Genomic DNA, 57671 nt, shown 5'->3' on the forward strand with positions numbered 1-57671 from the left:
ACTGAAGGTAATGTTTTTCCACTCCAAACGATCATCTTGACGCTGTAAGTCGACATTCACTTTGCCAACCTTGTAACCTTGCAACCAAAAATCGTCGATGCTCAACGTTAAGTTTGGCATCTCTGCGTGAAACTTGCGGTCAAAGTTGGTAATAAGTGGCGCATTCTGATCTTCACTAGCGAAAATCGAACTGCGCTCTTTGGTCATTTCCTCAAAGTCTGGCAAGTACAAATGCAGATGGTCTAGAGACACCGATAAATCGTACGGTTTGAGGTACGTTGCTTTGCCTTTCACCTCTTGACTATTCACGTCCAACTGCCAACTTAGGTTCTTTTTACTGGCGTTCAATGCCACATCGTGAAACTCAATGCCGCCCAATAACAAGTTCGGCGTTTCGACTTCAATACGCGTTGGTAAAGGAATCGTAGGCGTCTGCATGTTTGCCAGCACCGATTGCGCTTTACTCTCTGGCGTATCCAGTAACGTCGCCCACTTATCTAGGTTTAACTCATCTAGACGAATCGAAGCATCGTGCCCAACGACAGGGCTAATTTTAAAACCGCCTTTGCCTAACACTAAGTTGGTCGCGGTTAACACTGGCACATCGCCCGAGATATCAATTTCGGTCTGATATTTCGCATTTGGGATTTGTAAACGAGCCGAAATGCTCTCCTGATTCCCCGATGCTTGGAGTTTCGCCTGACCAGCTTCACCGACCTTTTTCGTCAATGGGTATGGGTATTCACTGGCTAATCGACCGAGCTGCGCCAACACATCCACTTGGTAAGTAAAACCCACATCGTTGAGCTGCAAGTCAATGTCCATTTGCCAAGGTGCATGACCGGAAACCAAGCTCAACCAACGTTCACCCAAATAAGGCTTGAGAGGCTCTACATCCCAATCACCTAAAGTATTGATGGTCACGTTGTAGCCTTGGTCCGCACTTTCGCCGTGGAAATCGAGTGAAATAGGCTGCGAGAGTAACTCTGCTGACAAGCCAGATGTCGTCACCACATCGTTGTCGAACTGAATGCGGCCTGTGGCTTTTTCTAGCGTCATTGGCGGCGCGTCAATATCAACACGGTTGTCTTTCAAATCCGCATAACCCCAAGCTCGCGCGTCTTTTTCCATATCAAAAGGAATGTTGAGCTGGAACTCGGAATACACCGGGCCACTGACTTGCAAGGCCGTCAAAGCGGCACCAACCGAGTCAACCAGCGGCGTAGCCATCATGTAGTCGCGAACTTCATTACCCGGAGCTGTGGCTTTAGCTTCAATTTCGATATGGCCATCTTCAGCCAATTCCGGAATGCGCCCCGTGATGCGTTTAGCGTGAACGCCATTTAACGTCGCCGATTTGGAATCCAGATACATGGCGTCGTTTTCAAACAATAGATCAAGCTGCAAGTCGGTAATGGTTGGCCACGCAGTATCAAAACTGAATTTCGCGTCTTTTAAGCCAACCCATGCCTGAAACATACCGTTGTGCTCTTTGTAAGGAAAATCTCCTAACTCGCCATACCACAGCAATTTGGCCGTATTTACTTTACCGCCTTGAATTGCGGTTGATAGGTAATCCGTCAGATCTTGACCTAATGCCAAGGTTGGCAAGTAACGCCAAGTTTCACCAGCGTTGTAGAGATCCGCCTCAGCATAAAACGATAGGAATGGGCTTTGCTCTTTAGGGAAATCGAGTCGAAATGCGCCCAACACTTGAAGGTCCGGAGTCGCAGCCGTGACTTTATCCGACCACAAACGCCAACCTGTCTCATCTTGCTGCCAGATGATGTCGACTTCGCCTTGCTTGATGTTCAATGGAGCTTGGAATACATCCCCGTACGGGAAAACATCATCAATGACCGTGACTTTCGCTTTCGCTTGCTTCAAGTCACCCGCAACGCTGCCTTGCACATGTTGAAAGCCCGGCAACAGTTCCCATTGAGTCATAGCTAACTCATCGAGATCTGCCGAATAACGCAACGTATCTAAGCCACCATTCATGGCTAAACGAATGTCTTCAACACGACCTTTCGGCGCTAATTTATTGAGTAAGTCACTGGTTGATTCCGATTCCGGCGCGAGCTTAACGAGTGGAATCAACGCCTCAATGTCGAGCTGAGAAAGGTTGAGCTTCCAACCATCTGGTTGCCAATCAAAAGCCGCATCAAGTTCAGGCCAGGATTTGTCATCGGTGCGAATTTGAAGTGAGTGACCATTTACTTTCCAACCTTGCTTATCAGGCAAGAGCTTAAACACTCCCGATTCGATAAACAGTTCATGGCGGCCATTTTCATTCCATACGAGCTCAGACGGTTGCAGCTCTACGTACGCATAATTAGGTTGGCTGTGTTTGAGAGTCAGCCAGGTATTCAAACTGACCTTGCCAGACTCCGCACCCGACTCTTCTTGCATGTAAGTGGTAAGCCAAGGCGTTACCGAGACATCTTGCGCACTCACGTAAAACTCACCAGACACATCACGCAGCGAACCATGATCTTTAAAGTTAGCATTTACTAACAGTGAATTCAGGCTAGCGTCTGCAATACTGACTGTGCCTTCCGCTAAGTGACGTTTGCCTTGGTTACTCCAGCGAAGCTGTTCGATATCGAGTCGACGAGTTTCGCCCGATACCGATTTGTACCAGACGCGTGAATTCGTAATGGTGAAGTCTTCAAACTGGCGCAGCAATAGTGAGTCCAGCTGATCAATCAGCTTAACTTCATTTTGGTCAACATCAGTGGTCGGCTCTTGATTGCTCGACGTAGGTAGAAGATCGACCGTGCGAATATCTAATGCCAAGTTATGAATGGTTAAGTCTGCCACGACGGGCTTAAACTGAAGTAACGATTGAATCAAATCGAATTCAATTTGAATTTCATCAACGGCGAATCGAGCTTCTTGGTTATTCGGTAAGTTAGCTTCTAAGCCGAGTAACGCGATAGAGGGATGGCTATTACGCCAAGAACCAGCAACGCTGGAGATAGAAAAGTCAAAACCTGTGCCTTGTTTGACCCAGGTTTTGATCTCATCTTGGAAGTGGTTAAGTTGTGGCAATGTGACGCGTAGAGTGGTCACTAGAATGGCTAAAAAAACCAAGACAGTGACTAACGTCCACGCGCAAAAACGCCCAAAACGGTTAAAACCAGAATTCACAAATGTTCCAATTACATCATCACGACGTCAAACTGTTCCTGAATGTACAGGGGTTCAGCCTGAATACGGACTTGCTTACCAATAAATACTTCAAGTTCTGCCAGCGCATGAGACTCATCACCCAAAAGCGCTTCTGCAACAAACGGCGATGCGTATACGACAAAGTTGTCGGCATCGTACGCTCGGTTTACACGAGTGATCTCGCGCAGAATCTCGTAACACACCGTTTCAACCGTTTTCACGGTGCCACGGCCTTCACAAGTAGGACAACCAGAACAAAGAATATGTTCAATACTTTCGCGCGTACGCTTACGCGTCATTTCAACCAGACCTAACTGCGTAAAGCCATTGATGTTGGTTTTCACGCGGTCTTTCGACAATGCAGCTTCTAACGAAGTTAGTACTCGCTGACGATGCTCTTCTGACGCCATATCGATAAAGTCGATAATGATGATGCCACCTAGGTTACGCAGACGTAACTGGCGAGCAATGGCTTGAGTCGCTTCAATATTGGTATTAAAGATGGTCTCTTCTAAGTTACGACGACCAACAAACGCACCCGTGTTGATGTCGATGGTGGTCATCGCTTCTGTTTGATCGATGATTAAGTAACCACCCGACTTGAGCTCAACTTTGCGCTCCAAAGAGCGTTGAATTTCGTTCTCAGTGTCGTACATATCAAAGATAGGCTTGTCACCTTCGTAAAGCTCAAGCTTATCGGTCAGCTCCGGTACGTACTCAGAAGTAAACTCTTTGAGGTTCTCATATTCTAAACGTGAATCGACCAAAATCTTGTCGAGTTCCGTTCCAACGAAGTCACGCAAAATACGTTGTGCAAGACCAAGCTCGCCATACAGCGTTGAACGTGTCTTGTACTTAGAACGACGCTCCATGACTTTCAGCCATAAGCGTTTTAGGAACGCAGCATCTTGAGAGAGTTCTTTCTCGTCCGCCCCTTCTGCGGCCGTGCGGATAATAAAGCCACCGTGCTCATCGCAGTAGTGATTCACCACTTTTTTAAGGCGCTCACGTTCGCTTTCGCTTTCAATACGTTGCGATACACCAACGTGGCTAGCGCCTGGCATAAAGACGAGATAACGGGAAGGAAGTGTGATGTCAGTAGTTAAACGCGCACCTTTAGTGCCAAGAGGATCTTTAACTACCTGTACGACGATATCCTGACCTTGGCGAACCAGTTCAGAAATGTCACGAACTTGAAACTGCTGTTTCTCGTTCTCTGCCACACATTCAGTATGCGGAACGATATCAGACGCATGTAAAAACGCCGCTTTATCTAAACCGATATCGACGAAAGCCGCTTGCATGCCAGGCAGCACTCGGCTTACTTTGCCTTTGTAAATGTTGCCCACAATGCCGCGACGAGATTCGCGCTCGATATGAATTTCTTGTAGTACTCCACCTTCAATCATGGCCACACGAGTTTCACTCGGGGTCACGTTAAGCAGCAATTCTGCACTCATGTGCACACCTCAAAACAATTATAAAAATTCTTGAATTAGCTGATCGGTTTCGAACAAAGGTAAGCCTACTACAGCGTGATAACTGCCTTCGATTCGGGTGACAAATCGCCCTCCGAGTCCCTGAATACCATAACTTCCAGCTTTATCGCATGGCTCTCCTGACTGCCAATATTGTTCGATTTCTTCGTGAGTCAGTGGCTTGAACCATACGTCAGTGGTGACGACCACCGAGTGTTGTTGTTCCGATGATACGACGCTCACCGCTGTCATCACTTGATGACGACGACCGGATAAGTCAGTAAGCATACGCTTTGAATCTTCAAAACTTTTTGGTTTCTCTAACACACGGTCATCGCATACTACGACCGTGTCTGAGCCCAATACAACGGAATCAGGCTTAGCCAACGCTAAGCCTGCCTGAGCTTTTTCCAAAGAAAGACGCAGCACGTAATCTTGTGCTTGCTCATCAGCCTGTTTGGCTTCTTCGATGTCCGGTAATACGATATCAAAGTCATAGCCTAGTTGAGCAAGCAGCTCTTTTCTTCTCGGAGAACCCGAAGCGAGAACGAGAGATAGGCTCTTTTTCACCGCATTACCTTACGTGCCAAGCGCGACGAACTCGTCGCATTAATAAAAACATCCATGGCCAAAGTATACAGTTTATTGCCGCCGTCCACAGAGATAATGGATTAAATACTACGTCCTGGTTCAAATATTCCCCACAGAATATCAAAACTTCCAATAACGCAGTAAAAAAGGCAATTAAAATCGACTGTTGCCACAATGCCATGTTACGAATTAGCAAGAAATTCAGTGCCACCAAGTAGATGACAATGGACATCATCATGCCCCGAATTCCTAGCGTTGAACCAATGAGAATGTCCCACAATAAGCCCAACACTAACGCCGTGCCGACGTTTACTCGATGCGGCAATGCCAGCACCCAATAACACGTCACCAAAAATAGCCATGAAGGACGAAGTAGGTCCAATACACCTGGCCAAGGAATGGTTTGCAGTACTAGCGCAACGAAGAAACTAACACCAATCACCATTCTGCTACGCAATACATTACTGGCCATTAGTTACCTCTTGTTCTTGCTCTAACCCGTCATTCGCATTGGATTGCAATACTTTGTGCTGACGATCTTCGTTTGGCCAGATCAACAGCAAGTATCGTAGACGATCAAACTCCACCACAGGTTCGGCTTTGATCGATGCAAACTCTTGACGAGTATCGTGATCAACATTCGTGACCGTCGCCACAGGGTAGCCTTCAGGGTAAATGCCTCCCAGACCGGATGTCACAAGTAAATCACCAACTTGAATATCTGTACTGGTTGGAATGTGTTCCAGTTGGATTTCATCCATTTCACCATTACCTGATGCAATCACTCGAATATCATTACGAATGACTTGAACTGGAATGGCATTTTTTGCATCTGTCAGTAGCAATACGCGCGCATTGTGCGCCGCAACAAACGTAACCTGACCGACAATACCTTTTTCGTTAATAACGGGCTGACCAACGTACACACCGTCAATTTGGCCTTTATCAATCACCACTTGATGACGATAAGGTGAAGTATCCACCGCCATTACTTCGGTCACGACCTTCTTCTCATCACGAACAAAAGACGAGCCAAGCAACTTACGCAAGCGTTGGTTCTCTTCTTTATATTGATCGAGCAAGATCAATTCGCTTTTTAGACGAAGCACTTCGCGCTTTAAGTTGCGATTGCCTTCTACTAATGCCTGACGAGTATTAAAACGTTCGAATACACCATCAAACATACTGCGAGGCATATTCGCTGCGTACTGAATTGGCGCAACCATACTGTTGAGTAGGTAGCGAACGTTGGAAAACGTATCTAGACGACTATCAGCCAGCATCAAGCTCGCCGACACGATGACAGCAAAAAACAGACGTAATTGCAGAGACGGGCCTCTGCCAAAAATCGGTTTCATCTTGTTTTTAACCTGATTGCTTCCATGATTATTGAGCCTTACTTGGCAACCTGAAACGCGTTCAGATATGGAGCATGTTTGAATTACAGAGAGAGCAGAAAAGAAGGTGAAGCCCGTTATGAGCTTCACCTACATTTTTATTCTTCAGAGAATAGATCGCCACCGTGCATGTCGATCATTTCTAGTGCTTTACCGCCACCACGTGCCACACACGTTAGTGGATCTTCAGCGATAACTACCGGAATACCCGTTTCTTCCATAAGTAGGCGATCAAGATCTTTCAGTAGTGCGCCACCACCGGTTAGCACCATGCCGTTTTCAGAGATGTCTGAAGCTAGCTCTGGTGGACACTGCTCTAGCGCAACCATGACTGCAGAAACGATGCCTGATAGCGGCTCTTGTAGAGCTTCTAGGATCTCGTTTGAGTTCAAGCTAAAGCTGCGTGGCACACCTTCTGCAAGGTTACGGCCGCGAACTTCAATCTCTTGAACTTCATCACCTGGGTAAGCAGAACCGATTTCGTGCTTGATCTTTTCTGCCGTAGCTTCACCAATCAAACTGCCGTAGTTACGACGCACGTAGTTGATAACGGCTTCATCAAAGCGGTCACCACCGATACGTACAGAAGACGAGTAAACCACACCATTTAGAGAGATAACGGCAACTTCAGTAGTACCACCACCGATATCGACCACCATCGAACCTGTTGGCTCAGAAACACGCAGACCAGCACCAATCGCCGCCGCCATTGGCTCGTCAATTAGGTAAACTTCACGTGCGCCCGCACCCAATGCTGATTCACGAATCGCACGGCGCTCAACTTGAGTAGAACCACAAGGAACACAAACTAGTACGCGAGGGCTTGGCTTAAGAATGCTGTTATCGTGCACTTGCTTGATGAAGTGCTGAAGCATTTTTTCGGTTACGTAGAAGTCAGCGATTACGCCGTCTTTCATTGGACGGATAGCTGAAATGTTACCAGGTGTACGACCCAGCATTTGTTTTGCTGCATGACCGACTGCAGCAACGCTTTTTGCAGAACCTACACGATCTTGACGAATAGCAACTACAGAAGGTTCATCAAGGACAATACCTTGTCCCTTTACGTAAATTAGAGTGTTGGCAGTACCCAAATCGATAGATAGATCGTTAGAAAACATGCCACGAAGTTTCTTAAACATACTCTTCGCTCATCCTGCAAAAATTTAGAAGACAAAAATTGTCCTAAATGTACCAATGCCTCGCTGTCACAGCAAGGCATTGGTACACAAACATGAGCAGAAAGCCTCAATTTCTTGCAGTTTCCTTACTTAACGCAAGAAACCGAAGTTGTTACTGTCCGGTTAATCCCGGCTCGCCACGATAAATAACGCGATCATTACCACGGTGAATACCAAATGTGACAACGGAGGATGGATTTTCTTCGACAGTTTTTTTTCCGGCAAGTTCTTTTACCCAGTCGTACTTGAGCCAAGGTAAACCATTGGTTGAATCATCAAGATCTAACCAAACGCGCGTTTGCTGACGGTATGGTTCAGCTTGAGTTGCAGTAATTGAGCGAGAAGAACCTGAGGAAACAGTCCCACCACCTCCTAACGTGACTGCTTTCGGAGCAGCACTAGCACCTGTTGGCCAAATGTGACGCAAGGAATCCTTTTCCATCACTCCCATAACTTTTGTCTGGCTGTCATCTTGATTAACAATAAAACGCCCATCATTCCAATATTCGACTCTTAGCGGGATATGTAGCGTTGTACCCTGATTTCCACCTACATCATCAAGAGCAATGCGACCAAAGCGAATGTCTGGTTGGACATTAAGTTCTTTTGTACCAATAGTCACACCAGTTTTGTCTACTGAGGATGAGGATTGAGCAATAGAAATTGAGGTATCCGATGATTTCTCTAAGTAGTTCAAAGGACCATCGGGTTTAGACACCACTTTATTCCATACAAGATCATTTGCGCTAAATTTACCTACACTGTGTCCTGATACATGCGCATCGTTGGCATTATTCAACCAACTACCGGAGTAATCACTCTGAGAAATAAACCTACCAACATTGTCAAAGTTGTTTTCATACAAGTTAAACTTCGCGAAGTAATTTTTGAAATAAGCATAATTACGCAGGGCTCCGCCCCCTTTTGACAACGCTTCAATATAGAATTGTTTTAGTCCAAAAGGCTGCCCCATATACGTAAAACTTTGTTCATTGGGGTATGCCCAAAGAGTGGACATATCAGCATCTTTATTTTCGTAAACGCTAAATTGTCCGGGATAGAATCGACCAACCGTCAAATTACCATCTTGGATTTTAAACGCGCTGCTACCAAGATACAGAGACTTACCTAAATCATTGCCGTTTGCGTCCGTTGCGATAGGTGCCATCGCCTTAAACTCAAAAGCTCCCACGTCAGACACAGATTGATCAAACGTCACACGGCCACTAGACCATTGACTTGATTCTGGTAGTTCTTCATTCAGAAGCTTGGCTAGCGCCCCATTGGACGGATACTTAACGCTGTTACTGATTACAATAGTCTCTTCTTGGTAGTTTTTCGCTACAGAGCCACCATCTTGATAAGCGGTAATGGTCATATCAAACTCTTCACCGGCAGCAATAAAACTGTTGCTACAGCCCTCATCGGGTTTGGTGCAGGCTCCGTTTTTATCCGCTTTGGTTGCCGTTAACTCCAGATATTTAGGGAAGCTGACAAAGCTAGCAAAACCGGCGGAATCACTCACTCCATTCACACTCGCATTGAGCTTCACTCTGCCGGCTTCCGGGTATTTAATTTTAAAGTACGCCTTGCCCTGCGAGTCAAAGTACACATTATTCAACACGGTACTTTTGGTCTTAAGTAACGTTGGCTCGCTGGTCCACTCAGCCGGGTTGTTGCCGACCTTTCTCTTGTACCAGATTGAAACCGACTGGGTTTTATCAACTGGCGCGACTTCATATTCCATCGACATCTTAACGTTACGCGACTCGCCATCTGCATCTGCCTTCGAGGAACAGAATGATAAGTGGTTTTCGCCTTGACTCTGCTGGTTAGCCACCACATCAGCCACGTTGACCGCCAAAACATTCTTAACAAAGGTCACATCACAGTTCTCTGCCGAGAGCGGGCCACCATTAATACGACAGCGTGCGCCTTCAAAACCAAACTGCGGTACCGAGCTGCTGGCCACGCCCATGGTAATAGTACCGGACTCCGAAGCCTGCAGCGCTAATTCCTTCTGGTTTTCAAGCGTGACCTGTGTACCACCGACCCAGTTGGCAATGGCATGTCCAACCGGAGGCGTCAGCGTCACATTAAGCGGCTTAAGCACTCCGTTATTGTATACGTCACGCGGATAACGCTTGCTACAATCCGTATTCATGCACGCACGTAGCTCCACTTGAGAAGCCTGACACGTACTGCCCGAGCCAGAGTAGTCAAACTCGAAGTGATGAATACCATCCGTTAATCGCGAGAACTTGTCCGCACAGACTTGGAAATTATCAATCTCGTGGGTATTGGTAGCCCAGCCGGTTGATGCGGTGACCGACAGGCGGAAGTTCTCAGGTACCGTATTAAAGTTACCTTGCTGGTAGACATCAAACTTCTCGATTAGTGTCTTCCATTGTTGTGAACCAATTTTTCTTTCCACCGAGAGATAGTATTTACCCGCCGTACGTGAGTTGAGAATTATTCTGTAGCGATGTAGACCTCCGTTGCGGTCATCAATATCTTCGGCTGGCTGCTCATTTTTTTTAAGCCCATAGCCTTTAATAAATTCATAGCCATTGAGCCATTTACCATTCGCGTCCAGAGCCGCCTCTCCTCGTATTCCTACCACATTCGGTTTAAGGGTTGGATCTTGCAGAATAGTTTCTCCACCGGTGCGATAATAGTTACCAAACTCGTCGAAACCAACCCCCAGCCACCCACCAGCAAAACCTTCAACATCTTCACTGAGATGCTCCTCGGGATGGTTAATCTTTCGCTTCATCCCGTAGCCCAGCGGGCCACCAAACGCACCAGTTTGCGGCGGCACCTTGGCATCCGACAGCACTAGGGCAATACCATCGCCACCTGTACCACTATGAGCGTAATGGTCAAACTCAACCTGTAAATAGTTTTGTGCCGATGGGAACACATAGTTGTAGGCCGACGCGGTAGCCTGATTCCGTATATTTTCATTCAGCCTAAAGCGCTTACCAGTCGCCTGCGGATGGGTACTGCTTTTAAACCCCATCACTGACCAGTTGGCTAGGCTGCCGTTATCGAAGTTTTCGGGTGGTAATGGCTTACACTGCTTAGGCTGCTGCGGCGTCCAGCACGGCTGCGGATAGTCCGGTTTGGCAACTTGGGTCAAACCTTGCATATCTAACCAGCGGCTGGTGACCGCACCGTCAATTTGTTCGCCGGTATCCAGCACCAGGCTCTTGGCAAGAATAAAGCCTTTAAACTGTTGTGACGCGGCGGTTTTGAAATGCACACTCGCCTGTGGCCCATAGATCACCGGCAATACCAAATCACTTTGTGTGGTACGGTAATCAAAATAGGCATCTTCGAGTTTAAAATCAGCATTGTTGCCGGTATACGAGCTGGGCGTCTGATTCGTACCCACCACATTCCAGGTAACGTTGCTACCAAAAATCAGCTTCGGCTTGGCGCCTATATTTTTGAAAGTTTTCACTGTCAGGTTGGTGTTATCGGCCAAATATAGTGAGAGATTGGACTTAGACTCGTAAACCAACTCTTCTATTTTGCGTTCACCAGCGATCTTCAGTTCAACCTTTTGACTGTTTGCACTTTCAATAATCTTTAGTCGTTTAAGGTCGCGCTTCAAGCTGATGACAACGCGATCGCCGAATTCTTGGTAACTACAAACATCTGAACCATTACCACAAACCTTGCCATAGTATTTTTTTGCACTTGGATTCGTACGAATAGCCTGTTGTTTAGTGGCGTTAAAGGTTGCGTTCAGAGCACTCGGTTTTTCCGCTTTGCGTCGCTCTGTCAGGCCATCACCACCCGCCAAACTGCCATCTCCCGCCAAACCATCTTTCGGGAAACAGCCAAACTCGTTATTACAGATATAAGGGGTTTTGTCCTTGTACAACTGTGAGGCCTGCTCACCGCTATCAAAGCCCACGCGCAGGTTGCGCCACTCGCTGCCGCTGTCCCAGTTCTGTTTGTAGGTGTAGAAGTTGCGGCTGTCCGCCAGATATTCGTCAGACCAGCCCAACGCCCTGACAGTTGAATTAGTCACAATCAGTTTGCTTTCTTCCTGCTGCCAGCCTTGGACAGGTTCAGGGAAGAGCTGACACACATTATCCGGCACCGCAAAGCTGGGAGTCTGGTTAGGCGTCGGTCTCGGGCCAGGATTACAATCTAAACCAGAAAGCCCACGTCCGTTATCAAAGAAAACATCGGCCCGATCTGACATGTTGGTGAAATAGTGGTTCTCTGCACTGGCCGCCTTAACCTGTACACCATTGTGATAAAGGAAATAATCCAAGTCGGCAGAATAGAGATTACCGTACTTTCTTACATTGTGGTACTCAATGCGCAGGGTATAAATCTGGCCGTCATTTAAATCATATTCGCCAAAAATACCCGAAACCTGATCATCTGCCGACCAAAGCGGATGCAAAATCACATTGCCATTTCCACGGCCATTTCCGCCACCTTGTTTTCTTAAATAGATCACGCCATTCTGTTGATTAGCTTGATATTCAGCTTCGAACGCAAACGAATCTTTTAGCTGAACCGAACAAGACTCCGTATCTTGCCAGGTATCCGCGTATGAAAAGGCAGACAGTGATAGCGAAATTAAAAATAGTATGGTCTTTTTCATTATTCTAATCCTTTACCCAAACCTCTTGCTGACGCTGTACCTGTATAACCCCAGAACCACACGTTGCCGTGGCCTGCACCCTAAACAGAGATTCAGCATCAAGGGTACCCTCATTGAAAGTACCTATATTTGTACATGCCATCGCATTAACCTTGCACCCACTTCCCACAGCTACTTGCGGAACGGCACCGCTGACCTCCCCACTGCATACGGCCGCGATATCTGTTGTACTGGCATTTAACGGATACATCTTGGTCAGTGCCCACTCATTTGCAGACTGAGCAACAAACCAAGCTTTTGTTCCCAAAAACTCTCTTGTTAATCCGCTTTGATTCGACCATGTCACTTTCATTAAAGAGGAAGCCAAATATCCCATTACAATAATGACGAATAACACGATGATTAGTACATTTCCGCTGGAGTTTCTTCTATGGGACATTGAGCACCTGCACATCTTGTTGATACACACTACGTTCACCATCCTGCTCAAACTCTAGATTTATATGAACTAAACCACCTCGTTGCAGAGTAGGCTCTAGATAACGCATACCACTTACGGACGTATCGACACTATCCGCAACCGTAATACCATTTCGCGTAACTTGCTTGGCATCGAAACAGTAGCGAACCTCCGACTTATCTTGATAAATATAAAGACGGCTAGAAACAGAGGAGCCCGTAATCGTACTTGCCGCCCCTGTAACAACAAAAACCTTACCTGTTTTAGCTAAACCACCAATGGCTATATTTTGCGAAGAAGTTGATTGTAAATCTTCATATCGGCTTGGATTGATCACCATCCTGCGATTCGCAGGAATAGGATTAAGCGTTGAGTCATTACCTAGCAAAAACTCTAAGTCATTATTCTTAAACGTGTAAAAACCAGAATACTCAATCGGAACAAACTCTAAGCAATGGGAAGCATCCTTTGGAACATGAAAACTATTAGGTACAGCATGGCGGATTTCACGCGTCATCTTTTCTAAAACAAACTGAGCCTGCGTTTGTATCCGTTGGCGATCGATAGTATCAGCGTATCCTTTCACTCCTAACTGGACATAGCCAGCTATCCCCAACATGATGAAGCTACCGACCACAATCGTAACTATCATTTCCATTAAGGTGAAACCACGATCTTTCATCAGTAGTTCCCCTTAATGGCTGTTAAAGTAAGGGGCTGCGTGTTCCCCGCAAAAATCCGTAATGTTACTTTTTTGTATTCGGTTATTTCATCGGGAGCTTTATCCGTCAGATCATCATATGCAACGCTAACTTCTAATCTAAAGTTTTTGTACTGCTCAGTACTGTCCGCACCAAGTACATCACTAATATTCCCTCTAGGGATACCATCACACTGAGAAGCCGTTGTAGATGTGCTCCAACACCCGATATAGTCATCGACATCGTTGAAAGAAATCGGATTTGATGCATCCTCTCCGTAGTCAGTATCCACACCTAAAGTCGAAGAACATAAATTCAAAGGATTATCGGGATGAGGGTTGTCTTTAGGCTCACCACATCGAACAGTACCACCATCAAAGTCACTCCACTGGTCAAAGCCTCGTGAAAGAATCTGTGACATAAAACCTTGGCCTAATGCAGCGGCACGAGTTTGATAATGGGGTATGGCGGAATCTCGAATTTGAGGGACGAGGAAAGAAGTAAACGCCACCATCGCAATACCCATTAAAACAATCGCGATGATCATTTCTATTAAAGTCATGCCACTAGATTTATTCATGAGCATGTACCTTTAGAAACATAACCTTGAGAATTAATTTCAACTTGGCAGCGGCTTCGACCATGTTTATCTTCAATTAAGATGTTTACAGCCCCACTTACAGGATTGCCGAGAAGGTTAAAATTAATTGTATTTGCGGCACCGCTGATAACGGAAAACTTTGCGGACTTATCGATAACCACGTCACTACGGGCATCTTGTGCACTACCTATTAGTGCGCAGGCAGCAACCGAACCAACACATGAGCTAGAAACTTGCAAACGAAAGTTGTCATCAGGTTTCTCAACATTTGACTGCATACGATTCACCTGCACTTGGCGAATCACAGAAATCACTCGTTCTTGTAATGTATATGCTGAGAAACTGCTAGAGCCCATAAAACGGCTGGCTGCAAAAAGTGAAAGGATAGAGAGGAGGACAACCACTAGGATTAACTCCATTAAAGTAAATCCTAATGTAGAGCTGCGAATTTTCATAACCCAACCTTAGGCTTAGAACAAGCGAGATAAGTATACGATGAAATTATGAGAATAATGATAGATTTATAATTTTTCGATTCGAAGTGTGAACAGATGAACAAATAACCAATATCTAGTTATTTTGCCCTTTTGAACGGCCAATTTCTTCTTCAATTCGATCGTAAGTTTCTTTGTTGCTTAGCGTCTCAGAAACGTGCTCAGCGGTTTGCTTGGTTTGCTCCCACTTTGCTTCATAAGTTTCTGGCTCGAAGCTGATAAATCTTGGTAATACCACATAACCGATCACACCTAAGATAATCAGCACAACCACAAACTCTATTGCACTAAGACCTGATGATTTACGCATATGTACTATTCCGAGATTAATCAAAATAAAGAGATAAAGGCCAGACTAGCTGGCCTTTGAATTTAATTAATTGCCACAATCATTAACTGTAATTGTTGGTTCTTGTGCAGTTGGTAGCATCGAGTATTGAACAGAACAGTTAGAAGCATCATTGTTTCCTTCGTAACCAAATGTAATAGCGTTGCTACCTGATGTAATGACATTCCAATCTGTATCCAATCCTGTTACGGCATTCATAATGCCATTCCCAGACGCCTCTGGATAACCATTTACTAGATTGATAGTTCGACCATTCTCAGTAATTGACTGCCCTTGAGAAACCGATTCCAAACCATCAATTGCAGCCTTGCCATACACAATACCTGCTGCGCCATCTAAAGCACCTTTAAGGCCTTGAAGAGCTGAGTTACGAGCATCATCTTGTAGGTTAAGGAAACGTGGTGCTGCAGTTACCGCTAGAATACCTAGGATTACAATTACCACTACCAATTCGATAAGGGTGAAACCACCTTGTCTTTTCATTGTTTACTCTCTCTATGTAAGCATGCAGAGTGACTGCAAAGTTTATCGGTCATGCGACCATTTTGGATAATGTCAAAACGGTGTGGCATCTCAACAATAAACCAAGGTTTATTCATTGAGCCCTTTTTCTACCGCTTGAGCAGAATGACGATTCGCCATTATTAAGTTAAAGCCGTGCAAAAAAGATATCCCATGTTTGGTTTACTTTTTATTACAACCTTTTGCTTATGGTAATGTTTGCATTATACCGACTTTCATTCCCATTTATAGTACTTAAGTGTCAAAAAATTCACTCCGCCGACATTTCGACGTCTATTATCAGTCGATTAACGGTAGACATAACTACAATTGTTTGGCCACTTTCGTAAGTATAGTTGCAGATATAACGATTACTTTTGATTGTTCCGCTAATATCTAATAACTCACTAGCCATAATCTTACGTTGCGGGTAATGAACAGCTAGCCAATATCCGCAATCGAGTACGCCTTGTTGTGTGAATGGCGACACCAATCCCCCTTCAGTCATGGTGAGTTGAAAACCATCCATTTCCATTTGATTGGGCTCACCTTGTACTAACCACGCTTGGTGATAACGCTGAACACTGTCTAGCATCCAAACCTTTGCGAGTTTTGCACCTGTCGCTTGTGCTTCTTCAGTGACTGGCTGCAATTTAATCGCCATTCCAACCACGATGATGACCGCAACTAAGCCAAACATAATGAGCGTTGCTCGGCTTTGATTCTCAACCACGCATTAGCCACCTTTGATGATGTCCAGCATCCCCCACATTGGTAAGAAAATACCCAATGCAAGTACCATCACCATCCCAGCGACAATGACCAAAAGTAATGGTTCTATTCTTGCCGTCAGTGTTTTAAGGTCATAATCCACTTCTCGATCATAAAAATCTGAGACTTCGAGCAAAAGTTCATCAATACGACCCGTTTCTTCACCAACTGCAATCATTTGAATAACTAATGGCGTAAAAATATTGCTGTTGATGGCAGTAACAGAAATGGTGCTACCCGCTTCGATGGCTGCTTTCATCTCTAAAATTCGATTTTCTAAAAAGCGGTTACCCAATGCTTCACCAGCAAGTGCCAAAGATTGGTTGAGCGGCACACCTGATTTCAACATCAACGAGAATGTTCGAGCAAAGCGCGACAATTGAGCGCGATTTACGATATCACCGACGATTGGTAAGCGGAGGCGAAATTTATCAAACTTCTCCCGTCCATCTGCTGTCGCAACCCAAGCTTTGAACACAAAGAATGCACCGACCATAGCGGCAATGAGCAATCCCCAGTAGTGAACAAAGAAGTTGGACGTCGCAATCAAAATCCGAGTTGGAAGTGGCAACTCAACCCCAAAACGAGTAAACATCGATGCAAACTCTGGGATAACCAGAATGTTCAGAATGAACATGGCGATGGTAATAAATACGATAACGAACGTCGGATAGCGCATCGCGGCTTTAATGCGTTTACGTGTTTCTAGCTCTTGCTCATAATAGTTTGCTAGCTGCAGCAATGCCTCATCGAGTCGACCGGTATTCTCACCCACGTTGATCATGGAAACGAATAACGGACTAAACACTTTGTTGTGCGGCTGCATCGCAGACGACAAGCCACGACCATTACTCAACTCAGAAACCACATCTTCTAGCGCTTCTTTAAGCTGTTTGTTTTCACAGTTTTGCAGTAAGCCGCGCATTGAGCGCAGCAAAGGCACACCAGCTTTAGTTAAGCTGAACAACTGACGAGAAAACAGAATAATCACTTCCAGTGGAATGGCAGGAACCAACAATTTAGACAAACTAACGTGCTTCTTTACGCCTTCTTTCTCTAAGCGCAGATTGAGCGGGATGATCCCTTTATTCATCAACGCTTCCGCTGCAGCTTCTGAATTCACCGCATCGATTTTGCCACTGGTTGATGAGCCGTCTAATGTGCGGCCTTGATAACGAAAAGTTGGCATTCACTTACCTACATGAAAATGGGATCAGTTTTACCCGAAGCGTCACCCTCGCCGAGGGTCATCACTTCATCCAGGCTCACAGCACCTTGCAGCGCAAGCTCCATTGCTGAGGCAAGAAGCGGTTTGTAGTTTTCTGAACGTCGAGCCGCTTGTGCAAAGCCAACCGCATCATTCGCACGCAGCTTGTCCATCATCTCATGTTCCAGCTCAAGCATTTCAAACACACCGATTCGACCTCGATATCCCGTCAAGTTACAGTTTTGACAACCTGCTCCTTTGTGGAAAGTCACCCCAACTTGATTTGGAAAACGCCCCGCTAACCATTGTTGACGCGACTCATCGAGATGATCTTGAGTTTTACAATCTGGACAAACACGGCGAACCAATCGCTGAGCTACAACGGCACGCACGGCACTGGCAACGAGATAGCCTGGCGCCCCCATGTCGATCATACGCAGTGCGCTGTCGACCGCATCGTTGGTATGCAACGTACTCAATACTAAGTGACCAGTTAATGCTGCTCGTAAGCCAATCTCTACCGTCTCTTGATCACGCATCTCACCAATCAAAATGATGTCTGGGTCTTGGCGTAAGAAGGTGCGTAGCACGCGTGAAAACGTTAAGTCGATCTTGCTGTTGATCTGTACTTGCGTGATACGTGGTAAACGGTATTCCACCGGATCTTCTGCGGTGATGATCTTTTTACCCGGTTCATTGAGCTCACTCAACGCGCCGTAAAGTGTCGTGGTTTTACCCGACCCCGTAGGGCCGGTTACCAAAATCATGCCATGAGGACGAGATAACTGACGACGCAAGCGCGCCAGTAGCTCAGGCGGTAAACCCGATTCTTCTAATGGACGTAAGCCTGACGACTGGTTAAGCAGACGCATTACGACCGATTCACCGTACTGAGTCGGTAACGTCGACATACGAATATCAATCGATTGACCACGAACTTTGATGTTGAAGCGACCATCTTGTGGCAGACGCTTCTCAGAAATATCCAAGTGAGCCATCAATTTAAGGCGTAATACCAATGCAGAAGCGATGTTCACTTCGTTCAGAATGGTTTCATGCAGCACACCATCGACACGCTGGCGTAAACGCAGGACTTTATCGTCTGGTTCGATATGGATATCCGATGCACCAACTTGCACCGCGTCTTCAAACATCGAATTAACCAGTTTTACAACGGTGACTTCTTCACTGTCGGCTTCATCGATGCCATAGTCAAAGCTTTGTACGTCTTGGTGCTCGGCTTGTAACTGCTCAGCAAAGGACGCGATCTCTTTAGTACGGCGGTAGTAACGGTCGAAACTGCTGATCAACTGACGCTCAGAGGCTATGATGAACTCAAGGTTGTACTCACCGAGCAAGTTCATTAAAGACTCTTGGGTAAACAGATCCGCCGGATCACTCATCGCAACACGTAGAGTGTCACCATTACGAGCCACCACCATTGCACGTAAACGACGAGCATGCACTTCTGGCAGTATTTGCACCGCATCCGCATCCACTGGAGCGCGTCCAAGATCGATCAACGGTAATCCTAGTTGCTGAGACAAGAACTCCAGCATTTGCTTTTCGGTAATAAACCCGAGGTCAATCAGGGCATCACCTAATTTTTGTCCGGTACTGCGCTGAGCGGATAGAGCTTGCTGGATTTGATCTTCCGATACGATGCCTTCTTCAACAAGTAGGTCACCTAAGCGTTTTCTCAACTGAATTTTCATTGTGCGCTCTCCAGTTGCTTTAAGATGGTTAATCGATCGCGAATGAAAGCTTGCGACTGATTCGAGATCCCTACTTTACCCAACGCTTCGTTGTAAGAGTTAATCGCAGCAGTAAAAGTGAGCGCTCGCTCTTGCTGAATCGCCAAACCAAGCCACCAGCGGGCATTGTCTGGCTCGCGTTGAGTCAGTAGCTGGTAGCTTTCTAATGCGATGTCGTTTTGTTTTTGTTTCTGCGCAAGGGCTGCGCGCATTGCCAAGTAATCTCGACTCGGCATTGGAGGCAAGTGAACCAGTGGGCTCAGTGCCGCAGAAGGCTGATTGGCTTTAACCAATAGCTTCGACAACGCGAGTCTTAGCGGTTGGTTATCCTTATCAAGGTTGATGCCTTCTTGCAGGATTTCGTAAGACTTTCTGCTATCCCCTTTACCGAAATAAAGCGCCGCCAGTTTTTGACGCGTTTCGATATTGCTTGGCTCATAACGCAATGCTTCGGTATAAGCAGAAAGCGCCGTTTCCATATCGTTCGCATCAATGGCTTTTTCTGCTCGACTGATCGCTTTCAACGATAACTGACGGTGTGAAAGTTCAACTTGCTCAATGCGCATTGAACTCTCTTCAACCAAATTGGTGGTCGTATTGCTCGGTGCATTCGCTACTTGTGCGATCAGCATCGGAGCGTCTGAACTCATATCCGCATCCGCACGTGAACCAAATACGCCCTCACTAGGTTGAGGCGTTGGTAATGCTGCAACAGCTTGTGGTTTTTCTACAGGTTTAGAATAAACCACGTTGCTGGTTTCTGGTGTCATCTTATTCGTAGGAGAAGATGCCAGACGGTCAGAATTAGTGGTGTCTAAAGGTTGCGTTGCGCTTGGCTGGAACGATGTGATCTCATCTGAAGGTGCTGGGCCTTGGGACACAGCCCAACCGCCGACGGCAAGACTTAATGAAAAACCGGCAACCAGCCACAGCCAAGGTTTACTGCGTGAGACATTCGGAATCTCAGCACGAGTAAGTTCACTCGGTGATGTTTTTTCAGCAAGTTCAGATAATGCTTTATTGATGGCACTCAAGGTTGACTCCATCCCCAAAATACGGGTGTTTTAAACTTAGGTTTACGGGCATCAAACGTATCGTGCATAGCCGCATAAACGTGATGATTTTTCAGTAAGGTACAACGGTCGTTAAACGCAGCTAACAGAGCTTTATGGCTAATTTGGTTGATTAACCTTGGTATGCCCATGGCAGAACGCCAAATCGCTTTTTTCTGTTCAATGGAGAAAATGTGCGACCCATTGCCCGCTTTGTCTAAGCGATTATTGATGTACGCAACCCCTTCATCGACAGATAACGGACGCAACCCACAACTGAACGTAATGCGTTGACGAAACTGTCGTAATTCGTGCATGGACAAGCGTTCATCCAATTCAGGCTGACCGAAAAGTACCAACTGAATTAATTTGTCTTGCTCGGTTTCTAAATTGCCGAACAAGCGCAGTGTTTCTAAAGCCTCAGGAGAAAGAGCTTGAGCTTCATCGACAATCAGAACGGTTTTCTTCCCGGTTGAATGCACACGAATCAAGTGTTCTTGAATTAAAGAAACAATGCGCAATGGATCGTCATTATCAATACCTAGCTCTCTTGCCACGGCAAACTGCAATTGCTCTCCGTTGAGCACAGGATTGGGTAGATAGACCAATTCCACTTGCGATTCGATCTGTTCAATCAGCTTGCGACAAACCATGGTTTTGCCCGTACCAACTTCACCTGTCACCTTAATCACCCCTTCACCCATCTGCACGGCGGCTAAGATGGTTTGAATCGCCTCATAGTGAGGCACTAACCCCAAAAACATTTCCGTATTTGGGGTCAGTGAGAAAGGTTGAACTCGAAATCCAAAATGCGACAAGTACATAACGAATCACAAACTCTTTGAAAAGCTAACGTTTCTTCTGCGCTTATTGCGCATCAGGGAACCACTCTTGCAGCAAATCACGCGAGCGCTCTAGCTCTTTTTGCCAAGAGTTCACGCCAACAACGGTCGGTTTAAGCAGAATAACTAGCTCGGTTTTTTGCGTCACATTCGAAGTGTTGCGGAACAAGTGACCCAGAGCTGGCACGTCGCCAAGGAATGGGACTTTTGACACTTGCTCGACATTTTGTTGCTTCATCAAGCCACCGATAACCACTACATCGCCATCTTTCGCACGAATGACCGAATCTGATTCGCGAATCGAGCTTTTTGCCAATGGCAATTGAATGTTTTGGAATTGACCGCCAAGGTTTAGCTGTTTTACCTCTTCCGTTACTTCAATAACTGCAGGGTGGACGTGCAGGAACACGTTGCCCTTGTTGTCGATTTGTGGCGTCACATCAAGTGAAATGCCCGAGAAGAATGGCGTCAGTTCGACTTCAGGGACCGCATTAGAGTTTTCACCATTACCCGCATTACTGGAAAGCTCAGTCACGAAGTACTGATCGGTACCAACTTTGATCACTGATTTTTGGTTGTTCGCCGCCGTAATACGTGGACTTGAGAGCACATTTAGGTCGCCTTGCGTCGACATAAAGTTTAATACAGCCTCGAAGTTACCATCAGAGATCGTAACGTTGGTTTGACCGCCAAGAAGCGTACCAATCGCATCTAATGGAGGCAGAGCAGAAGCAGGGCGATTAACAATGATACTTCCTGAGTTACCAATTGACGCCGATAAGTTCGACCAGTTAATACCTTGCTGGTAACCATCGCTGAGCGTGACTTCTAAGATTTTCGCTTCAAGGATCACCTGGCGCTGCATTCGTTCTTGAGACACACCCAAAAACTCACGCACTTCACGAATATCATCAGGGAAAGCTCGCACGGTGATCACACCAGCTTGTGGCGTAACTACCACACTTTGGCCTTTACCCGAACCAATTAAGTTCGCCACCGCTTGTTGCAACATTGGCCAAAAATCACTTTCGGTGATGGTTTCAATGCGCGTTCCGCCTGTTGATGTCGTCGAGCTATCGTTGCCGTTATTGCTGTTGTTGGAATCTGAAGAGTCTGAGCTGTCTGAACTACCACCAGAATTGGACGTTCCAGCTGAAGTAACGGAACCCGTGACTATGCTCGTCAGTGAGCGACCTGAGCGTTTAAACTGTAGGTAGTCGACTGGAATCGTCACCGTACGCATACCTGCCGGATAAACTTGGATTACTTTGCCCGATTTCATGACATCGTAACCGTACATGTTTTGTACAACGCTAAGCACTTCATCTAATGTCACGTCAGAAAGGTTGACCGTGATATTACCTTGAACCGCTGGATGAATCGCGACGCTGTATTCTGTCCCTTTTACCAATGAAGCAAAGAAACTTCTCGCCTCTACTGCATTGGCTTGGATACGAAAACGCTTTGACGTTCCGTTATCAGAAGAAACATTGGAGTCTAAGTTAGGCATAAGATCCGCTTCTACCGAAGAAGGAATTTCCTCCAACGCGCGGCTATTCGCTTGATTGATAGATTCATTGAGAGCTTGCTTCACTTCAACCGGATCGTGGTGACCCATCGAACATCCCATTAAAGAAGCAATCGTTATTCCTACAACTAATTTGCGCATATCTGATCAGGCTCTGGTTATTATTTTTTTACGTTTAAACCAAAAAGCTCAAGGTTCCACTGACGGCTACCACGCTTTAAAGTTACAAATTCACTATTGATGCTTGCTACTCGATAACCGTTAAACAGTTCACCCTGTTCGACAAGCCGGTTATTCATGATTGCGACACATTCGGTATTTGGCTTACAGACAATGCTGTTCAGTGTCGGCAAGCGGTATTGTTTCGCTTTGGGCTTAGCAGACACCTCTGCTGGTTTTTGCCAACCAAGTGGTGCAGTTGGATCCTGATTTGCCAAGACTGAACCAGACAAGGCGATAGCCGCGATTGAGATAATGAGTTTTTTAACCACCGATAAACTCCTCTCGAGAACCTAATGTGTACACTTCAAGCACTAACTTCGCTTTTGGATATTCTTCTACTTTGTAACTGAAGCTACGCCAAAAATAGCTGGCAGGTAAGCTCTCTAACTTGTTTAAGTAGTTGGCGATAGAAAAGTAGTCACCAGTTAGCTCCATGCGTACTGGGTGTACGTAGTAGCCAGAGTATTGTGATGCTTCTTTATCTTCTGTGATCGGCTCAGATGGCAGAGTCTGCAATGACACCAAGTGAATGCCACTTTGCTGCTCTAATACGCTCTCTAATACGCCCGCCATTTGTGAAGGCGTTACCAAGTGTTCAATAATTTGTGACAACTGCATCGAAAGATGCTGACTTTCCGTCAACAGGTTGGAAATTTCCAAATCAATATCCGCGTTTGGATCTTTCTTCAATTGAGCCTTAACACGTAAAATATCAATTTCTGTTTTTTGGTTTGACTGCTTTAAGTTACTCAGCTGTCTTTCATTGTTTGAGATCTGATTGAGCTTAGGTTCTAGCACCAACGTAAACAGCAACATAACTACGGTCACGAAGCCACACAGCGCCACCAGCATTTTCTCGCGCGCGCTCATGTCTCCAAAGCGCTCTTCTAATGAGCTCCAGAATTCGTTCATTTCTCTTTATCCTCGCGCGTTTTCAACTCAAACGTCACTATGTCTTTCTCATTGCGACCGATTTTCACGTCGTCAAATGTTCGCCCAACAAGACTGATCTCATTCTTGAACTGGCTTACCCAACTCGGCACTGAACTCGGAGCTTTCGCTAAGCCTTTTAAATCCAAGGTGTTGTTGTTGATGCGAATTTCGGATAAAGAGATTTCTTGGTTGCCCAATTTTGCTAATGACTGCATCACACCTGAGTAACCCGTGCGTTGCGAATCATCGTACTTGCCCACCGCTTTCAAGGAATCTCGCTTAGCTTTGACTTCACGCTCTAGACGCGCTTTGGCCGCTAACTTATTTGGATCAGGTTGATGCTTACGCAGCTTCACTTGGTAGTAATCTAAGTCAGATTTAAGAATATCGCCCTTGCCTTTCACAATCGCGATTTCATCTTCCAAACCTTCACTTTGCCAAGACACGTAGCCGTAAGACAACAGAATCACAGCCGCAGCCGCACCCCAAGAAATCGCCACATTTTTTAGCGTAAGGAGATCTTTTTTCGGCTTTAAATGATCAGGATATAGATTGACGCGTCGATTTGTAGACGACGCCGCCGCATCCGCAAGCACATGACCAGAGAGTTCATGTTCTTCAGGCAGTAGTGACGATACTTTGGTGCTTAAGCGGTAGTTAAGCGACTGAACCAATTCGTTCTCATCTTCTTCATCACAGCACACTTTCAATTGGTGCAACTGAACCTGACGAAGCTGAGCAGAGAGGTAGTCTATCGAACGTTGTAGCTCCAGAGACAAACTGTCCATCTGTAGCTCGCTTGACGGTACGCCAGTAAGAGGAGGTGTCACGCTACGAATCGAACGATGGAATGCAATGGTGTGCTCAACAAAAGCACTGATGCGGAAATGCCCACGCGCGCTGCGTTGCAGCAACAAAAAGTTACCAAGCTCACCAGCGGTATCACCCCAAACATCATCTTCCGGAATGATCGCTTCTAACGGCAATTGAGCACGACTAGCCAGTAGCACAATTTTATCAAGCATCTTTCTTGATAAAACATAAGCTTGCACTTTACTTGAGTTTGGTAGCTCTACCGCATCAGCGATGATGTCGATGGCACGCTCAGAAATAAGCTCTTTGAGTAAAAACGGCAGCGCCGCCGACCACTCTTGGCGTGGCATGGCTGGCTTGTCGATTTGATACATCTGATAGTAGTTGTGAGACAGCACTACGGTCAGAGAATCATAAGCGCTCGCGGCAACGCTTAACGCTTGCTCAACAGCGCGTTCCCAATTTGATTCAGAAATTTCAAACTGAGACGGACGGCCACTTTTAGCTGGTGATGATAAATAAACTGCGTCTGGCTGAATAACCAAAAAGCAAGAGCGACCACCACCAGATGATCGCATCAGCTTGTCGAATACTGCTTTAAATTCCATGATTATTATCTTTATTTTTTCCGCCAGCGATTTCGTCTTCCCAATTTAACTTGGGATTCTGATTGAGAATGTTGCGCTGTTTGTGGGCGAGGAAGATATTGCTGCTCTGCAGAAAAATAGCGTCCTTGTCCGCCGTACACACCTAATTCAAGAAGCGTGTTTAGCTCTTGTTGATTCTCAATTCCCACTGCTATGATTTTGGTTTTGCTGTTCGCCGCTGCACCTAGCATACTGCGGACAAAAAGCTGGTTCTCATGTCGCTGATCGATTTTTGCTACCAAGCTGCGATGAAGCTTGAGATAACGAATGTCCACTTCTTTTAGGTAGTGAGTGCTGACGATGGTTCGTCCCGCTTGCCCCACCATGAGATGGCATCCCAAACCGGCCAGCATTTTAGCGACTGGTCGCATAAAGTCTAAGTGTCTTACAAATTGTGCTTCCACAAACTCAAAATTGAGACACTTTCTCTGCTCGCGTGACAACTGTAAAAGTTCATCACGAAACCACTTGAAGTATTCGCGATTCGAAAAAGGCGTCACATTTAGATTTAGAGCATAATTTTTAGAGCTGTCAAAATTCTCTTTAAAGTCTTTTAAGAATTTATGAAGTACAGCTCTATCCATTTGAGCTTCATAGCCCACTTGTCTGATAGCAGAGATAAACCGGGACGCTTTAACAATGCCATTTTCAGGATCCCGAATTCGACATGTTAACTCTTCGTGTAAGGCTTTTTTATGCGTCGCATCACTTATTGAGTGAACCGATTGTGCGTAGAGTATCACATTTTCTGATGTAAGTGCCGTATCAAATAACGTACGCCATCTCACACTTCCGCGCGCTTCTTCATCGTGGTTCCATTTCTTAAAACGGCTCCAGTTATTGTTGTTTTGTAGCTGCGCACTTCTGAGTGCCGTTTCCGCCTCATCAATAATTTGGCTGTGTCGCTCTCCCTCTTTGTACATAGTGATACCAATATGGCACCAGTTGTCGGGGTCGAGCGGATCTGGCGGCGTAAGTTTCTCTAGTTGACGAATACATTGTGAGGCCAAGTTGGCAACATCTTTGGCGCTTTGATGAGGTAAGAACAGTGCAAAATCGGCATCGTAATAACGAGAGAACACCACGTCTGGGTAACGCTGCACTAAATTGGATAACAAGCTGCCGACTTCAACAATAAACTCGTCGGTGATTTGCTTATCTTGCTCTTCTTCCACGAGCTTCCAATCTTGAATACGAATCAGCAAGACCGCGCCACGTGCGCCACTCTCTAAAAGAGCCGATTCCAGCTTGCTATCAAAGAGCACTCGATTGGCTGTTCCAGTGAGCTTATCGAGAAAAGTTTGAGTGCGGATAAAGGTATCAAAGCGGCTGCGCTCCTGACGCGCATCCTGTAATTCTTCGATCAACACATCGAGTGCTTCACTCGCGGTGTAAGGCCACTCTTTTTTATCTCCCTTGGCGTATTGCTCAACTCGCCCCGCCAAGATCATTCTTCCTCGCTCTTCCAGCATTTCTGAACCAGCAAGCTGCTCTTTTAGCCACGCAACACCGCGCATCAAACAAAAGATGATCAAAATAACGGCGAGAGTGATCGACCACAACGCCTGCATGGAGTAGCTGTAACCTAAGTAAGGAGGGATGGCTTTAAAACGGATGACATAGTCTTGATTGTGAGTCAGCTGGTACTCAGTTTCAAACAAGGCCGACGCTTCTATTTGATGCGAAGTGTCTTTGAACCGATAAACGACGGCGTTGTTTGTCGAGAGCGTCATTTCAACGATGTTGCTTGCTTGCAACATTTTAGGCATCCAACGCTGCATAGAATAAGCTGCATCAGGATCTTCCATCTCTTTATCAACAACCTCGACAATCCCTTCCAAATAATGGGTAAGGTATTCTTGCCCAAGTCGTTTGAAAGAGAGGGTGCCGCCGACAAACAAGATAAACATTGCGCATATAACGATCATGGTGACAAAAGCCACCAGCCGCGTGCTTAGCTTAAGAGTTGGGGTATACCTCATGAATACCAAATTCCTTTTCTATTCATCATATACCTTATTGAAATATTTATACTTGATAAGTGCTCGGCAAACAATCGGATTAGTCTGATTGTGAGAGTTGGAAGCATATAGAGAATTGCTTTCATTGATAAGCTTTATCGTTAGTGCGAAGTGATTAAAAAGATCGGGCTCACATGCTGAATTCAGGCAATAAAAAAGCCGCGATATTCGCGGCCTTTTCGATTCAAACATAGCGGGGATTTAGAACGGAATATCGTCATCAAAATCCATTGGTGGCTCGTTGTATTGCTGCTGTGGTTGCTGCGGAGCCTGTTGCTGCTGTTGAGGTGCATTGTATTGCTGCTGAGCCGGTTGTTGAGGTTGACCCCAACCGCCTTGCTGCTGTTGTTGACCGCCCATTGCAGGAGCGCCACCTTGAGCACGGCCACCAAGCATTTGCATTACACCATTGAAACCTTGAACCACAACTTCTGTTGAGTAGCGATCTTGGCCACTTTGGTCTTGCCATTTACGAGTTTGAAGTTGGCCTTCAACGTAAACTTGTGAACCTTTACGCAGGTATTCACCAGCAACTTCTGCCAACTTACCGAACAACACAACACGGTGCCATTCTGTTTTTTCGCGCTGTTCGCCAGTCGCTTTGTCACGCCATGACTCAGAAGTAGCAATCGTGATGTTTGCTACCGCACCGCCATTAGGCATGTAACGAATTTCAGGGTCGTTACCTAGATTCCCCACCAAAATAACTTTGTTAATTCCACGGCTGGCCATGATGTGCTCCGTTTCACTCTGGATCTGTATATTAATTTTAGCGCAATAGAATACACGCTTTGATGTTTTGGTTAAAGCCCAATGCCATTGTGTTCGATCACGCCCTACGCTAGAACCAAAATCTCAGTTCAACTTTCATATGTAGCATTTTTGATTCGCGTTGCAGACTTCATTCGTGAACCTTTGAATCTCAACGCATTTATTCACCAAAGCTATAGCTCTCCCCATACTTTAATGCCAACTTACGGCCTCTACTGAACCTTGGGAGATTTGAACACGTGAGAAAGTCGGCTTACGCAAGAAAGCTATTTCTGATTAGTATGGAAGACGATGCTGCGCAGAAAGTCGCATCATTAGAAAAGTACATCGATATGAGCATTCCTGTAATCTCAACCGATGCCCTAATGGAAGCGAAACCCGAACATCGAAATAAAATTCTACTCATTGACTTCAGTGAACATAAATCACTCGTTCAATCGATTAAAAACCTGCCATTGGTTTGGAAGAACTTTGAGACGGTCGTATTCAACGTTCCAAAACGCCTCACTACGGATGAACTGCTCGCCTTCGGTCAATTAAAAGGCTTGTTTTACAGCGAAGATTCTTTAGAACAAGTAGGCGAAGGACTGAAAGGCATTGTCAACGGGCAAAACTGGCTACCACGCAACGTAACCAGCCAACTGCTGCACTACTATCGAAATGTGATAAATACCCACACCGCGCCAGCAACCGTCGATCTCACCATTCGCGAACTGCAAGTGCTGCGTTGTCTGCAAGCTGGAGCATCGAATAGCCAGATGGCAGAAGAACTGTTTGTTAGCGAATTTACGATCAAGTCGCACCTGTATCAGATCTTTAAAAAGCTCTCAGTGAAAAACCGAGTTCAAGCCATCGCTTGGGCCGATCAAAACTTGATGTCTTAACCTTACATTCATGTATTAAGACGACTAATAGAACCAGAAATTACGAGCCCAGCGAGTCGAATAGTGAACACAACGAGAGAGTAAGTTTCCTGTTTATTGTTAGACATAGCTCCTCAACAGCGGCACGGCCTGACTGATCATGCTTTTTTCCGCACTGCGTCTCACATTTTTTCCTACTTTATTCATGATTCATGCGCGACTCTCGTGTTAAAGTGTTGCGCAGATTCTTGATAATGACGAGAAAGGATATTCCCCCAATGATTAAAAAATGTCTGTTCCCTGCTGCAGGCTACGGCACGCGCTTTCTTCCAGCTACAAAATCAATGCCAAAAGAAATGATGCCAGTAGTGAACAAACCGTTGATTGAATACGGCGTTGAAGAGGCAATTCAAGCTGGTATGAACGGTATGTGTATTGTGACAGGCCGTGGCAAACACTCAATCATGGATCACTTTGATAAGAACTACGAGCTTGAGCACCAAATTAGCGGTACCAACAAAGAAGAGTTACTTGTCGATATTCGTGAGATCATTGAATCAGCGAACTTTACCTACATTCGCCAACGTGAAATGAAAGGTCTAGGTCACGCGATTCTAACGGGGCGTGAACTGGTTGGTGATGAACCTTTCGCTGTAGTACTTGCCGATGACTTGTGTGTGAACGAGGAAGAAGGCGTTCTTGCTCAAATGGTTGCGCTGTTTAAGCAATTCCGCTGTTCTATCGTGGCAGTACAAGAAGTACCTGCTGATGAGACGCACAAATACGGCGTGATTTCTGGTGAAATGATCAAAGATGACATCTACCGCGTAGATGACATGGTAGAAAAACCAGAACCAGGCACAGCGCCAAGCAATCTTGCGATCATTGGTCGTTACATCCTTACCCCTGATATTTTTGAACTGATCGAAAACACAGAACCAGGTAAAGGTGGTGAAATCCAAATTACGGATGCGCTGCTGAAACAAGCAAAAGCCGGTTGTGTTCTCGCATATAAATTCAAAGGTAAGCGCTTTGATTGTGGTAGCGTAGAAGGCTACATTGAAGCAACAAACTACTGTTTCGAAAACTTGTACCTAAAAGATGAAAAGAAGTCTGAATTAGGTAAGCACGCGACAAAGAAAGAAGTGTAAACCTTTCATCAGCCTAGACTCTAAAGCCCGGTTTTATACCGGGCTTTTTGTTTACTGTTTTTTTGTCCAGTATTCCTTTGCACATTTCTCACACTATGTAATACTTGCCCAACTTGGTTATACATAGAGCAAAAATGATGGATAAAATAGAAGTTCGCGGTGCCCGAACCCATAACCTCAAAGACATCAATCTGACTATTCCTCGCGATAAACTGACAGTAATTACTGGGTTAAGCGGCTCCGGTAAGTCCTCTCTCGCATTCGATACCTTATATGCAGAAGGCCAACGACGTTATGTCGAATCACTGTCTGCTTATGCTCGTCAGTTTTTGTCTCTTATGGAAAAACCAGATGTCGACCATATCGAAGGTTTATCACCGGCGATTTCTATTGAACAAAAATCGACATCTCATAACCCTCGCTCAACCGTCGGTACCATCACCGAAGTTTACGACTACTTACGTCTGCTTTACGCTCGTGTTGGTGAACCACGCTGTCCTACTCACCACGCCCCATTAGCCGCACAAACTGTCAGCCAGATGGTGGATAAAGTATTGGGACTGCCAGAAGGCAGTAAAATGATGCTGCTTGCTCCAATCGTAAAAGAGCGCAAAGGTGAGCATGTAAAAACACTAGAAAACCTTGCCGCACAAGGTTTTATTCGAGCGCGTATTGACGGCGAAACTTGCGATCTTTCAGATCCACCAACACTTGAGCTACACAAAAAACACACCATTGAAGTCGTGGTCGACCGATTCAAAGTTCGCCCAGATCTGCAACAACGTTTAGCAGAGTCATTTGAGACGACGCTAGAGCTTTCTGGTGGTATTGCGGTGGTTGCTCCGATGGATGGCGATGGGGAAGAAATCATCTTTTCCGCGAACTTCGCTTGTCCGCAATGTGGCTACAGCATGCAAGAGCTGGAACCGAGATTGTTCTCATTTAACAACCCAGCAGGCGCGTGTGGAACTTGTGATGGCTTAGGTGTACAACAGTATTTTGATCCAAGCCGAGTGATTCAAGATGACTCACTCAGTTTGGCACAAGGTGCCATTCGTGGCTGGGATCAAAAGAATTACTATTACTTCCAAATGCTGACTTCATTGGCGGATCATTATGGATTTGATTTGCATGCTCCGTTCAACTCTCTGCCAAAGAAAACGCAAGACGTTATTCTCAAAGGCTCAGGCCGCACCGAGATCGAGTTTAAATACATCAATGATCGCGGCGACATTCGCGTAAAGCGCCACCCATTCGAAGGGATTTTAAATACGCTTGAACGTCGTTACCGCGACACCGAGTCCAACTCAGTTCGAGAAGAGTTGGCTAAATACATCTCGACAAAATCATGCTCAAGCTGTGGCGGTACTCGTCTACGCCTTGAAGCACGTAATGTATTTATTGCCGATACCACCTTACCTGAGATCGTTGAGCTCAGTATTGCAGATGCCCTTACCTTCTTCCAAACACTCAAGCTAGAAGGTCAACGTGCGCAAATCGCAGAAAAGGTCATGAAGGAGATCAATGATCGACTACAGTTCCTTGTAAATGTGGGCTTGAACTACCTCAATTTATCCCGGAGTGCAGAGACGCTATCCGGTGGCGAAGCACAACGCATTCGCTTAGCGAGCCAAATTGGTGCAGGTCTTGTTGGTGTCATGTACGTATTAGATGAACCGTCGATCGGCCTCCACCAGCGTGATAACGAACGACTCCTAAAAACACTGACTCATTTGCGCGATTTAGGTAATACCGTACTCGTGGTAGAACACGATGAAGATGCCATTCGCTGTGCCGATCACGTGATTGATATTGGCCCGGGAGCGGGGGTACACGGCGGTAATGTGGTTGCCGAAGGAACCATGGACGAGATCATCGCCAACCCGAACTCTCTCACAGGTCAGTATCTAAGTGGCGCAAAAGAGATAGCAGTCCCTAAAGAGCGTACCCCTCGCGATCCAAAGAAAACCGTCGAGCTACTAGGCGCAACAGGTAACAACCTGAAGAACGTCGACTTGTCTATTCCTGTCGGATTGTTTAGCTGTATTACTGGCGTGTCTGGCTCCGGTAAATCAACCTTGATCAACGATACGTTCTTCAAAATTGCACACACCCAACTCAATGGCGCTACGACTGCACACCCATCGCCTTATAAGTCGATTAAAGGTCTAGAACATTTCGATAAGGTTATCGACATCGATCAAAGCCCAATTGGCCGAACACCGCGCTCGAACCCAGCGACGTACACGGGAATCTTTACCCCTATTCGCGAGCTGTTTGCTGGTACGCAGGAATCACGTTCACGTGGTTACAAACCTGGCCGCTTTAGTTTTAACGTTCGTGGTGGTCGCTGTGAAGCTTGTCAGGGGGATGGTGTTATCAAAGTCGAGATGCACTTCTTACCAGACGTGTACGTGCCATGTGATGTGTGTAAAGGGAAGCGCTATAACCGCGAAACACTGGAAGTACGCTACAAAGGCAAAACCATCGATGAAGTACTGGAAATGACCGTCGAGGATGCTCGCACCTTCTTCGATCCTGTTCCTGCGATTGCCCGCAAGCTGCAAACTCTAATGGATGTTGGTCTGTCTTACATTCGTTTAGGTCAAGCGGCAACCACATTATCAGGCGGCGAAGCGCAGCGAGTGAAATTGGCAAGAGAGCTATCCAAGCGTGATACGGGTAAAACCTTGTACATTCTAGATGAGCCAACAACTGGTCTGCACTTCCATGATATTCAGCAGTTATTGACCGTACTTCATCGCCTGCGCGATCACGGGAATACCGTTGTGGTTATCGAGCATAACTTGGACGTCATCAAAACAGCAGACTGGATCATCGACTTAGGACCAGAAGGCGGACAAGGCGGCGGAGAGATCATTGCCCAGGGAACACCAGAAGATGTGTCTCAGATCGAAGGTTCGCACACAGCTCGATTCCTTAAGCCTATGTTGAAATAGAAAAAACAGGTAAAGTACAAAGACCAGCCAACGCTGGTCTTTTTTCATTCAAAACAATGCAATATATATGGCTACTATACATGTAAGTGGAACCAAACTTTCTCCTGAAAAAGTACAAGTTCCTCTCAATCGCAAGTTTCTCATCGCCTTGGCCGTTCTGTTTTTACTGGCCATGCACTTTTTTATGCCCAATCCAGGTGGGTCAGGGTTAGCCTTATCCTTCAACGCAACAACGTGGATTGCATTTAGCTTTGCGTTAGGTATCGGTTGCTATCAGCTCGCGAGTAACCGCATTTTACGCTATTCAAAGCTAACCATAGGGTTACTGATCAGCGCGATCATCATGACGTTGCCAGTATTCTACCCCAATGCGGACAGCACTCTGGCAGCGAACAAACTTATCGGCCTGTGGAGTGGTTTCCTGTTTTTTGTTGTCTTACAGCAATTTCATTTCAGTAATAAGCATCGCCAACGGTTACTTTGGTTCATCGTACTGGCTGTCGTGATTGAAGCTCTATTTGGTCTGACGCAATATCTTTTTCTAAAACCAGGGAATCCTTTCGGCTACGACACGATTGCTAACCGTCCGTACGGGATCTTTCAGCAACCGAATGTGATGGCTAGCTTTCTCGCTACTGGATTAGTCATTGCCAGTTACCTTCTAGCTCGTCAACCCTATAAGTACTCACGTAAGCTAAGCGACGTTTACCTTTTGTATGCCGTACCTGTTGTTACCTTGCCGTTGATTGTCGCGTTAGCTTCGCGCACAGGATGGCTAGCGACCATCATCGGTTTGTTGTTAGTGATTCCGTATATGTATCGCTTTGCAACCAAAGGCCGCTTTATTCGCTGGATCGCAGCTTTGGTTACGGGCTTGGTGCTCTCGTTCGTTGTAATGAGCATTGCATTCCCGGATGGAAGTGGACTGGCGACAGAGAAAGTGAATATGGAATCGCCTCGAGCGTACACTTTCCCTCAAACCTTGGATATGGTGATCGAGAAACCGTTCACTGGCTACGGTTACGGTAAGTTTGAATCTGAGTACATGCTGTACACCGCACGCCAGCATGCGCTGAATGAGAACTATCCTGCAGGCTTGCCATCGATGGATCATCCACACAATGAAATGTTGTACTGGGGCGTAGAAGGTGGGCTTCTGCCTGTATTAGGCATAATCCTCGCAATGGGATTGGTTTTACATCGGATTTATCAAGCCAAACGTGGCACACGCCTAGCGTTGCTTGCGTTATTCATTCCTATCGTACTTCACTCTCAGTTGGAATATCCGTTTTATCACTCTCTCGCGCACTGGCTGATTTTCATCATTTTGCTGTATTGGGTCGACCAGCGTGTCTCGCGATATCGCCAAGTTGGGTTTAGCAAAGTGACCAAAAGTCTGCTACGTGTTTTTAGCTTGGTGATTCCGGCCGTGTTTACCTTCTATATGGTGAGCGCACTACACACAAACTACATTCTGACGAAGTTCGAAACTACGCGACCAACTAATCCTGATATTTTGAATCAGGTAAGTAACCCGGTCGTATGGAAAGACAGATTTGACTGGGACGTTTACAGTACCTTTTTGAATATTGGTCTGTACAAGCAAGATCCAAGTTTGATTCAACCTTATATTGATTGGTCATTGCAGATCATTAAAGATAAGCCACGCCCTGCGTTCTACAATAACTTGATCTTGGCTTATCAAGGACTGGATGACAGCAGTAAAGCGGAACAAATTCGTGCAGAGGCTCAATTCCTATTTCCGAACATCGACTTTAGCCAAGTAAATTATCAACCACCCTCACAAGCCCAATCGGCAACGACTAGCGTGTCTGATGCGGAATAGACAAACAAAAAAGCGAAGGACTTCCTTCGCTTTTTTGCTTTCAGCCCAATGATTTTAGGCCCTGTTGGTCTATGAGTAATGAGAAAAACTCTGAGTTCCAAGCTCTTGAGACGCTCTAATGCGCAACTCTTACTCGGTTAAAGACTCTTCCAGAGCCTTCAAGCACAGTGCGACGTTTTCCGCACGAGCACCGTATCCCATCAACCCAATACGCCATGCTTTGCCAGCTAACGCACCTAACCCTGCACCAATTTCAAGGTTGTAAGTTTCAAGTAGATGCGCGCGAACTTTCGCTTCATCGATCCCTTCCGGCACATAAATCGCGTTCAATTGAGGTAAACGGTAAGATTCTTCCACTACAAATTCAAAACCCAGTTTCTGAAGACCATCTTTCAACTTCTCATGCATCAATTGATGGCGAGCCCACGCGTTCTCAAGCCCCTCGTTCTGCAACACAAGCAGCGCTTCATGCAATGCATATAGGCTATTCACTGGAGCTGTGTGATGGTAGCTACGCTTACCTTCCCCACTCCAGTACCCCAACACTAAGCTTTGATCGAGGAACCAACTTTGAACTGGCGTAGTGCGCGATTGAATTTTTTCGATAGCAGCCGGAGACAGCGTCACCGGAGACAAGCCAGGCACACACGACAAACACTTTTGACTGCCCGAGTACACAGCATCAAGCTGCCATTCATCAACTTTTAACGGTACGCCGCCTAACGATGTAACGGCGTCCACAATCGACAGCACATTATATTGCTTGGCTAACTTACCTAGAGTTTGCGCATCACTGACAGCACCTGTTGATGTCTCAGCATGTACAAAAGCCAAAATTTTTGTATCAGGATGTTGCTGTAGTGCTTGTTCAACTTTATCTACTGAAACAGGCGCACCCCATTCATCATCGACTAGCACCACTTCACCACCAGCACGAATAACGTTTTCACGCATGCGCTCGCCAAAGACACCGTTTCGACAAACGATGACTTTGTCACCTTTCTCGATCAAGTTAACGAAACAAGTCTCCATCCCAGCACTGCCGGGAGCAGAAACCGCAATAGTGAACTCATTTTCGGTTTGAAAAGCGTATTTCAACAGCTGTTTAAGCTCATCCATCATCGCGATAAACAGAGGGTCTAGATGACCAACCGTTGGACGGCTAAGGGCTTGCAATACCTGCGGATAAACATCGGAAGGACCAGGGCCCATTAAAATTCGGTGAGGGGGAATAAAGCTTTGGATCGGCATGTCAGCTCCTTGATTGCAGTCATTTAGCCTGAAAGAAGTCATTTTTAGAATTATTTGCCATCAAAACATCGTCACTCTTCATGCTTTGCAAGAAAACTCACTTGAATTATTTAACAAGTCGTTCACCAGAAAACAGGAGCAATTTTTATTTCGATTAGCAATACATTCAGGCATCAAAGGTTTCACACTAATGTATTTTGTTGCACACGGCAATTAGCCCTAAGTATAGAGGTCAAACCACTGTCACAATTTCGTTAATAAAAACCATCATTCTGGTTGAAATATTGATTGACATTGTGACGTCAAAACCGTTCAATGTTTGAGCTTTATGTAGAAGAGGAGCACTGCCCAGGCAGATGATTTGTGGAACCGCAATTCCAATACCAATCATTCAGGGGGAGTAGTGCCGAGGTAAGTCAAAATTGCAGGGTTTGGCTTGTCGGTTGACTTGGGTTGAGTCCCATCAACTGTCATCAGCACCGTCTGATGAAGAGCTTCTGAGGGTACATTTTCAAATGACAATCTAACTACCTCTCTTTTTGCTCTGTTCCTTTCCTCACAAAACATTGGATGTGTATATTTTTTAGGAAGTCGTGGGAGAAACGCAGTGAGCGCATTTAACGTAGCTAAATTCGGTGGGACCAGTGTTGCCAATTTTGAGGCAATGAGTCGTTGTGCCACCATCATCGAAAACAATCCAAATACTCGCCTTGTTGTTAGCAGCGCTTGCTCTGGGGTAACCAACATCTTGGTAGAACTGGCCAATGGCGTTCAAGATCAGGAACACCGTACTGAGTTACTAAAAAACCTAGCTGAGATCCATGATTCCATTTTGGCTCAATTGGAAGATGCGACAGAAGCTTCTTCAGAGGTGTACGGAATTTTAGATACCGTGACCAGCCTTGCAGAAGCTGCCTCAATTCAAGCAAACACCAAACTGACCGACCACCTTGTGGCATGTGGTGAGTTAATGTCGACACACATTTTGGCGCAGCTCATGCGAGAGCGTGGTATCAATGCAGTGCGATTTGATATTCGTGAAGTGCTAAGAACCGACGACAACTTTGGTCGCGCAGAACCGAATATCGAAGCCATTGCTCAACTAGCCCAAGAGAAGCTTATCCCTTTATGTCTTGATTCTGTCGTCATCACACAGGGCTTCATTGGCTCTGACGAAGAAGGCAATACAACAACGTTAGGCCGTGGTGGTAGCGACTACAGTGCAGCCTTGATTGCTGAAGGTGTGAAAGCATCTGGACTTGAAATTTGGACAGATGTTCCTGGTATTTACACGACCGATCCTCGCATCGCACCAAAAGCGTCACCAATCCCAGAGATCAGTTTTAGTGAAGCCTCTGAAATGGCTAACTTTGGCGCGAAAATATTACACCCATCAACACTGGTCCCTGCTCTGCGCCATGATATCCCGGTTTTTGTTGGCTCATCCAAAGAACCAGAAAAAGGTGGCACGTGGATTCGTCATCAAGTCGAAAGCTCACCACTGTTCCGCGCCCTCGCTCTGCGTTGTAATCAAACGATGGTCACTCTACGTAGTGCGAACATGTTCCATGCGTACGGCTTCTTAGCAAAAGTATTTGAGATTTTAGCCAAGCACAAAATTTCGGTAGACCTTATCACCACATCAGAAATCAGTGTGTCACTCACACTGGATCAAACTGATACCTCAGGAGGCGCACCACAACTTCCTCAAGCAGCACGTGAAGAGTTGGAAGAGTTGTGTAAGGTCGAAGTAGAACATGACCTTTGTTTGGTAGCCTTGATTGGTAACAAGATGAGTGAACGTAAAGGCTATGCGAAGCAAGTGTTTGGTACGCTAGAAGATTTGAACTTACGCATGATCTGTTATGGAGCAAGCCCTCATAACCTGTGCTTCCTTGTGAATGAGTCGGTGGCGAAGCAAGCCATTCAGAAGCTGCATACAGAGCTCTTCGAACAATAACATTGGTTTGTATCCTCAAGTGACCACTACCGTGGTTCAAAAAGCATAACGTGTTTTTTGAGGGAACAACGACAAACTGAAGGGCTGCACATTGGCAGCCCTTTTTATTGCTTGTTCACTTGATTTAGCCGTTAATGTTTGGCCCCAACCATTTTTCAGCTTCGATCCTATCCCAACCTTTACGATCAGCATAACTCTCTAGCTGATCATCTTGGATCTGAGCGATCGCAAAATAGCGAGAGTCTGGATGTGAGAAATACCAACCGGACACTGATGCCCCCGGATACATTGCATAGCTCGTTGTAAGTGACATACCGATGTTCTCTTCAACATTCAGTAACTCCCAAAGCGGGCCTTTCTCTGTATGCTCAGGACAAGCTGGGTAACCCGGTGCAGGACGGATCCCTTGGTACTTTTCACGGATGAGTTCATCATTCGATAGATTTTCATCCGCTGCATAGCCCCAAATTTCTTTCCTGACACGCTCATGCAAATATTCAGCAAAAGCTTCGGCTAAACGATCCGCCACCGCTTGAATCATGATTGCGTTGTAGTCATCGCCTTGCGCTTTGTACTCATCGGCCAACTCACGCTCACCGATACCGCCAGTTACTGCAAACGCTCCAACCCAATCCTGTTTGCCAGATTCTTTTGGCGCGATGTAATCCGACAAGCAGTAGTTAAAGCCTTTAGGCTTTTCTGTTTGCTGACGAAGATTGCGCAATACTTTAGCAACCTCAGTACGCGACTCATCGGTGTACACTTCAATATCATCACCCACACTTGCCGCTGGGAATAGGCCACATATCCCGCGAGCCTTAAGCAATCCTTCACGCTCAACTCGATCAAGCAGCTCATTGGCATCATGGAACAGACGCTGAGCCTCCTCACCCACTTCTTCATGTTTGAAGATTGTCGGGTATTTTCCTACCAGCGACCACGTCATGAAAAACGGCGTCCAGTCGATATACTTGCGTAAGGTTGCGACATCAAAATCATCGAAAATATGAAGGCCTGGTTTTGCAGGAACTGGTGGCGTGTATGCATCCCAATCTATCGCGACTTTATTTGCACGCGCTTGTTCTAAAGTGACAGGCTTAGTACGCGGCTTCTTACGATTGTGTTGGTCACGAACACGCTCATAATCCGCATCCAGTTTTTCTATAAAGGCAGGTCGACGTTCATCGGAGAGTAATGACGAACAAACCCCTACTGCGCGCGACGCATTGTTTACGTAAACCACCGGATTTTTGTAGTTCTGCTCAATCTTAACGGCGGTGTGCGCTTTGGATGTGGTAGCTCCACCAATCAGAAGCGGAAGATCAAAATTGAGACGTTCCATCTCTTTAGCAACATGAACCATTTCATCCAGAGATGGGGTAATCAACCCTGACAAACCGATAATATCAACGTTCTCTTCTAGCGCGACTTTTAAGATCTTTTCACACGGTACCATCACGCCAAGATCGATGATCTCGTAGTTATTACACTGCAGTACAACGCCCACAATGTTTTTGCCAATGTCATGCACGTCACCCTTCACCGTCGCCAACAAAATTTTTCCGTTACTGCTACCGGATTGCTTTTCGGCGTTAATAAAAGGCTCTAAATGCGCGACAGCTTGCTTCATCACACGTGCTGATTTCACGACTTGAGGTAAGAACATCTTACCTTCACCAAATAGGTCCCCCACCACGTTCATGCCATCCATCAAAGGACCTTCAATCACTTCAAGTGGTTTTGCCGCATTCACACGTGCTTCTTCAGTGTCTGCAACGATGAACTCTGTGATCCCTTTAACTAACGCATGCTCTAAACGTTTTGCGACAGGCCAAGTTCGCCACTCAAGCGCAGAGGCATCTTCTTCTTTGCCAACGCCTTTATCTGCGTACTCAGCCGCGATATCCAACAATCTTTCTGTAGCGTCATCTCGACGGTTAAGCACAACGTCTTCTACCGCTTCTCGTAGTTTTTCCGGAACGTTGTCATAAATTTCGAGCTGCCCCGCGTTTACGATCCCCATATCCATACCATTTTTAAAACAGTGATAGAGGAACACAGCATGGATAGCTTCACGAACGTAGTTATTACCGCGGAAAGAGAAAGACACGTTCGACACGCCACCGGAAATCATCGCGTGTGGCAAATCGCGCTTGATGTCCGCTACAGCTTCAATAAAATCAACAGCATAGTTGTTGTGCTCATCAATACCCGTTGCGACGGCAAAAATGTTCGGGTCAAAAATAATGTCTTCTGGCGGGAAGCCAACTTCGTCTACCAAAATACGATAAGCATTTGTACAGATTTCTAGCTTGCGCGCGCGCGTTTCTGCCTGACCAACCTCATCGAATGCCATGACGATTACAGCTGCACCATAACGACGGATCAGTTTAGCTTGCTCAACAAATTTCTCTTTGCCTTCCTTCAAAGAGATAGAGTTCACAATGCCTTTACCTTGAATGCATTTCAGACCCGCTTCGATCACTTCCCATTTGGAAGAGTCGACCATGATTGGCACTTTGGAGATTTCTGGTTCTGAGGCACATAGGTTTAGAAAACGCACCATACAAGCCTGTGCGTCTAACATCCCCTCATCCATGTTGATGTCGATGATTTGGGCACCATTTTCAACTTGCTGACGCGCGACTTCTAATGCTTCGTCATACTGTTCTTCTTTGATCAAACGTTTAAAGCGAGCAGAACCTGTGACGTTAGTTCGCTCACCGACATTGATGAATAAAGTCTCTTTCTCAATCGTTAATGGCTCTAATCCGGAGAGACGACAAGCAACAGGCAAATCTGGCAAAGCGCGAGGTGTAACACCTTCAACAGCCTGCGCCATTTGGCGAATATGCTCCGGCGTTGTACCACAACAGCCACCAATCAGATTTAAAAAGCCGCTGCTAGCCCACTCTTTTACATGCTCTGCCATGTCTTCTGGAGAAAGGTCATATTCTCCAAAAGCATTCGGCAAACCTGCGTTAGGGTGCGCGGAAACAAATGATTCAGAAATACGAGAAAGCTCTTCCACGTATGGGCGCAGTTCATCTGGCCCCAATGCACAGTTAAGACCGAAAGATAAAGGCCTTACATGACGTAGAGAGTTGTAAAATGCTTCCGTGGTTTGCCCTGATAACGTGCGCCCCGAAGCGTCGGTAATCGTACCGGAAATCATGACAGGCAGTGCAACACCAAGCTCTTCAAATACAGAATCGACAGCAAAGGCACATGCCTTAGCATTCAATGTATCAAAAATAGTTTCGATCAAAATAAGATCAGCGCCACCTCTGATTAACGCTCGAGTTGACTCGGAATACGCTTCAACCAGCTCATCGAAAGAAACATTGCGGTAGCCGGGATCATTCACATCAGGGGAGATAGAGCACGTTCGGTTGGTTGGACCAAGTACACCTGCAACGTAACGAGGTTTGTCAGGCGTTTTCGCCGTCCACTCATCGGCAACTTCACGAGCCAGTTTTGCCGCGGCGAAGTTAATCTCTTCACTCAGGCTTTCCATCTCATAGTCAGCCATCGCAATGGTGGTCGCGTTAAAGGTATTGGTTTCTAGAATATCAGCGCCGGCTTCAAGGTAAGCGCTATGGATTTCCTTAATTAGTTGAGGCTGGCTTAGCACCAACAAGTCGTTGTTGCCTTTTAGATCACAGTGCCAATTGGCAAAGTGCTCTCCTCGGTAATCTTGCTCTTCAAGTTTGTACCCTTGGATCATGGTGCCCATACCACCATCAATCAATAAGATACGTTGCTTCAATTGAGCTTCAATCTGTTGTCTTACTTTGCTTCCCACAGTACAGCCTCATTCCTTTAGTTATGATTCCATCCTATCACACAAACTTCAGGAGTCTAGACGTCTAAATGGAGATTTAATGATTATTTTATCTCCTTCTTAACTTGCAAAATAAACCCGAAAAAATGTTTGCTATTTAGACAGCATCAGCCGAGAATTCCATTCATAAAATGTTACAAATAGAGGGCTCTATGTCGGTCTATCATACTTTATGTTTTCTATCCGCAGCTGCAATGCTAATTGCTTTTGTAAACAGCAAGATAGGAAAGATGCAAACCACCATCGCCATTACAGCTGGTTCAATGGTTCTTTCTCTACTTATTTTGATCGCCGGTCAAAACAACTGGTTTCACCTTACGGAGATTGCAACCGAGACGGTAACAAGGATTAACTTTGAAGACTTTTTGTTGAAAGGCATCCTTGGATTTTTGCTTTTTGCTGGCGGCTTGGGCATCAAGCTACCCAACTTAAAAGATCAAAAGTGGGAAATCACGGTATTGGCTCTTGGAGCAACCTTGTTCTCAACCTTCTTCATCGGCTTTGTTCTTTATGGCCTTTGTATGCTGATCGGCATACAGTTTGATTTGGTTTACTGCTTGCTATTTGGCGCATTAATCTCGCCTACCGACCCGATTGCCGTTCTAGCTATCGTTAAAAAGTTAGATGCACCTAAACGTATCTCGACACAGATCGAAGGGGAGTCACTATTCAATGATGGCTTCGGCTTGGTTATTTTCGTCACGCTTTTCACCATTGCATTTGGCTCAGAAGCACCAACAGTCGGTAGCGTCACTCTACTCTTCATCCAAGAAGCGATTGGCGGGATCGTCTATGGCTTTCTATTGGGCTTAGTATTCCACTACCTAATCAGTGCTACTGACGATCACTCAATGGAACTACTACTTACTATCGGTGTTCCTACAGCAGGTTACGCATTTGCTGAGTACATTCATGTTTCAGGCCCACTTGCGATGGTGGTGTCGGGAATTATGATCGGTAACTGGACACGCTTTATTGGCTTCTCTAAAGAGAGTGAAGACCACCTAGACCACTTCTGGGAGTTAGTAGATGAGTTCCTAAACGGCGTGCTATTCCTATTAATTGGTATGTCGATGCTGCTATTTAAATTCCATGAAGAAGACTGGATAATGATGGCAATTGCAGTCCCTCTGGTGCTAGCCTCTCGCTATCTCAGTGTCTTTATCTCATACATAGGCTTTAAACGTTACAGAAAATATAACTCGTGGTCTGTAAAAATTCTAACTTGGGGTGGCCTACGTGGCGGCCTAGCGCTAGCAATGGCACTTTCAATTCCATCAGGGATTTGGGTCGTTCAAGACAAGCTGATCGATGTAAAAGAGATCATCCTTGTAATGACCTATTCGGTTGTGGTGTTCTCTATCCTTATCCAAGGTTCAACCATTACACCAATGATTGAAAAGGCGAAAGCTGAAGAAAAAAAGATGGAAGATGAAAAGCTAGCTCAAAGCTCTTTAGCAGAACAAAGAGAACAAACTGAAGCCTAATTCCATTCTCCCCATATTTAAAAAGCAGCCTTAGGACTGCTTTTTTATACTCTAAAATTCGAAGACTTCACCAACAATATTATCTAGAAGCCTCCCCGCTCGGTTAATAAAGCTTCCTTTAGCTCAATCAAACTCCCCTCAGAGCGAAGCTCACGCCTAATACCAATCTAAGTAAAACTATGAACTAATTGAGGTCATTCAGATGAAAATGAGACTGCTGGCCCTTGCTCATTTCAAAGATGGGTACTCACGCACACAAATCGTCAAGTTTCTCAAGGTAAGCCGAACTAGTATCAATAAGTGGGTTCAAACCTTTTTTGAAGAAGGGCCGGAAGGACTGCAAGAAAAGCCAAGAACAGGAAGACCACCATTCTTAACGTCCGAGCAAAAAGAACAATTGAGTCAAGATATAAAAGATAAAACCAATGATACACAAGGCGGACGACTGACTGTTTTCGATATCCACGCTTATATCATGAAAAAATTTGGCAAGCACTACCGCCCTGACTCTATCTATTACCTGCTCAACCACATAGGCTTTTCATGGATAACTTCCCGCTCAAAACACGACAACACGCTTATGGGTTGAAAAAGCAACTCGCCCAAGAGCCGTGAAGCAATAACAATTTGTGTATGCTTATCTGTTCGGTTCAGTCTGTCCCAGAAAAGGAATTGGTGAGGCTATCATTGTCCCTGGGTTAATAAAGACATCATGATAGAGCACTTAAAACAAATATTGGCAGTCACGGAGGAGGGACGTCACGCTGTCGTTGTAATGGATGGTGCAGGATGGCATACAGAAGAAATTACCAATGACTTTAAATGTCAGTGTCATCAAACTTTCGCCCTATTCTCCAGAGCCAAACCCCATCGAACAAGTATGGCGTTGGTTGAGACCACGCTATTTAGCCAACCAATCTTTTACTGATTACCACAACATCATCTCCAAAGTCTGCGACGCATGAAATCGGTTTTTGGATTGCTCCAAAAGAGTCACCAAAATGCATTCGTAAAAATGGATAGACCTAACCAGTTAATTTTCCAGATGGTATAATAACGGTATGGAGAGATATCTTCAGCTCAGAGCCGCAGATACAAAAAAGCCCCAGTCTTTCGACTGAGGCTTTAAATATGGCAGGGGTGGAGAGATTCGAACTCCCAACACGCGGATTTGGAATCCGCTGCTCTGCCAATTGGAGCTACACCCCTGTTGTACCTACAGTTTATCACATTGTAGATTCAAAAAAACCTCGCAAAAGCGAGGTTTTCGAAATAAGTGGCGGAGCGGACGGGACTCGAACCCGCGACCCCCGGCGTGACAGGCCGGTATTCTAACCAACTGAACTACCGCTCCGCACTGGTTAGACCTAAGTCTAAATTTAAAGCCTGGCGATGTCCTACTCTCACATGGGGAAACCCCACACTACCATCGGCGCTATTTCGTTTCACTTCTGAGTTCGGAATGGAGTCAGGTGGGTCCAAAACGCTATGGTCGCCAAGCAAATTCTTTAATTCGGAAAGCTGTTTTTGTGTTCTCTACACATTCAATTCTGTTCTTGCTTCGAGTCCATCAAAACCCCTTGGGTGTTGTATGGTTAAGCCTCACGGGCAATTAGTATCAGTTAGCTCAATGCCTCACAGCACTTACACACCTGACCTATCAACGTCGTAGTCTCCGACAACCCTTTAGGATACTTAAAGTATCAGGGAAGACTCATCTCAGGGCTCGCTTCCCGCTTAGATGCTTTCAGCGGTTATCGATTCCGAACTTAGCTACCGGGCAATGCGTCTGGCGACACAACCCGAACACCAGAGGTTCGTCCACTCCGGTCCTCTCGTACTAGGAGCAGCCCCCTTCAATCTTCCAACGCCCACGGCAGATAGGGACCGAACTGTCTCACGACGTTCTAAACCCAGCTCGCGTACCACTTTAAATGGCGAACAGCCATACCCTTGGGACCGACTTCAGCCCCAGGATGTGATGAGCCGACATCGAGGTGCCAAACACCGCCGTCGATATGAACTCTTGGGCGGTATCAGCCTGTTATCCCCGGAGTACCTTTTATCCGTTGAGCGATGGCCCTTCCATTCAGAACCACCGGATCACTATGACCTGCTTTCGCACCTGCTCGAATTGTCATTCTCGCAGTCAAGCGGGCTTATGCCATTGCACTAACCTCACGATGTCCAACCGTGATTAGCCCACCTTCGTGCTCCTCCGTTACTCTTTGGGAGGAGACCGCCCCAGTCAAACTACCCACCAGGCACTGTCCGCAACCCCGATTAGGGGTCGACGTTAGAACATCAACACTACAAGGGTGGTATTTCAAGGACGGCTCCACACATACTGGCGTACGTGCTTCAAAGCCTCCCACCTATCCTACACATGTAGGGTCAATGTTCAGTGCCAAGCTGTAGTAAAGGTTCACGGGGTCTTTCCGTCTAGCCGCGGGTACACTGCATCTTCACAGCGATTTCAATTTCACTGAGTCTCGGGTGGAGACAGCGTGGCCATCATTACGCCATTCGTGCAGGTCGGAACTTACCCGACAAGGAATTTCGCTACCTTAGGACCGTTATAGTTACGGCCGCCGTTTACCGGGGCTTCGATCAAGAGCTTCGACCGAAGTCTAACCCCATCAATTAACCTTCCGGCACCGGGCAGGCGTCACACCGTATACGTCATCTTACGATTTTGCACAGTGCTGTGTTTTTAATAAACAGTTGCAGCCACCTGGTATCTGCGACTCTCAATAGCTCCATCCGCAAGGGACTTCACCGTCGAGAGCGTACCTTCTCCCGAAGTTACGGTACCATTTTGCCTAGTTCCTTCACCCGAGTTCTCTCAAGCGCCTTGGTATTCTCTACCCGACCACCTGTGTCGGTTTGGGGTACGATTCCTTACAATCTGAAGCTTAGAGGCTTTTCCTGGAAGCATGGCATCAATGACTTCACATCCGTAGATGCTCGACGTCGTGTCTCAGCCTTAAAGAGAGCCGGATTTACCTAACTCTCAAGCCTACGCACTTGAACCTGGACAACCGTCGCCAGGCCCACCTAGCCTTCTCCGTCCCCCCATCGCAATTGTAAGAAGTACGGGAATATTAACCCGTTTCCCATCGACTACGCCTTTCGGCCTCGCCTTAGGGGTCGACTTACCCTGCCCCGATTAACGTTGGACAGGAACCCTTGGTCTTCCGGCGAGGAGGTTTTTCACCCCCTTTATCGTTACTCATGTCAGCATTCGCACTTCTGATACGTCCAGCATGCGTTACCACACACCTTCAACCGCTTACAGAACGCTCCCCTACCCAATATACAAAAGTATATTGCCGCAGCTTCGGTTTACTACTTAGCCCCGTTACATCTTCCGCGCAGGCCGACTCGACCAGTGAGCTATTACGCTTTCTTTAAATGATGGCTGCTTCTAAGCCAACATCCTGGCTGTCTGAGCCTTCCCACATCGTTTCCCACTTAGTAGTAATTTGGGACCTTAGCTGGCGGTCTGGGTTGTTTCCCTCTCCACGACGGACGTTAGCACCCGCCGTGTGTCTCCCGGATAGTACTTACTGGTATTCGGAGTTTGCAAAGGGTTGGTAAGTCGGGATGACCCCCTAGCCTTAACAGTGCTCTACCCCCAGTAGTATTCGTCCGAGGCGCTACCTAAATAGCTTTCGGGGAGAACCAGCTATCTCCAGGTTTGATTGGCCTTTCACCCCTAGCCACAAGTCATCCGCTAATTTTTCAACATTAGTCGGTTCGGTCCTCCAGTTGATGTTACTCAACCTTCAACCTGCCCATGGCTAGATCACCTGGTTTCGGGTCTATATCCAGAGACTGAACGCCCAGTTAAGACTCGGTTTCCCTACGGCTCCCCTAGATGGTTAACCTTGCCACTGAATATAAGTCGCTGACCCATTATACAAAAGGTACGCAGTCACAGGACAAAGCCTGCTCCTACTGCTTGTACGTACACGGTTTCAGGTTCTATTTCACTCCCCTCACAGGGGTTCTTTTCGCCTTTCCCTCACGGTACTGGTTCACTATCGGTCAGTCAGTAGTATTTAGCCTTGGAGGATGGTCCCCCCATATTCAGACAGGATATCACGTGTCCCGCCCTACTCGATTTCACTGAACACACGTCGTCAACTACGGGACTATCACCCTGTATCGTCGGACTTTCCAGACCGTTCGTCTAACGCGTGTAAAGCTTAAGGGCTAGTCCAATTTCGCTCGCCGCTACTTTCGGAATCTCGGTTGATTTCTTTTCCTCGGGGTACTTAGATGTTTCAGTTCCCCCGGTTCGCCTCGTTATGCTATGTATTCACATAACGATACTTACTTATGTAAGTGGGTTTCCCCATTCAGAAATCCCAGACTCAAATGGTTGTTACTACCTAATCTGGGCTTATCGCAAGTTACTACGTCTTTCATCGCCTCTGACTGCCAAGGCATCCACCGTGTACGCTTAGTCACTTAACCATACAACCCGAAGGAGTTTCGAGCTGATGAACAAGTCACCAAAGTTGTCTGCAATTTTTATACATGATGCAGACTCGATTTTGCCGGACTCAAATTCCAAGAACACTTGAATGTGTTATTTTGGTGTTTGTCTTAAAGACAAACATTGAGAACTTTACAAACAACAATAAATTGTTGTTTTGTCAGCTTTCCAAATTGTTAAAGAGCTAATCACTTCTAATGAAGTAACCATTTTTAAAAGCACTCATCGAATGCGCTTAAAGATGGTGGAGCTATGCGGGATCGAACCGCAGACCTCCTGCGTGCAAGGCAGGCGCTCTCCCAGCTGAGCTATAGCCCCATCAAGGTGTCGATACTGTATGCCAACTCCCTAAAAGGAATTGGTGGGTCTGAGTGGACTCGAACCACCGACCTCTCGCTTATCAGGCGAACGCTCTAACCACCTGAGCTACAGACCCAGTATCGTCTCTTTTACATAAACCGTATCAATCTGTGTGGACACTCATCGTGAGTAATCATCGTTTAAGGAGGTGATCCAGCGCCAGGTTCCCCTAGCGCTACCTTGTTACGACTTCACCCCAGTCATGAACCACAAAGTGGTAAGCGTCCCCCCGAAGGTTAAACTACCTACTTCTTTTGCAGCCCACTCCCATGGTGTGACGGGCGGTGTGTACAAGGCCCGGGAACGTATTCACCGTGGCATTCTGATCCACGATTACTAGCGATTCCGACTTCATGGAGTCGAGTTGCAGACTCCAATCCGGACTACGACGCACTTTTTGGGATTCGCTCACTTTCGCAAGTTGGCTGCCCTCTGTATGCGCCATTGTAGCACGTGTGTAGCCCTACTCGTAAGGGCCATGATGACTTGACGTCGTCCCCACCTTCCTCCGGTTTATCACCGGCAGTCTCCCTGGAGTTCCCGACATTACTCGCTGGCAAACAAGGATAAGGGTTGCGCTCGTTGCGGGACTTAACCCAACATTTCACAACACGAGCTGACGACAGCCATGCAGCACCTGTCTCAGAGTTCCCGAAGGCACCAATCCATCTCTGGAAAGTTCTCTGGATGTCAAGAGTAGGTAAGGTTCTTCGCGTTGCATCGAATTAAACCACATGCTCCACCGCTTGTGCGGGCCCCCGTCAATTCATTTGAGTTTTAATCTTGCGACCGTACTCCCCAGGCGGTCTACTTAACGCGTTAGCTCCGAAAGCCACGGCTCAAGGCCACAACCTCCAAGTAGACATCGTTTACGGCGTGGACTACCAGGGTATCTAATCCTGTTTGCTCCCCACGCTTTCGCATCTGAGTGTCAGTATCTGTCCAGGGGGCCGCCTTCGCCACCGGTATTCCTTCAGATCTCTACGCATTTCACCGCTACACCTGAAATTCTACCCCCCTCTACAGTACTCTAGTCTGCCAGTTTCAAATGCAATTCCGAGGTTGAGCCCCGGGCTTTCACATCTGACTTAACAAACCACCTGCATGCGCTTTACGCCCAGTAATTCCGATTAACGCTCGCACCCTCCGTATTACCGCGGCTGCTGGCACGGAGTTAGCCGGTGCTTCTTCTGTCGCTAACGTCAAATGATAGTGCTATTAACACTACCACCTTCCTCACGACTGAAAGTGCTTTACAACCCGAAGGCCTTCTTCACACACGCGGCATGGCTGCATCAGGCTTGCGCCCATTGTGCAATATTCCCCACTGCTGCCTCCCGTAGGAGTCTGGACCGTGTCTCAGTTCCAGTGTGGCTGATCATCCTCTCAGACCAGCTAGGGATCGTCGCCTTGGTGAGCCCTTACCTCACCAACTAGCTAATCCCACCTAGGCATATCCTGACGCGAGAGGCCCGAAGGTCCCCCTCTTTGGCCCGTAGGCATCATGCGGTATTAGCCATCGTTTCCAATGGTTATCCCCCACATCAGGGCAATTTCCTAGGCATTACTCACCCGTCCGCCGCTCGACGCCGTTATCGTTCCCCGAAGGTTCAGATAACTCGTTTCCGCTCGACTTGCATGTGTTAGGCCTGCCGCCAGCGTTCAATCTGAGCCATGATCAAACTCTTCAATTTAAGATTTTGTTCGGCTCAATGAATACTGAACATTACATAAAGTAATGTTTGAATTGACTGTGCTGAATCCGAAGATTCAATGGTCACTTCGTTTCATTGAAACCTAATTTGATACCGAAGTATCGAATTGGATTATCATCAACGAGTGCCCACACAGATTGATAGGTCTATATTGTTAAAGAGCTTGGCTTTCAGTGCCTTAGCACTCAAGCGAGGTGCGTATAATACGCTTTCCACTTTGAAAGTCAACATAAAATTCTAAAAAAGATTAGAACCTTATGGTGACTTGCTTAAATCTTAAGCAAGTGCAAATTAAAGCCTGGCGATGTCCTACTCTCACATGGGGAAACCCCACACTACCATCGGCGCTATTTCGTTTCACTTCTGAGTTCGGAATGGAGTCAGGTGGGTCCAAAACGCTATGGTCGCCAAGCAAATTCTTTAATTCGGAAAGCTGTTTTTGTGTTCTCTACACATTCAATTCTGTTCTTGCTTCGAGTCCATCAAAACCCCTTGGGTGTTGTATGGTTAAGCCTCACGGGCAATTAGTATCAGTTAGCTCAATGCCTCACAGCACTTACACACCTGACCTATCAACGTCGTAGTCTCCGACAACCCTTTAGGATACTTAAAGTATCAGGGAAGACTCATCTCAGGGCTCGCTTCCCGCTTAGATGCTTTCAGCGGTTATCGATTCCGAACTTAGCTACCGGGCAATGCGTCTGGCGACACAACCCGAACACCAGAGGTTCGTCCACTCCGGTCCTCTCGTACTAGGAGCAGCCCCCTTCAATCTTCCAACGCCCACGGCAGATAGGGACCGAACTGTCTCACGACGTTCTAAACCCAGCTCGCGTACCACTTTAAATGGCGAACAGCCATACCCTTGGGACCGACTTCAGCCCCAGGATGTGATGAGCCGACATCGAGGTGCCAAACACCGCCGTCGATATGAACTCTTGGGCGGTATCAGCCTGTTATCCCCGGAGTACCTTTTATCCGTTGAGCGATGGCCCTTCCATTCAGAACCACCGGATCACTATGACCTGCTTTCGCACCTGCTCGAATTGTCATTCTCGCAGTCAAGCGGGCTTATGCCATTGCACTAACCTCACGATGTCCAACCGTGATTAGCCCACCTTCGTGCTCCTCCGTTACTCTTTGGGAGGAGACCGCCCCAGTCAAACTACCCACCAGGCACTGTCCGCAACCCCGATTAGGGGTCGACGTTAGAACATCAACACTACAAGGGTGGTATTTCAAGGACGGCTCCACACATACTGGCGTACGTGCTTCAAAGCCTCCCACCTATCCTACACATGTAGGGTCAATGTTCAGTGCCAAGCTGTAGTAAAGGTTCACGGGGTCTTTCCGTCTAGCCGCGGGTACACTGCATCTTCACAGCGATTTCAATTTCACTGAGTCTCGGGTGGAGACAGCGTGGCCATCATTACGCCATTCGTGCAGGTCGGAACTTACCCGACAAGGAATTTCGCTACCTTAGGACCGTTATAGTTACGGCCGCCGTTTACCGGGGCTTCGATCAAGAGCTTCGACCGAAGTCTAACCCCATCAATTAACCTTCCGGCACCGGGCAGGCGTCACACCGTATACGTCATCTTACGATTTTGCACAGTGCTGTGTTTTTAATAAACAGTTGCAGCCACCTGGTATCTGCGACTCTCAATAGCTCCATCCGCAAGGGACTTCACCGTCGAGAGCGTACCTTCTCCCGAAGTTACGGTACCATTTTGCCTAGTTCCTTCACCCGAGTTCTCTCAAGCGCCTTGGTATTCTCTACCCGACCACCTGTGTCGGTTTGGGGTACGATTCCTTACAATCTGAAGCTTAGAGGCTTTTCCTGGAAGCATGGCATCAATGACTTCACATCCGTAGATGCTCGACGTCGTGTCTCAGCCTTAAAGAGAGCCGGATTTACCTAACTCTCAAGCCTACGCACTTGAACCTGGACAACCGTCGCCAGGCCCACCTAGCCTTCTCCGTCCCCCCATCGCAATTGTAAGAAGTACGGGAATATTAACCCGTTTCCCATCGACTACGCCTTTCGGCCTCGCCTTAGGGGTCGACTTACCCTGCCCCGATTAACGTTGGACAGGAACCCTTGGTCTTCCGGCGAGGAGGTTTTTCACCCCCTTTATCGTTACTCATGTCAGCATTCGCACTTCTGATACGTCCAGCATGCGTTACCACACACCTTCAACCGCTTACAGAACGCTCCCCTACCCAATATACAAAAGTATATTGCCGCAGCTTCGGTTTACTACTTAGCCCCGTTACATCTTCCGCGCAGGCCGACTCGACCAGTGAGCTATTACGCTTTCTTTAAATGATGGCTGCTTCTAAGCCAACATCCTGGCTGTCTGAGCCTTCCCACATCGTTTCCCACTTAGTAGTAATTTGGGACCTTAGCTGGCGGTCTGGGTTGTTTCCCTCTCCACGACGGACGTTAGCACCCGCCGTGTGTCTCCCGGATAGTACTTACTGGTATTCGGAGTTTGCAAAGGGTTGGTAAGTCGGGATGACCCCCTAGCCTTAACAGTGCTCTACCCCCAGTAGTATTCGTCCGAGGCGCTACCTAAATAGCTTTCGGGGAGAACCAGCTATCTCCAGGTTTGATTGGCCTTTCACCCCTAGCCACAAGTCATCCGCTAATTTTTCAACATTAGTCGGTTCGGTCCTCCAGTTGATGTTACTCAACCTTCAACCTGCCCATGGCTAGATCACCTGGTTTCGGGTCTATATCCAGAGACTGAACGCCCAGTTAAGACTCGGTTTCCCTACGGCTCCCCTAGATGGTTAACCTTGCCACTGAATATAAGTCGCTGACCCATTATACAAAAGGTACGCAGTCACAGGACAAAGCCTGCTCCTACTGCTTGTACGTACACGGTTTCAGGTTCTATTTCACTCCCCTCACAGGGGTTCTTTTCGCCTTTCCCTCACGGTACTGGTTCACTATCGGTCAGTCAGTAGTATTTAGCCTTGGAGGATGGTCCCCCCATATTCAGACAGGATATCACGTGTCCCGCCCTACTCGATTTCACTGAACACACGTCGTCAACTACGGGACTATCACCCTGTATCGTCGGACTTTCCAGACCGTTCGTCTAACGCGTGTAAAGCTTAAGGGCTAGTCCAATTTCGCTCGCCGCTACTTTCGGAATCTCGGTTGATTTCTTTTCCTCGGGGTACTTAGATGTTTCAGTTCCCCCGGTTCGCCTCGTTATGCTATGTATTCACATAACGATACTTACTTATGTAAGTGGGTTTCCCCATTCAGAAATCCCAGACTCAAATGGTTGTTACTACCTAATCTGGGCTTATCGCAAGTTACTACGTCTTTCATCGCCTCTGACTGCCAAGGCATCCACCGTGTACGCTTAGTCACTTAACCATACAACCCGAAGGAGTTTCGAGCTGATGAACAAGTCACCAAAGTTGTCTGCAATTTTTATACATGATGCAGACTCGATTTTGCCGGACTCAAATTCCAAGAACACTTGAATGTGTTATTTTGGTGTTTGTCTTAAAGACAAACATTGAGAACTTTACAAACAACAATAAATTGTTGTTTTGTCAGCTTTCCAAATTGTTAAAGAGCTAATCACTTCTAATGAAGTAACCATTTTTAAAAGCACTCATCGAATGCGCTTAAAGATGGTGGAGCTATGCGGGATCGAACCGCAGACCTCCTGCGTGCAAGGCAGGCGCTCTCCCAGCTGAGCTATAGCCCCATCAAGGTGTCGATACTGTATGCCAACTCCCTAAAAGGAATTGGTGGGTCTGAGTGGACTCGAACCACCGACCTCTCGCTTATCAGGCGAACGCTCTAACCACCTGAGCTACAGACCCAGTATCGTCTCTTTTACATAAACCGTATCAATCTGTGTGGACACTCATCGTGAGTAATCATCGTTTAAGGAGGTGATCCAGCGCCAGGTTCCCCTAGCGCTACCTTGTTACGACTTCACCCCAGTCATGAACCACAAAGTGGTAAGCGTCCCCCCGAAGGTTAAACTACCTACTTCTTTTGCAGCCCACTCCCATGGTGTGACGGGCGGTGTGTACAAGGCCCGGGAACGTATTCACCGTGGCATTCTGATCCACGATTACTAGCGATTCCGACTTCATGGAGTCGAGTTGCAGACTCCAATCCGGACTACGACGCACTTTTTGGGATTCGCTCACTTTCGCAAGTTGGCTGCCCTCTGTATGCGCCATTGTAGCACGTGTGTAGCCCTACTCGTAAGGGCCATGATGACTTGACGTCGTCCCCACCTTCCTCCGGTTTATCACCGGCAGTCTCCCTGGAGTTCCCGACATTACTCGCTGGCAAACAAGGATAAGGGTTGCGCTCGTTGCGGGACTTAACCCAACATTTCACAACACGAGCTGACGACAGCCATGCAGCACCTGTCTCAGAGTTCCCGAAGGCACCAATCCATCTCTGGAAAGTTCTCTGGATGTCAAGAGTAGGTAAGGTTCTTCGCGTTGCATCGAATTAAACCACATGCTCCACCGCTTGTGCGGGCCCCCGTCAATTCATTTGAGTTTTAATCTTGCGACCGTACTCCCCAGGCGGTCTACTTAACGCGTTAGCTCCGAAAGCCACGGCTCAAGGCCACAACCTCCAAGTAGACATCGTTTACGGCGTGGACTACCAGGGTATCTAATCCTGTTTGCTCCCCACGCTTTCGCATCTGAGTGTCAGTATCTGTCCAGGGGGCCGCCTTCGCCACCGGTATTCCTTCAGATCTCTACGCATTTCACCGCTACACCTGAAATTCTACCCCCCTCTACAGTACTCTAGTCTGCCAGTTTCAAATGCAATTCCGAGGTTGAGCCCCGGGCTTTCACATCTGACTTAACAAACCACCTGCATGCGCTTTACGCCCAGTAATTCCGATTAACGCTCGCACCCTCCGTATTACCGCGGCTGCTGGCACGGAGTTAGCCGGTGCTTCTTCTGTCGCTAACGTCAAATGATAGTGCTATTAACACTACCACCTTCCTCACGACTGAAAGTGCTTTACAACCCGAAGGCCTTCTTCACACACGCGGCATGGCTGCATCAGGCTTGCGCCCATTGTGCAATATTCCCCACTGCTGCCTCCCGTAGGAGTCTGGACCGTGTCTCAGTTCCAGTGTGGCTGATCATCCTCTCAGACCAGCTAGGGATCGTCGCCTTGGTGAGCCCTTACCTCACCAACTAGCTAATCCCACCTAGGCATATCCTGACGCGAGAGGCCCGAAGGTCCCCCTCTTTGGCCCGTAGGCATCATGCGGTATTAGCCATCGTTTCCAATGGTTATCCCCCACATCAGGGCAATTTCCTAGGCATTACTCACCCGTCCGCCGCTCGACGCCGTTATCGTTCCCCGAAGGTTCAGATAACTCGTTTCCGCTCGACTTGCATGTGTTAGGCCTGCCGCCAGCGTTCAATCTGAGCCATGATCAAACTCTTCAATTTAAGATTTTGTTCGGCTCAATGAATACTGAACATTACATAAAGTAATGTTTGAATTGACTGTGCTGAATCCGAAGATTCAATGGTCACTTCGTTTCATTGAAACCTAATTTGATACCGAAGTATCGAATTGGATTATCATCAACGAGTGCCCACACAGATTGATAGGTCTATATTGTTAAAGAGCTTGGCTTTCAGTGCCTTAGCACTCAAGCGAGGTGCGTATAATACGCTTTCCACTTTGAAAGTCAACATAAAATTCTAAAAAAGATTAGAACCTTATGGTGACTTGCTTAAATCTTAAGCAAGTGCAAATTAAAGCCTGGCGATGTCCTACTCTCACATGGGGAAACCCCACACTACCATCGGCGCTATTTCGTTTCACTTCTGAGTTCGGAATGGAGTCAGGTGGGTCCAAAACGCTATGGTCGCCAAGCAAATTCTTTAATTCGGAAAGCTGTTTTTGTGTTCTCTACACATTCAATTCTGTTCTTGCTTCGAGTCCATCAAAACCCCTTGGGTGTTGTATGGTTAAGCCTCACGGGCAATTAGTATCAGTTAGCTCAATGCCTCACAGCACTTACACACCTGACCTATCAACGTCGTAGTCTCCGACAACCCTTTAGGATACTTAAAGTATCAGGGAAGACTCATCTCAGGGCTCGCTTCCCGCTTAGATGCTTTCAGCGGTTATCGATTCCGAACTTAGCTACCGGGCAATGCGTCTGGCGACACAACCCGAACACCAGAGGTTCGTCCACTCCGGTCCTCTCGTACTAGGAGCAGCCCCCTTCAATCTTCCAACGCCCACGGCAGATAGGGACCGAACTGTCTCACGACGTTCTAAACCCAGCTCGCGTACCACTTTAAATGGCGAACAGCCATACCCTTGGGACCGACTTCAGCCCCAGGATGTGATGAGCCGACATCGAGGTGCCAAACACCGCCGTCGATATGAACTCTTGGGCGGTATCAGCCTGTTATCCCCGGAGTACCTTTTATCCGTTGAGCGATGGCCCTTCCATTCAGAACCACCGGATCACTATGACCTGCTTTCGCACCTGCTCGAATTGTCATTCTCGCAGTCAAGCGGGCTTATGCCATTGCACTAACCTCACGATGTCCAACCGTGATTAGCCCACCTTCGTGCTCCTCCGTTACTCTTTGGGAGGAGACCGCCCCAGTCAAACTACCCACCAGGCACTGTCCGCAACCCCGATTAGGGGTCGACGTTAGAACATCAACACTACAAGGGTGGTATTTCAAGGACGGCTCCACACATACTGGCGTACGTGCTTCAAAGCCTCCCACCTATCCTACACATGTAGGGTCAATGTTCAGTGCCAAGCTGTAGTAAAGGTTCACGGGGTCTTTCCGTCTAGCCGCGGGTACACTGCATCTTCACAGCGATTTCAATTTCACTGAGTCTCGGGTGGAGACAGCGTGGCCATCATTACGCCATTCGTGCAGGTCGGAACTTACCCGACAAGGAATTTCGCTACCTTAGGACCGTTATAGTTACGGCCGCCGTTTACCGGGGCTTCGATCAAGAGCTTCGACCGAAGTCTAACCCCATCAATTAACCTTCCGGCACCGGGCAGGCGTCACACCGTATACGTCATCTTACGATTTTGCACAGTGCTGTGTTTTTAATAAACAGTTGCAGCCACCTGGTATCTGCGACTCTCAATAGCTCCATCCGCAAGGGACTTCACCGTCGAGAGCGTACCTTCTCCCGAAGTTACGGTACCATTTTGCCTAGTTCCTTCACCCGAGTTCTCTCAAGCGCCTTGGTATTCTCTACCCGACCACCTGTGTCGGTTTGGGGTACGATTCCTTACAATCTGAAGCTTAGAGGCTTTTCCTGGAAGCATGGCATCAATGACTTCACATCCGTAGATGCTCGACGTCGTGTCTCAGCCTTAAAGAGAGCCGGATTTACCTAACTCTCAAGCCTACGCACTTGAACCTGGACAACCGTCGCCAGGCCCACCTAGCCTTCTCCGTCCCCCATCGCAATTGTAAGAAGTACGGGAATATTAACCCGTTTCCCATCGACTACGCCTTTCGGCCTCGCCTTAGGGGTCGACTTACCCTGCCCCGATTAACGTTGGACAGGAACCCTTGGTCTTCCGGCGAGGAGGT

32 protein-coding genes, 6 tRNA genes, 8 rRNA genes, 1 pseudogene and 1 riboswitch (2 of these 48 cut by a window edge) are annotated in these 57671 nt (G+C 46.8%); of the genes and pseudogenes, 7 read left to right on the forward strand and 40 right to left on the reverse strand.

Features of this window, described 5'->3' with window-relative positions; translation table 11 throughout:
* The 24 genes from DYB02_RS16540 to DYB02_RS16655 all read right to left on the reverse strand — a co-directional run.
* Positions 1-3153: the 5' portion of a YhdP family protein gene (locus tag DYB02_RS16540; protein WP_029804038.1), read on the reverse strand. 726 nt of this gene lie to the left of the window's left edge; the window shows 3153 of its 3879 coding nt (coding positions 1-3153); its start codon is at positions 3151-3153; its stop codon lies off the left edge, out of view.
* A gap of 11 nt (positions 3154-3164) precedes the next feature.
* Positions 3165-4634, reverse strand: a complete 1470-nt coding sequence (gene rng, locus DYB02_RS16545; RefSeq protein ID WP_005461826.1) for a ribonuclease G — start codon at positions 4632-4634, stop codon at positions 3165-3167.
* 18 nt (positions 4635-4652) lie between these two features.
* On the reverse strand, positions 4653-5222 hold the full coding sequence (locus tag DYB02_RS16550; RefSeq protein WP_005461824.1) for a Maf family protein: 570 nt from the start codon (positions 5220-5222) through the stop codon (positions 4653-4655).
* Between the two features lie 4 nt (positions 5223-5226).
* Positions 5227-5715 (reverse strand): rod shape-determining protein MreD, encoded by a 489-nt coding sequence (gene mreD / locus DYB02_RS16555; RefSeq protein WP_005461823.1) that lies wholly within the window; start codon positions 5713-5715, stop codon positions 5227-5229.
* Positions 5705-6601 carry a rod shape-determining protein MreC gene (gene mreC, locus DYB02_RS16560; protein WP_005461822.1) on the reverse strand — a complete coding sequence of 299 codons (897 nt, stop codon included), beginning with the start codon at positions 6599-6601 and terminating at the stop codon, positions 5705-5707. The genes mreD and mreC overlap by 11 nt, the downstream gene beginning before the upstream one ends.
* Positions 6602-6738: 137 nt before the next feature.
* Positions 6739-7782: a rod shape-determining protein gene (locus DYB02_RS16565; protein WP_005381144.1), complete on the reverse strand. Its 1044-nt coding sequence runs from the start codon at positions 7780-7782 to the stop codon at positions 6739-6741.
* Between the two features lie 151 nt (positions 7783-7933).
* Complete coding sequence (locus DYB02_RS16570) at positions 7934-12451, reverse strand: DUF8613 domain-containing protein (RefSeq protein ID WP_029804039.1); 4518 nt, start codon at positions 12449-12451, stop codon at positions 7934-7936.
* A gap of 4 nt (positions 12452-12455) precedes the next feature.
* Positions 12456-12890 carry a hypothetical protein gene (locus DYB02_RS16575; RefSeq protein WP_025625468.1) on the reverse strand — a complete coding sequence of 145 codons (435 nt, stop codon included), beginning with the start codon at positions 12888-12890 and terminating at the stop codon, positions 12456-12458.
* The gene (locus DYB02_RS16580) at positions 12880-13593 is read right to left on the reverse strand and encodes a PilW family protein (RefSeq protein ID WP_025621693.1); all 714 of its coding nucleotides are present in this window, start codon (positions 13591-13593) and stop codon (positions 12880-12882) included. Before DYB02_RS16580 ends, DYB02_RS16575 begins: the two co-directional genes overlap by 11 nt.
* Positions 13593-14192 (reverse strand): type II secretion system protein, encoded by a 600-nt coding sequence (locus DYB02_RS16585; protein WP_029804041.1) that lies wholly within the window; start codon positions 14190-14192, stop codon positions 13593-13595. The genes DYB02_RS16580 and DYB02_RS16585 overlap by 1 nt, the downstream gene beginning before the upstream one ends.
* On the reverse strand, positions 14189-14668 hold the full coding sequence (locus DYB02_RS16590) for a type II secretion system protein (protein WP_029804042.1): 480 nt from the start codon (positions 14666-14668) through the stop codon (positions 14189-14191). Before DYB02_RS16590 ends, DYB02_RS16585 begins: the two co-directional genes overlap by 4 nt.
* Before the next feature lie 115 nt (positions 14669-14783).
* A complete protein-coding gene (locus tag DYB02_RS16595; protein ID WP_005388453.1) occupies positions 14784-15017 on the reverse strand; it encodes a type II secretion system protein in 234 nt (77 codons plus the stop codon).
* Positions 15018-15083: 66 nt separating this feature from the next.
* Positions 15084-15539 (reverse strand): type II secretion system protein, encoded by a 456-nt coding sequence (locus tag DYB02_RS16600; RefSeq protein ID WP_021822980.1) that lies wholly within the window; start codon positions 15537-15539, stop codon positions 15084-15086.
* Positions 15540-15828: 289 nt separating this feature from the next.
* The gene (locus tag DYB02_RS16605; protein WP_029804044.1) at positions 15829-16290 is read right to left on the reverse strand and encodes a hypothetical protein; all 462 of its coding nucleotides are present in this window, start codon (positions 16288-16290) and stop codon (positions 15829-15831) included.
* Between the two features lie 3 nt (positions 16291-16293).
* Positions 16294-17517 (reverse strand): type II secretion system F family protein, encoded by a 1224-nt coding sequence (locus DYB02_RS16610; protein WP_029804046.1) that lies wholly within the window; start codon positions 17515-17517, stop codon positions 16294-16296.
* 8 nt (positions 17518-17525) lie between these two features.
* Positions 17526-19250, reverse strand: a complete 1725-nt coding sequence (mshE, locus tag DYB02_RS16615; protein ID WP_005456306.1) for an MSHA fimbrial ATPase MshE — start codon at positions 19248-19250, stop codon at positions 17526-17528.
* Entirely contained in the window at positions 19247-20323 is a 1077-nt protein-coding gene (locus tag DYB02_RS16620) for a tetratricopeptide repeat protein (RefSeq protein WP_029804048.1), read from the reverse strand. Before DYB02_RS16620 ends, mshE begins: the two co-directional genes overlap by 4 nt.
* Positions 20320-21165 (reverse strand): ExeA family protein, encoded by an 846-nt coding sequence (locus DYB02_RS16625; RefSeq protein ID WP_005497278.1) that lies wholly within the window; start codon positions 21163-21165, stop codon positions 20320-20322. The genes DYB02_RS16620 and DYB02_RS16625 overlap by 4 nt, the downstream gene beginning before the upstream one ends.
* Positions 21166-21208: 43 nt before the next feature.
* A complete protein-coding gene (gene mshL, locus DYB02_RS16630) occupies positions 21209-22852 on the reverse strand; it encodes a pilus (MSHA type) biogenesis protein MshL (RefSeq protein ID WP_029804050.1) in 1644 nt (547 codons plus the stop codon).
* A 20-nt stretch (positions 22853-22872) separates the two neighbouring features.
* Positions 22873-23202 carry an MSHA biogenesis protein MshK gene (locus DYB02_RS16635; RefSeq protein WP_005481006.1) on the reverse strand — a complete coding sequence of 110 codons (330 nt, stop codon included), beginning with the start codon at positions 23200-23202 and terminating at the stop codon, positions 22873-22875.
* Entirely contained in the window at positions 23195-23845 is a 651-nt protein-coding gene (locus tag DYB02_RS16640; protein ID WP_005497276.1) for a type II secretion system protein GspM, read from the reverse strand. Before DYB02_RS16640 ends, DYB02_RS16635 begins: the two co-directional genes overlap by 8 nt.
* Positions 23842-25287, reverse strand: coding sequence for a PilN family protein (locus DYB02_RS16645; RefSeq protein ID WP_029804051.1), 1446 nt, complete (start codon positions 25285-25287; stop codon positions 23842-23844). The genes DYB02_RS16640 and DYB02_RS16645 overlap by 4 nt, the downstream gene beginning before the upstream one ends.
* An 11-nt stretch (positions 25288-25298) precedes the next feature.
* Positions 25299-27308, reverse strand: coding sequence for an RNase E specificity factor CsrD (csrD, locus tag DYB02_RS16650; RefSeq protein WP_025547508.1), 2010 nt, complete (start codon positions 27306-27308; stop codon positions 25299-25301).
* 240 nt (positions 27309-27548) lie between these two features.
* The gene (locus DYB02_RS16655) at positions 27549-28079 is read right to left on the reverse strand and encodes a single-stranded DNA-binding protein (protein WP_005466625.1); all 531 of its coding nucleotides are present in this window, start codon (positions 28077-28079) and stop codon (positions 27549-27551) included.
* Between the two features lie 278 nt (positions 28080-28357).
* Here DYB02_RS16655 and DYB02_RS16660 point away from each other — a divergent pair, with 278 nt between their 5' ends.
* The 4 genes from DYB02_RS16660 (at position 28358) to DYB02_RS16675 (ending at position 34938) form a co-directional block, all read left to right on the forward strand.
* Positions 28358-29002, forward strand: a complete 645-nt coding sequence (locus DYB02_RS16660) for a LuxR C-terminal-related transcriptional regulator (RefSeq protein ID WP_005480993.1) — start codon at positions 28358-28360, stop codon at positions 29000-29002.
* A gap of 257 nt (positions 29003-29259) precedes the next feature.
* A complete protein-coding gene (gene galU, locus DYB02_RS16665; RefSeq protein ID WP_005466627.1) occupies positions 29260-30132 on the forward strand; it encodes a UTP--glucose-1-phosphate uridylyltransferase GalU in 873 nt (290 codons plus the stop codon).
* 137 nt (positions 30133-30269) lie between these two features.
* Entirely contained in the window at positions 30270-33092 is a 2823-nt protein-coding gene (gene uvrA, locus DYB02_RS16670; RefSeq protein WP_029805580.1) for an excinuclease ABC subunit UvrA, read from the forward strand.
* A 67-nt stretch (positions 33093-33159) separates the two neighbouring features.
* Entirely contained in the window at positions 33160-34938 is a 1779-nt protein-coding gene (locus DYB02_RS16675; protein ID WP_029805578.1) for a PglL family O-oligosaccharyltransferase, read from the forward strand.
* A 129-nt stretch (positions 34939-35067) separates the two neighbouring features.
* Here DYB02_RS16675 and DYB02_RS16680 read toward each other — a convergent pair whose 3' ends face one another.
* A complete protein-coding gene (locus DYB02_RS16680) occupies positions 35068-36189 on the reverse strand; it encodes a pyridoxal-phosphate-dependent aminotransferase family protein (RefSeq protein ID WP_015297341.1) in 1122 nt (373 codons plus the stop codon).
* 326 nt (positions 36190-36515) lie between these two features.
* Positions 36516-36694: riboswitch (Lysine riboswitch) on the forward strand.
* A gap of 102 nt (positions 36695-36796) precedes the next feature.
* Between DYB02_RS16680 and lysC the strand changes: the two genes are divergently transcribed.
* Positions 36797-38149 (forward strand): lysine-sensitive aspartokinase 3, encoded by a 1353-nt coding sequence (lysC, locus tag DYB02_RS16690; protein ID WP_015297342.1) that lies wholly within the window; start codon positions 36797-36799, stop codon positions 38147-38149.
* 124 nt (positions 38150-38273) lie between these two features.
* Here the strand turns inward: lysC and metH are convergent, their stop codons facing one another.
* Entirely contained in the window at positions 38274-41954 is a 3681-nt protein-coding gene (gene metH / locus DYB02_RS16695) for a methionine synthase (protein ID WP_029806301.1), read from the reverse strand.
* 191 nt (positions 41955-42145) lie between these two features.
* On the opposite strand from metH, the gene DYB02_RS16700 reads away from it, so the two are divergent.
* A complete protein-coding gene (locus DYB02_RS16700) occupies positions 42146-43480 on the forward strand; it encodes a cation:proton antiporter (protein ID WP_020841345.1) in 1335 nt (444 codons plus the stop codon).
* A 202-nt stretch (positions 43481-43682) separates the two neighbouring features.
* Positions 43683-44442, forward strand: a pseudogene (locus DYB02_RS26130) (transposase); the annotation flags it as partial.
* A gap of 170 nt (positions 44443-44612) precedes the next feature.
* On the opposite strand, the gene DYB02_RS16715 reads toward DYB02_RS26130, so the two are convergent.
* From DYB02_RS16715 to DYB02_RS16780, 14 genes are all read right to left on the reverse strand, one after another.
* Positions 44613-44689 (reverse strand) — tRNA-Trp (locus DYB02_RS16715).
* A gap of 68 nt (positions 44690-44757) precedes the next feature.
* A tRNA-Asp gene (locus DYB02_RS16720) sits at positions 44758-44834 on the reverse strand.
* Between the two features lie 30 nt (positions 44835-44864).
* Positions 44865-44980 (reverse strand): 5S ribosomal RNA (gene rrf, locus DYB02_RS16725).
* A gap of 91 nt (positions 44981-45071) precedes the next feature.
* Positions 45072-47962 (reverse strand): 23S ribosomal RNA (locus tag DYB02_RS16730).
* Positions 47963-48226: 264 nt separating this feature from the next.
* A tRNA-Ala gene (locus tag DYB02_RS16735) sits at positions 48227-48302 on the reverse strand.
* 41 nt (positions 48303-48343) lie between these two features.
* Positions 48344-48420 (reverse strand) — tRNA-Ile (locus tag DYB02_RS16740).
* 65 nt (positions 48421-48485) lie between these two features.
* A 16S ribosomal RNA gene (locus DYB02_RS16745) occupies positions 48486-50038 on the reverse strand.
* Positions 50039-50355: 317 nt separating this feature from the next.
* A 5S ribosomal RNA gene (gene rrf / locus DYB02_RS16750) occupies positions 50356-50471 on the reverse strand.
* A 91-nt stretch (positions 50472-50562) separates the two neighbouring features.
* A 23S ribosomal RNA gene (locus DYB02_RS16755) occupies positions 50563-53453 on the reverse strand.
* Between the two features lie 264 nt (positions 53454-53717).
* A tRNA-Ala gene (locus tag DYB02_RS16760) sits at positions 53718-53793 on the reverse strand.
* Between the two features lie 41 nt (positions 53794-53834).
* Positions 53835-53911: transfer RNA gene (locus tag DYB02_RS16765), tRNA-Ile, on the reverse strand.
* 65 nt (positions 53912-53976) lie between these two features.
* Positions 53977-55529: ribosomal RNA gene (locus DYB02_RS16770) — 16S ribosomal RNA — on the reverse strand.
* Positions 55530-55846: 317 nt separating this feature from the next.
* Positions 55847-55962, reverse strand: a 5S ribosomal RNA gene (gene rrf, locus DYB02_RS16775).
* Between the two features lie 91 nt (positions 55963-56053).
* Positions 56054-57671, reverse strand: a 23S ribosomal RNA gene (locus DYB02_RS16780) (it continues 1270 nt past the right edge of the window).
* Together the 16S, 23S and 5S rRNA genes with 6 tRNA genes alongside form the textbook arrangement of a ribosomal RNA operon.

The organism is Vibrio parahaemolyticus, from assembly GCF_900460535.1.
Classification (GTDB): Bacteria; Pseudomonadota; Gammaproteobacteria; order Enterobacterales; family Vibrionaceae; genus Vibrio; species Vibrio parahaemolyticus.

Bases quoted from the DNA above. Each gene is read 5' to 3' on its own strand.
- rng (WP_005461826.1), bottom strand. From the start codon at position 4,634: ATGAGTGCAGAATTGCTGCTTAACGTGACCCCGAGTGAAACTCGTGTG.
- mreD (WP_005461823.1), bottom strand. From the start codon at position 5,715: ATGGCCAGTAATGTATTGCGTAGCAGAATGGTGATTGGTGTTAGTTTC.
- mreC (WP_005461822.1), bottom strand. From the start codon at position 6,601: ATGAAACCGATTTTTGGCAGAGGCCCGTCTCTGCAATTACGTCTGTTT.
- DYB02_RS16565 (WP_005381144.1), bottom strand. From the start codon at position 7,782: ATGTTTAAGAAACTTCGTGGCATGTTTTCTAACGATCTATCTATCGAT.
- DYB02_RS16570 (WP_029804039.1), bottom strand. From the start codon at position 12,451: ATGAAAAAGACCATACTATTTTTAATTTCGCTATCACTGTCTGCCTTT.
- DYB02_RS16575 (WP_025625468.1), bottom strand. From the start codon at position 12,890: ATGTCCCATAGAAGAAACTCCAGCGGAAATGTACTAATCATCGTGTTA.
- DYB02_RS16580 (WP_025621693.1), bottom strand. From the start codon at position 13,593: ATGAAAGATCGTGGTTTCACCTTAATGGAAATGATAGTTACGATTGTG.
- DYB02_RS16585 (WP_029804041.1), bottom strand. From the start codon at position 14,192: ATGAATAAATCTAGTGGCATGACTTTAATAGAAATGATCATCGCGATT.
- DYB02_RS16590 (WP_029804042.1), bottom strand. From the start codon at position 14,668: ATGAAAATTCGCAGCTCTACATTAGGATTTACTTTAATGGAGTTAATC.
- DYB02_RS16595 (WP_005388453.1), bottom strand. From the start codon at position 15,017: ATGCGTAAATCATCAGGTCTTAGTGCAATAGAGTTTGTGGTTGTGCTG.
- DYB02_RS16600 (WP_021822980.1), bottom strand. From the start codon at position 15,539: ATGAAAAGACAAGGTGGTTTCACCCTTATCGAATTGGTAGTGGTAATT.
- DYB02_RS16610 (WP_029804046.1), bottom strand. From the start codon at position 17,517: ATGCCAACTTTTCGTTATCAAGGCCGCACATTAGACGGCTCATCAACC.
- mshE (WP_005456306.1), bottom strand. From the start codon at position 19,250: ATGAAAATTCAGTTGAGAAAACGCTTAGGTGACCTACTTGTTGAAGAA.
- DYB02_RS16625 (WP_005497278.1), bottom strand. From the start codon at position 21,165: ATGTACTTGTCGCATTTTGGATTTCGAGTTCAACCTTTCTCACTGACC.
- mshL (WP_029804050.1), bottom strand. From the start codon at position 22,852: ATGCGCAAATTAGTTGTAGGAATAACGATTGCTTCTTTAATGGGATGT.
- DYB02_RS16640 (WP_005497276.1), bottom strand. From the start codon at position 23,845: ATGAACGAATTCTGGAGCTCATTAGAAGAGCGCTTTGGAGACATGAGC.
- DYB02_RS16645 (WP_029804051.1), bottom strand. From the start codon at position 25,287: ATGGAATTTAAAGCAGTATTCGACAAGCTGATGCGATCATCTGGTGGT.
- csrD (WP_025547508.1), bottom strand. From the start codon at position 27,308: ATGAGGTATACCCCAACTCTTAAGCTAAGCACGCGGCTGGTGGCTTTT.
- DYB02_RS16655 (WP_005466625.1), bottom strand. From the start codon at position 28,079: ATGGCCAGCCGTGGAATTAACAAAGTTATTTTGGTGGGGAATCTAGGT.
- galU (WP_005466627.1), top strand. From the start codon at position 29,260: ATGATTAAAAAATGTCTGTTCCCTGCTGCAGGCTACGGCACGCGCTTT.
- uvrA (WP_029805580.1), top strand. From the start codon at position 30,270: ATGGATAAAATAGAAGTTCGCGGTGCCCGAACCCATAACCTCAAAGAC.
- DYB02_RS16675 (WP_029805578.1), top strand. From the start codon at position 33,160: ATGGCTACTATACATGTAAGTGGAACCAAACTTTCTCCTGAAAAAGTA.
- DYB02_RS16680 (WP_015297341.1), bottom strand. From the start codon at position 36,189: ATGCCGATCCAAAGCTTTATTCCCCCTCACCGAATTTTAATGGGCCCT.
- DYB02_RS16700 (WP_020841345.1), top strand. From the start codon at position 42,146: ATGTCGGTCTATCATACTTTATGTTTTCTATCCGCAGCTGCAATGCTA.